Origin of the sequence: Acinetobacter sp. TUM15064, from assembly GCF_008980265.1 — a bacterium.
GTDB lineage: Bacteria > Pseudomonadota > Gammaproteobacteria > Pseudomonadales > Moraxellaceae > Acinetobacter.
Map to the genome: position 1 here is coordinate 55,922 of NZ_BKFU01000006.1, position 45,108 is coordinate 101,029.

General features: G+C 41.6%; 43 protein-coding genes and 4 tRNA genes (1 of these 47 running past the window's edge). 27 read left to right on the forward strand and 20 right to left on the reverse strand.

The window, feature by feature from the left end:
- From GBI16_RS03320 to GBI16_RS03335, 4 genes are all read left to right on the forward strand, one after another.
- Positions 1–679, forward strand: the 3' portion of a protein-coding gene (locus tag GBI16_RS03320; protein ID WP_004691292.1) for a DNA-directed RNA polymerase subunit alpha. 329 nt of this gene lie to the left of the window's left edge; 679 of the gene's 1,008 nt are visible here — the last part of the coding sequence; its start codon lies off the left edge, out of view; its stop codon occupies positions 677–679.
- A gap of 18 nt (positions 680–697) precedes the next feature.
- On the forward strand, positions 698–1,063 hold the full coding sequence (rplQ, locus tag GBI16_RS03325) for a 50S ribosomal protein L17 (protein ID WP_151706518.1): 366 nt from the start codon (positions 698–700) through the stop codon (positions 1,061–1,063).
- Positions 1,064–1,257: 194 nt separating this feature from the next.
- Positions 1,258–2,748, forward strand: a complete 1,491-nt coding sequence (locus GBI16_RS03330; RefSeq protein WP_151706519.1) for an NAD(P)/FAD-dependent oxidoreductase — start codon at positions 1,258–1,260, stop codon at positions 2,746–2,748.
- A 137-nt stretch (positions 2,749–2,885) separates the two neighbouring features.
- On the forward strand, positions 2,886–3,677 hold the full coding sequence (locus tag GBI16_RS03335) for an alpha/beta fold hydrolase (protein ID WP_086208945.1): 792 nt from the start codon (positions 2,886–2,888) through the stop codon (positions 3,675–3,677).
- Positions 3,678–3,711: 34 nt separating this feature from the next.
- Here GBI16_RS03335 and GBI16_RS03340 read toward each other — a convergent pair whose 3' ends face one another.
- Complete coding sequence (locus GBI16_RS03340; RefSeq protein WP_151706520.1) at positions 3,712–4,884, reverse strand: acyl-CoA dehydrogenase family protein; 1,173 nt, start codon at positions 4,882–4,884, stop codon at positions 3,712–3,714.
- Between the two features lie 192 nt (positions 4,885–5,076).
- Here GBI16_RS03340 and GBI16_RS03345 point away from each other — a divergent pair, with 192 nt between their 5' ends.
- The 5 genes from GBI16_RS03345 (at position 5,077) to GBI16_RS03365 (ending at position 10,393) form a co-directional block, all read left to right on the forward strand.
- The gene (locus GBI16_RS03345; RefSeq protein WP_005401275.1) at positions 5,077–5,334 is read left to right on the forward strand and encodes a succinate dehydrogenase assembly factor 2; all 258 of its coding nucleotides are present in this window, start codon (positions 5,077–5,079) and stop codon (positions 5,332–5,334) included.
- Positions 5,335–5,339: 5 nt separating this feature from the next.
- On the forward strand, positions 5,340–5,726 hold the full coding sequence (locus tag GBI16_RS03350; protein ID WP_086208942.1) for a protein YgfX: 387 nt from the start codon (positions 5,340–5,342) through the stop codon (positions 5,724–5,726).
- Between the two features lie 520 nt (positions 5,727–6,246).
- On the forward strand, positions 6,247–7,284 hold the full coding sequence (locus GBI16_RS03355) for a hypothetical protein (RefSeq protein WP_086208941.1): 1,038 nt from the start codon (positions 6,247–6,249) through the stop codon (positions 7,282–7,284).
- Between the two features lie 71 nt (positions 7,285–7,355).
- Positions 7,356–7,928 (forward strand): rhombosortase, encoded by a 573-nt coding sequence (gene rrtA / locus GBI16_RS03360; protein WP_086208940.1) that lies wholly within the window; start codon positions 7,356–7,358, stop codon positions 7,926–7,928.
- 182 nt (positions 7,929–8,110) lie between these two features.
- Positions 8,111–10,393, forward strand: coding sequence for a TRAP transporter large permease subunit (locus GBI16_RS03365; protein ID WP_110974078.1), 2,283 nt, complete (start codon positions 8,111–8,113; stop codon positions 10,391–10,393).
- Positions 10,394–10,468: 75 nt separating this feature from the next.
- Here GBI16_RS03365 and GBI16_RS03370 read toward each other — a convergent pair whose 3' ends face one another.
- The 6 genes from GBI16_RS03370 to rnr form a co-directional block, all read right to left on the reverse strand.
- Positions 10,469–11,344: a DMT family transporter gene (locus GBI16_RS03370; RefSeq protein WP_110974079.1), complete on the reverse strand. Its 876-nt coding sequence runs from the start codon at positions 11,342–11,344 to the stop codon at positions 10,469–10,471.
- Positions 11,345–11,405: 61 nt separating this feature from the next.
- Complete coding sequence (locus GBI16_RS03375; RefSeq protein ID WP_110974080.1) at positions 11,406–11,825, reverse strand: hypothetical protein; 420 nt, start codon at positions 11,823–11,825, stop codon at positions 11,406–11,408.
- 13 nt (positions 11,826–11,838) lie between these two features.
- On the reverse strand, positions 11,839–12,057 hold the full coding sequence (locus GBI16_RS03380; RefSeq protein ID WP_086208936.1) for a YheV family putative zinc ribbon protein: 219 nt from the start codon (positions 12,055–12,057) through the stop codon (positions 11,839–11,841).
- Between the two features lie 46 nt (positions 12,058–12,103).
- Positions 12,104–14,146: a M3 family metallopeptidase gene (locus GBI16_RS03385; protein WP_171494525.1), complete on the reverse strand. Its 2,043-nt coding sequence runs from the start codon at positions 14,144–14,146 to the stop codon at positions 12,104–12,106.
- Positions 14,147–14,198: 52 nt separating this feature from the next.
- The gene (locus GBI16_RS03390; RefSeq protein ID WP_110974082.1) at positions 14,199–15,080 is read right to left on the reverse strand and encodes a VanW family protein; all 882 of its coding nucleotides are present in this window, start codon (positions 15,078–15,080) and stop codon (positions 14,199–14,201) included.
- Between the two features lie 56 nt (positions 15,081–15,136).
- Positions 15,137–17,575: a ribonuclease R gene (gene rnr / locus GBI16_RS03395; protein WP_213033325.1), complete on the reverse strand. Its 2,439-nt coding sequence runs from the start codon at positions 17,573–17,575 to the stop codon at positions 15,137–15,139.
- 264 nt (positions 17,576–17,839) lie between these two features.
- On the opposite strand from rnr, the gene GBI16_RS03400 reads away from it, so the two are divergent.
- From GBI16_RS03400 to GBI16_RS03425, 6 genes are all read left to right on the forward strand, one after another.
- Positions 17,840–17,929, forward strand: a tRNA-Ser gene (locus GBI16_RS03400).
- 14 nt (positions 17,930–17,943) lie between these two features.
- Positions 17,944–18,020 (forward strand) — tRNA-Arg (locus tag GBI16_RS03405).
- A gap of 48 nt (positions 18,021–18,068) precedes the next feature.
- A tRNA-Arg gene (locus GBI16_RS03410) sits at positions 18,069–18,145 on the forward strand.
- Positions 18,146–18,419: 274 nt separating this feature from the next.
- Positions 18,420–18,496, forward strand: a tRNA-Arg gene (locus GBI16_RS03415).
- 280 nt (positions 18,497–18,776) lie between these two features.
- Positions 18,777–19,274, forward strand: a complete 498-nt coding sequence (locus tag GBI16_RS03420; RefSeq protein WP_086208932.1) for a YcxB family protein — start codon at positions 18,777–18,779, stop codon at positions 19,272–19,274.
- Positions 19,275–19,324: 50 nt separating this feature from the next.
- Entirely contained in the window at positions 19,325–19,969 is a 645-nt protein-coding gene (locus tag GBI16_RS03425; protein ID WP_151706522.1) for a fumarylacetoacetate hydrolase family protein, read from the forward strand.
- Between the two features lie 49 nt (positions 19,970–20,018).
- Here the strand turns inward: GBI16_RS03425 and GBI16_RS03430 are convergent, their stop codons facing one another.
- Complete coding sequence (locus GBI16_RS03430) at positions 20,019–20,831, reverse strand: helix-turn-helix domain-containing protein (protein WP_119064810.1); 813 nt, start codon at positions 20,829–20,831, stop codon at positions 20,019–20,021.
- A gap of 104 nt (positions 20,832–20,935) precedes the next feature.
- Here GBI16_RS03430 and GBI16_RS03435 point away from each other — a divergent pair, with 104 nt between their 5' ends.
- Positions 20,936–21,871, forward strand: a complete 936-nt coding sequence (locus tag GBI16_RS03435; protein ID WP_110974097.1) for a DMT family transporter — start codon at positions 20,936–20,938, stop codon at positions 21,869–21,871.
- 94 nt (positions 21,872–21,965) lie between these two features.
- On the opposite strand, the gene GBI16_RS03440 is transcribed toward GBI16_RS03435, so the two are convergent.
- Positions 21,966–23,216, reverse strand: coding sequence for a YihY family inner membrane protein (locus tag GBI16_RS03440; protein ID WP_151706523.1), 1,251 nt, complete (start codon positions 23,214–23,216; stop codon positions 21,966–21,968).
- Positions 23,217–23,330: 114 nt separating this feature from the next.
- On the opposite strand from GBI16_RS03440, the gene wrbA reads away from it, so the two are divergent.
- Positions 23,331–23,924 (forward strand): NAD(P)H:quinone oxidoreductase, encoded by a 594-nt coding sequence (gene wrbA / locus GBI16_RS03445; RefSeq protein WP_119064812.1) that lies wholly within the window; start codon positions 23,331–23,333, stop codon positions 23,922–23,924.
- A gap of 42 nt (positions 23,925–23,966) precedes the next feature.
- Here the strand turns inward: wrbA and GBI16_RS03450 are convergent, their stop codons facing one another.
- The 5 genes from GBI16_RS03450 to GBI16_RS03470 form a co-directional block, all read right to left on the reverse strand.
- Positions 23,967–24,341 carry a hypothetical protein gene (locus GBI16_RS03450; protein WP_086208927.1) on the reverse strand — a complete coding sequence of 125 codons (375 nt, stop codon included), beginning with the start codon at positions 24,339–24,341 and terminating at the stop codon, positions 23,967–23,969.
- A 238-nt stretch (positions 24,342–24,579) separates the two neighbouring features.
- Positions 24,580–25,632 (reverse strand): sensor domain-containing diguanylate cyclase, encoded by a 1,053-nt coding sequence (locus GBI16_RS03455; protein ID WP_086208926.1) that lies wholly within the window; start codon positions 25,630–25,632, stop codon positions 24,580–24,582.
- 278 nt (positions 25,633–25,910) lie between these two features.
- On the reverse strand, positions 25,911–26,486 hold the full coding sequence (locus tag GBI16_RS03460) for a xanthine phosphoribosyltransferase (RefSeq protein WP_086208925.1): 576 nt from the start codon (positions 26,484–26,486) through the stop codon (positions 25,911–25,913).
- A 90-nt stretch (positions 26,487–26,576) separates the two neighbouring features.
- Complete coding sequence (locus tag GBI16_RS03465; RefSeq protein ID WP_086208924.1) at positions 26,577–27,287, reverse strand: DUF3108 domain-containing protein; 711 nt, start codon at positions 27,285–27,287, stop codon at positions 26,577–26,579.
- A 155-nt stretch (positions 27,288–27,442) separates the two neighbouring features.
- Positions 27,443–28,120, reverse strand: a complete 678-nt coding sequence (locus tag GBI16_RS03470) for a hypothetical protein (protein WP_086208923.1) — start codon at positions 28,118–28,120, stop codon at positions 27,443–27,445.
- Positions 28,121–28,380: 260 nt separating this feature from the next.
- On the opposite strand from GBI16_RS03470, the gene GBI16_RS03475 reads away from it, so the two are divergent.
- Together GBI16_RS03475 and GBI16_RS03480 are read left to right on the forward strand one after the other, a co-directional pair.
- Positions 28,381–29,238 (forward strand): energy transducer TonB, encoded by an 858-nt coding sequence (locus GBI16_RS03475; protein ID WP_151706525.1) that lies wholly within the window; start codon positions 28,381–28,383, stop codon positions 29,236–29,238.
- A gap of 289 nt (positions 29,239–29,527) precedes the next feature.
- Positions 29,528–31,675, forward strand: a complete 2,148-nt coding sequence (locus tag GBI16_RS03480; RefSeq protein ID WP_151706524.1) for a TonB-dependent siderophore receptor — start codon at positions 29,528–29,530, stop codon at positions 31,673–31,675.
- A 252-nt stretch (positions 31,676–31,927) separates the two neighbouring features.
- Here GBI16_RS03480 and GBI16_RS03485 read toward each other — a convergent pair whose 3' ends face one another.
- The 4 genes from GBI16_RS03485 to miaB all read right to left on the reverse strand — a co-directional run bounded on the left by GBI16_RS03485 (position 31,928) and on the right by miaB (position 35,549).
- Complete coding sequence (locus GBI16_RS03485) at positions 31,928–32,338, reverse strand: hypothetical protein (protein WP_086209183.1); 411 nt, start codon at positions 32,336–32,338, stop codon at positions 31,928–31,930.
- A gap of 101 nt (positions 32,339–32,439) precedes the next feature.
- Positions 32,440–32,919: an rRNA maturation RNase YbeY gene (ybeY, locus tag GBI16_RS03490; protein ID WP_086208921.1), complete on the reverse strand. Its 480-nt coding sequence runs from the start codon at positions 32,917–32,919 to the stop codon at positions 32,440–32,442.
- Between the two features lie 57 nt (positions 32,920–32,976).
- Positions 32,977–34,053, reverse strand: coding sequence for a PhoH family protein (locus tag GBI16_RS03495; RefSeq protein WP_062032459.1), 1,077 nt, complete (start codon positions 34,051–34,053; stop codon positions 32,977–32,979).
- 38 nt (positions 34,054–34,091) lie between these two features.
- On the reverse strand, positions 34,092–35,549 hold the full coding sequence (gene miaB, locus GBI16_RS03500; protein ID WP_086208920.1) for a tRNA (N6-isopentenyl adenosine(37)-C2)-methylthiotransferase MiaB: 1,458 nt from the start codon (positions 35,547–35,549) through the stop codon (positions 34,092–34,094).
- A gap of 310 nt (positions 35,550–35,859) precedes the next feature.
- Here miaB and GBI16_RS03505 point away from each other — a divergent pair, with 310 nt between their 5' ends.
- From GBI16_RS03505 to GBI16_RS03525, 5 genes are all read left to right on the forward strand, one after another.
- Positions 35,860–37,827 carry a lytic transglycosylase domain-containing protein gene (locus GBI16_RS03505; RefSeq protein ID WP_086208919.1) on the forward strand — a complete coding sequence of 656 codons (1,968 nt, stop codon included), beginning with the start codon at positions 35,860–35,862 and terminating at the stop codon, positions 37,825–37,827.
- A gap of 66 nt (positions 37,828–37,893) precedes the next feature.
- Complete coding sequence (locus tag GBI16_RS03510) at positions 37,894–38,508, forward strand: ribonuclease I (RefSeq protein ID WP_228146990.1); 615 nt, start codon at positions 37,894–37,896, stop codon at positions 38,506–38,508.
- Positions 38,509–38,679: 171 nt separating this feature from the next.
- Positions 38,680–39,666, forward strand: coding sequence for a malate dehydrogenase (locus GBI16_RS03515; protein ID WP_086208917.1), 987 nt, complete (start codon positions 38,680–38,682; stop codon positions 39,664–39,666).
- A gap of 167 nt (positions 39,667–39,833) precedes the next feature.
- Positions 39,834–40,094: a DUF2789 family protein gene (locus tag GBI16_RS03520; RefSeq protein WP_086208916.1), complete on the forward strand. Its 261-nt coding sequence runs from the start codon at positions 39,834–39,836 to the stop codon at positions 40,092–40,094.
- Between the two features lie 105 nt (positions 40,095–40,199).
- Positions 40,200–40,457, forward strand: coding sequence for a DUF2789 family protein (locus GBI16_RS03525; RefSeq protein WP_086208915.1), 258 nt, complete (start codon positions 40,200–40,202; stop codon positions 40,455–40,457).
- Between the two features lie 102 nt (positions 40,458–40,559).
- Here the strand turns inward: GBI16_RS03525 and GBI16_RS03530 are convergent, their stop codons facing one another.
- Entirely contained in the window at positions 40,560–41,087 is a 528-nt protein-coding gene (locus GBI16_RS03530; protein WP_086208914.1) for a hypothetical protein, read from the reverse strand.
- Between the two features lie 72 nt (positions 41,088–41,159).
- Complete coding sequence (locus GBI16_RS03535; protein ID WP_086208913.1) at positions 41,160–41,762, reverse strand: 2OG-Fe(II) oxygenase; 603 nt, start codon at positions 41,760–41,762, stop codon at positions 41,160–41,162.
- A gap of 114 nt (positions 41,763–41,876) precedes the next feature.
- Between GBI16_RS03535 and GBI16_RS03540 the strand changes: the two genes are divergently transcribed.
- From GBI16_RS03540 to GBI16_RS03550, 3 genes are read left to right on the forward strand one after another with little or no spacing between them, the layout of a single operon-like run.
- On the forward strand, positions 41,877–42,734 hold the full coding sequence (locus GBI16_RS03540) for a 23S rRNA (adenine(2030)-N(6))-methyltransferase RlmJ (RefSeq protein ID WP_086208912.1): 858 nt from the start codon (positions 41,877–41,879) through the stop codon (positions 42,732–42,734).
- Positions 42,735–42,778: 44 nt separating this feature from the next.
- Complete coding sequence (pssA, locus tag GBI16_RS03545) at positions 42,779–43,606, forward strand: CDP-diacylglycerol--serine O-phosphatidyltransferase (RefSeq protein ID WP_086208911.1); 828 nt, start codon at positions 42,779–42,781, stop codon at positions 43,604–43,606.
- A gap of 30 nt (positions 43,607–43,636) precedes the next feature.
- Entirely contained in the window at positions 43,637–44,710 is a 1,074-nt protein-coding gene (locus GBI16_RS03550) for a DUF6670 family protein (RefSeq protein WP_110975923.1), read from the forward strand.
- Positions 44,711–45,108: the final 398 nt, after the last annotated feature.

Consider the following 45,108-nt stretch of genomic DNA (forward strand, 5'->3'; position numbering starts at 1 on the left):
AACTGCCGCTGACCTTCGTTTACCTCATAATGTTGAAGTGGTTAACCCTGAACATTTGATCGGTACTTTAAGTGCTTCAGGCTCATTAAAAATGCGCTTGAAAGTTTCTCAAGGTCGTGGTTATGAAACTTCTGACTCGCGTTTCCCGGAAGGCGAAACTCGCCCTGTAGGTCGCTTACAGTTAGATGCTTCTTATAGCCCAATCAAACGTGTGTCTTACACAGTGGAAAACGCTCGTGTAGAACAACGTACAGACCTTGATAAATTGGTCATTGATCTTGAGACCAATGGTACAGTTGATCCAGAAGAAGCGATCCGCAAAGCGGCAACAATCTTGCAACAACAAATTGCAATTTTTGTTGATCTTCAGAAAGATCAAGCTCCTGTTGCTCAAGAACCTCGTGAAGAAGTTGATCCAATTTTGCTTCGTCCAGTAGATGATCTAGAGCTTACTGTTCGTTCTGCTAACTGTTTGAAAGCAGAAAACATTTACTACATTGGTGATCTAGTACAGCGCACTGAGGTTGAGTTACTTAAAACTCCTAACCTTGGTAAAAAATCGCTTACTGAGATCAAAGATGTTCTGGCTTCAAAAGGCTTACAACTCGGCATGCGTTTAGAGAACTGGCCACCAGCTAGTCTCCGTATGGACGATCGTTTCGCCTATCGTAGCCGTTAATTAAGTAGGACTATCACCATGCGTCATCGTAATAGTGGTGTGAAATTAGGCCGTACCAGCAGCCATCGTAAAGCGATGTTTCAAAACATGGCTAACTCTTTGTTTGAGCACGAGTTGATCAAAACAACTGTGCCTAAAGCAAAAGAGTTACGTCGTGTAGCTGAGCCTTTAATCACTTTAGCTAAAAACGATACTGTTGCAAACCGTCGCTTAGCGTTTGCTCGTACTCGTTCAGCATCAACTGTTGGTAAATTATTTACCGTTCTTGGCCCTCGTTACAAAGAACGTAACGGCGGTTATCTACGTGTTCTTAAAGCGGGCTTCCGTGCAGGTGATGCTGCGCCGATGGCTTACGTTGAACTAGTAGATCGCGAAGTTAAATAATTTCGTAGAACTATTCAGTTGTTCTTAAAAAAAGACCGGTGTTTCACCGGTCTTTTTTATGTCTTATTGTTTAACAATTTTTTTATTTTGACCCGTATTGACATATTTTGTGGGAAATATGCTTAAACTTGACATTGTGTATTGTCAGCTTTGTGGTTTAATAAGAACAGAATATAAGACAGGATAAAAACAACATGGATAAGCACGTCGATTTACTGATTGTAGGTGCTGGTATTTCTGGTATTGGTCTTGCCGCACATTTAACCAAGCATTGCCCACAACGTTCTTTTGAGATTATTGAACGTCGCGATAGCTTTGGTGGTACTTGGGATCTATTTAAGTACCCCGGAATTCGTTCTGATTCTGATATGTCGACCTTTGGTTTTAATTTTAAACCATGGCAGCAGGCGAGTGTACTGGCTGATGGTTCGTCGATTAAAGGCTATTTATCCGAAGTGATAGATGAACAAAAGCTCAAAGAAAAAATTCATTTTAAGCATCGTGTTTTAAGCGCCAATTATGATTCTGCACTAAAGAAATGGCAGGTGGTGATTGAGAATGCGAAAGGTAAAAAAGAGAACTGGATTGCAAACTTTGTGTTTGGTTGCACAGGCTATTATAACTATGATCATGGTTTCCAACCTGAGTTTCCAAATCAACAAGCATTCAAAGGGCAGTTTATTCATCCACAGTTATGGCCTGAAAACTTAGATTATCGCGGCAAAAAAGTAGTGATCATCGGTAGTGGCGCAACAGCAATTACGCTAGTACCTGCGATGGCCAAGGGTGGGGCTAGTCATGTGACCATGTTACAGCGTTCGCCAACCTATATTGCTTCAGTGCCATCTATTGATTTTGTATATGACAAAATGCGTAAAGTGTTACCTGAAGATGTAGCGTATAAACTGACTCGTGCGCGTAACATTGGGATGCAACGTGGAATTTATGCACTCGCGCAGAAACAACCGAAACTGCTACGCCGACTGCTGTTACAGTCGATTAAGATGCAGCTCAAAGGTAAAGTGGATATGAAACATTTTACCCCTGACTATAATCCGTGGGATCAGCGCTTATGTGTGGTGCCAGACGGTGATTTATTTAAAATTCTTCGTTCAGGTCAAGCCAGTGTTGAAACAGATCAGATTGAGCGCTTTACTGAAACGGGTATTCAATTAAAGTCTGGTCAGCATTTAGAGGCGGATATTGTTGTCTCAGCGACAGGTTTAGAAATTCAAATCTTGGGCGGCATTCAAGCAACGATTGATGGCGAACCTTTAGACACATCTAAACATATGTTGTATCAAGGCATGATGGTCAGTGATGTGCCGAATATGGCGATGATTATTGGTTATATCAATGCCTCTTGGACTTTAAAGGTGGATATTGCCGCAGAATACATTTGTCGTTTACTCAACTATATGGATCAAAAACAATGGACTGAAGTGATTCCTCAAGGGGATGCGACTGAGCTAATGCAAGATACGGTGATGGGAAGTTTAAGTTCTGGTTATATCGCACGTGCAGCAGGTGTTATGCCAAAACAAGGCAAGCATGCACCTTGGAAAGTGTCGAATAACTATTTAGCTGATCGTAAAGCATTAAAGAATGCTTCTTTTGAGGATGGTATACTGAAATTTGCTAAACGTGAGCTAGCATTGGATCAGAAACCCAAACTAGTGTCCTAACTTGCAAAACGACATAGATATGAAAGGAGCTTAGGCTCCTTTTTTAATGACTTGAGCAGTTCTCTTTTGGGGCTTTCTTTCAGGTTTGAACTATTAGATGATTTTGAACACTGAGAAAACAAAGAATAGGAAATGCGTTGAAAATCTTAGAAGAAGTCCATCAAATTCAATATACAGAATATAGGATTCACGCCAAAAAGTGGCAAACTGATTCGGGCGATCTATCTTTGGCACCCATAATTTTAATGCATGATTCATTAGGCTCAGTGAGCTTATGGCGAGATTTTCCTGCACAGCTGGCTCAGGCAACAGGCCGTGTGATTTATGCTTATGATCGACTGGGTTTTGGTTTATCCGATGCTCATCCGACTTCACTGGCATATAGTTTTGTATCCACGGAAGCCACACAGTGCTTTAAAGCAGTTTTGGATTATTTCTCGATACAGGATTTTATTATCCTTGGGCACAGTGTCGGAGGTGGGATGTCGATTGCGATTGCAGCAATTTATGCAGAATGTTGCCACGCCTTAATTACTATCTCTGCACAGTATACCGTTGAAGAGCTGACTCTAGCAGGCATTCGAGAGGCAAAACTAGGCTTTCAACAAGCAGGGCAAATAGAGCGTTTAGCCAAATACCACCCGAACAAAGCACAGTGGGTGCTTGATGCATGGACTGAAACATGGTTGGCCCCCGCTTTTCAGGATTGGAGTCTGGCTGAGATAATAGGCGGTGTCTGTTGTCCGACGTTGGTTATTCATGGTGAACTAGATGAATATGCAACCACGGCACAACCACAACAAATTTTTTCAGGGGTCACAGGACAAGCCGAATTACAAATTTTAGAGGGACTGCATCATATGCCGCATAAAGAGCAACCCGATTTGGTGGTTGCGTTGATTGCGGACTTTCTTGAAGCAAATATATAAATGCAATAGCCCATCTAGAGATGGGCTATTTGAGTTAAAGAGAACGTGAGATGAGTTCTTTCATGATTTCATTGGTGCCTGCGTAAATACGATTGGCGCGATTATCTAAATAGGCACGTGCAATTGGATATTCCAACATATAGCCATAGCCGCCATGTAGTTGCAGACATTCATCCACAACTTTAGAAAACATCTCTGAAATTTTATATTTAGCTGCTGCTGCTGCGTCAACCCCCAAATTATCTTCGAGTTGTAATTGCATACAACGATCCAGATAAGCCCGGCAAAAGTCAATTTCTGTACGCAACTCTGCCAGTTTAAAGCGGGTATTTTGAAAGCTAGAGATACTTTTTCCAAAGGCTTTACGCTCTTTGGTGTACTGAACAGTATGTGCCAGTGCTGCTTCTGCACCCGCTTGGCAAATAATCGCCACTAGCATACGCTCCCAAGCCAATTCCTTCATTAACATCATAAAGCCCATGCCTTCCAAACCGAGCAGGTTCTCTTTAGGGACTCGGACATGATCAAAAAATAATTCGCAGGTGTCTTGTCCTTTCATTCCAATTTTATTGAGAGGTTTGCCTTTACTGAAACCTACACGATCAGCTTCAACGATGATTAATGAGAGATTAGCTGAACCTTTCTCACTGTCACCCGTCTTACAGACCACAATCGCCATATCGCAGAGATAGCCATTGGTAATGAAGATTTTAGAGCCATTGATAATATAGTCATCTCCCTCTAAAACAGCCGTTGTTCGTACCGCTTGTAAGTCTGAGCCTGTGCCAGGTTCAGTCATCGCGATGGCTGTGACGGTTTCACCCGAAGCCATCCGCGTTAACCAATAGTGTTTTTGTGCTTCACTGCCAAAGTTATTGATATAGTTCGCGACAATGTCAGAGTGTAGTGAAAACCCTGTCGAGGAATCCATGGCATAGGCTTGTTCTTCAATCAAAATCATACTGTATAAACGGTCTACACCCGAACCACCATAAGCTTCAGGCATGGTGGCACACAGTAGTCCCATGGCGCCTGCTTTATTCCATAGCTCACGATCGACATGTTGTTGTTGTTCATATTTTTCAATATTGGGAACAACTTCTTTGGCATAAAACTTTCGCACAGTTTCTCGAAATGCCTCATGTTCAGCATTAAATAAATTACGCGGCAGCATATTGTTTAACGGGCGAATCGCGCCTGATTGCATGGAAGCTCATCCTGATGTTGTTATTTTGCTAGAAGATTAGTGAAAAGCAGGACATGCGACAATGGACTGAATGCTCAAATGCGGTTGATTTTTTGATGGGTTTTGCCAGTTGAAAAAATTGCGACATTTAACTAGTGGCGAGGGAGGTGTGATCGGTTAAACTAAGCCGTTGTAATTCATCTGGGGAATGTAATGACTGAAGAAATGAGCTTGGAAGAGCGTAAAGTAATCTACCGTGCACGTCGTGGTTTAAAAGAAATTGATGTGTACTTTGATCCTTATGTGAAAAATTATTATCTTCAGGCGGATCCTGCGGAAAAGGCCATGTTTGCAGCATTGGTTGAACAAGAAGACCCAGATTTATTGGACTGGTTCATGGAAGTGTCTGAACCACCGCACCCTGAAATGAAAACCTTGATTCAAAAGTTAAAGCATTATGTACATGGATAAGTGTAATGGATAATCGTCATTTTCAACTGAAACCTAGCCGTTTGGCTTATGTATTTCAGTTGTCAATTTATGCCATTTTAATGTTTGTACTCTATCAGCTATTGCCTTTGTGGTTATGGCTGATTGCTTTGGTCGCAGGTTTTATTTTATATCTGTTTTTTCTACGAGGGCCGCAACACTTTCAATTACAGTATTTGGATGGTCGAGATTGGTCCTTGTCGCATAAAACGCAAAGCGATGTGCAGCGTGTGCAGATCAGTCATATTATCGACCATCGTGCGTATATCGTGATCTATTTTCAACATTTCCGTGCCAAACCGATGTTGGTCTGGTGTGATCAGTTATCCTTGAGACAGTGGAAAGCGTTGAAAATACTCACTAAAATGCAGTAATTGTTGGACAATATTAGCTTTTATACTCTAACCAAACTATTGAAAAATAATAAATATAAACTGACTTCATCTCTCTTTGTCTGACAGTTCGGAAGAAATTTAACGCTATTTTCAAATTGTCAGACAACATTCTTATAGTTTGTTGTTCTTAAAATGTACATTCAAATCACCAACAGCAAACAAGGATAATCTTATGATGATTCCAACTTGGATGTTTCTAGTGGTAGCAATTGTGTTAGCGATTGTTATAGGACGATTAGGAACTGTGCTGAAGGAACGATTTGCACCAAACAAAGCCTAACTAGGCTTCTCAGTTCATAAGTAGCATGTGCCGAACCGTCGCTATGCTACTTTTTTTTGCCTGAAAAAAAATATGGGTGTCATTTAAGTCAATTTTCCGCTTTTTATTTCATGGCAGAGTAGTAGTCGGATTTAGAGTAAATACTCTTTTCTTCGGAAATTGCTTCTGCTATGTTTGTCAGCACGGACGCATACAATTATACAAATAGAGGACAGGAAAATGTCGCAAGTCCAAAAAATAGGCCAAGGTATGGCTGTTGTAGCGATTACAAGTTTATTATTTTCGGGTTGTTCACAAGTGGTTAAAACAGGTGCTAATGTTGCACTTGGGTTTAGTGAAAAACATATTGTTCCGCCTATATTGGCTATGGAAGATGCAGAGATGGTCTGCAATTCAGGCAATGCTTTGACGCCTGCGATTATGTCGACCAAAGATATGGGCGCAGACCCAACACGTATTGCGGTTTTACTCTATTCGGCTTCAGGTATTTGTGCGGAGAATCAGGCGCTAGAGTCAGAGCTTCGTTATTTACGTGCCTCTAAAGCAGGTAATGTTTCTGAAGCCCAGGATGCGCGTATTGAACAAAAACGTTGGGCTGCTATTGCTGCACAGCGTCAATATACAGGCTATCAATTGTTCCAAAACCGTTGGGAAAAAAAGTATAAAAAGCCACTGGGCGAAGGTTGCCCAAAAATGAACAGCGATTTAGATCAAACTGTATATATGCTGGGGATGTTGAGCGGTCTACAAGCGATGACTAATGATATTAACTCAGGTGGTGCAGTCAATGTTCCTAAAGACATTGCGGCTATTGTCGAGCGTGGCATGGTGTGTCTAGACAATGAAAAGTTTTGGGGTGCACCGAATGCAACACGTGCGGTGATTTGGACCTTGTTACCAGGTGCGGGTGAAGGTAAGCCTGATCCATATCAGACTTTAAAACAATCTATGCAAATCGGCGAGCAAAAAGGGGTGCGTTTAGCCCATGCGATGTATGCTATTGCAGCGCAAGCCAGTGGTGATGATGCGAAAATTCGTGATGCCTTGAAAAGTTATGCGGCTTCACATAGTGATGAAAAACAGACTAATCCACAGTTTAAGCTGATTGATAGTATGGCTTCGAGTATGGTACAAGGCATTTCTGATCGTTATTGGACTGAACATACAGGGACACGAACAGGTGATGGTGGTATGGCGCATTTCTGGGATGAAAAAGAAGATCGTTCAGAGTTGGATGAACTGTTTAATGAAAGTTAACCAATTTTAAACTGAGCCATGTAGTCAAAAAAATAACAATAAATAAATGAGTCACAGCATAAGGGCATGCGATGCAAGATCAATTTCTATATAGAAAAATCATTTTGATTGCGTTCGTCGTATCAATTTCGGCATGCCTACAGATTTTTAAAGATCAATTTATTTATTGGCGTGTGGATATTTTTCCTGAAGTTTGGCGTTTGTGGACTGCGCACTGGGTGCATGTGGGATGGATTCATTTTGCCCTTAATATGTTGGCATTTATGTGTCTGCCTTTTATTTTCCCACGCGTGCGTGTCTGGCATTTTGTGGCGTTATTGCTGATTTTACCGCCATTAATTAGTCTCAGTTTTTATTATTTTTTGGCCGATATTGAAGCCTATGCTGGGCTGTCAGGTGTATTGCATGGGATGTTCACTGCGATTGCCATCGTCCATTTGCTTTACCGTAAAGAGCGGATGTTTGCGAGTTTGGTGTTGTTTCTCATTTTAGGCAAACTGATTTGGGAAAATACCCTTGGGGCGAGTGCTACGGCTGAACTGATCGGGAGTCCAGTCTTAGTCGAAGCACATTTATTGGGTGTGATCTGGGGGATTGTGATTGCAGCTATGTATTTAATCGGGGTGAATCTATTTGATGAGTAATCTATTGACCTAAATTCTAAAAAGAAAATCCAGATTGTCATATTCAAAAATATAAATTTGATGCAAAGATAAACAAAACAAAAATCTAAAGGCATCGAGAAAGGACAAGCTCAAGCCGACAAAACGACAGGTTCTACAGCGTATTACGCCGAATAGAACTGCAAATAAAAATAGGAAACAACATGCAGAATCATGGACAGAGCAGATCAGGACTCGATCTGCTGAAGTATATATGGACGGAGTGGATTTCCACTTTCTTAATTCTGATTTTACTGTTACTTACGCTATTAATAGGTACAGGTGAAATGATTCATGGTCAGTTACTCCGTATGGGAGAGCGCCTATATGGTGACCCTGCCACAGGCATGCAGTACTCTTTTTTAAGGGCTGAACCGACCAAACCTGAATGTAATCGTCACCCTAATGTGGATGCAATGGTCAAAACTCAAATGCAGGCCAATGCTGCCGATGAGTTTGCAGATTTTTTTGGTACTGCTTCAGAAGCGGATGTGCGTGCGTCTATTTTGGCAGGTGTACAACAGTGTGAGGAAAAGTATCAATTTTACGATAAAGCCATGCTACACATGGAGGCACATCCAAGTATTCGTGCCTATCGTAATTTTGAAACGACCTTTTTCGGTATTTTTAAATTTGGGACAGAAAATCGTGCCATTCTGTTGATTTTTATGGTGGTCTTAGCTGCAATTAGCGCGACATTAAAAATCCATCATATTGGTTTACGTGGACCTGCAACCAAGTTGGATTATCGTGTTTATAGTCTACTGATGACACTGGGTAATGGGTTATTAACCTACTCAAGCATTAGTCAATTTAACTCAGTCAAAGACTCGGGTGTGCCAATGAATGGCGAAACCCAGCTGATTTATTGGCTGTGGATGATTTTGTTTTCAGTACTCACATTGATCAGTGTTTGGCAGTTGTTTAGCCCACCGAAAGAGGCTAAAGCAGGTGGGCGTCTTGGTTTTGCTTTTCTGAGTGTGCCTTTATATGCCTACATGGCGGTGATCACGGGTGTTGCTTTTATCTTCTTTATGGACTACCCAATGGGGCAAGGTATTTATCTTGGTCAGTTGGTTGAGTTCTCGAGTATTTTTCTTAATTTAGCGCTGTTCATTTGGGCGGGTATGTTACTGAAACAGACACGCGTTGTGGATCTGTTTTTAAATATCTTACGCCCATGGAACTTGGCACCTGAAACACTCACATGGTTGATTTTAATCGCTGCAGCTTTACCGACTGCATATACAGGTGCTTCAGGGATCTTTGTGATTGCAGCAGGGGCGATTATTTATAAAGAAGTCTGGAATGCGGGTGGTCGTCGCCAGTTTGCTCTAGCTGCAACGGCAATGTCTGGTTCGCTAGGTGTCGTGCTACGTCCGTGTTTATTGATTGTTGTCGTAGCATCATTAAATAAAGAAGTAACTACAGATCTGCTTTATCAATATGGTGTCTATACGTTCTTACTGACTTCAACTTTATTCTTGGTTGTGTCTTTGTTCTTTGCTGAAAGTAAATTCCGCATCGCATCACCGAGTGTGGCAGCGCCAAAATCAGGGCGTGCTTTCCTTGCTGTGGTTCCGTATATAGCAATTTTTGTTCTGATCTGGATGTTCTATAAGTATCTATTAGACACTGATCTGAATGAATTTACAGCGCCAGTGATGATGCCTGTCATTTTATTGATGATCGTGTTATTTGATAAATTACGTCATCAACCTGCGCCACTGCCTGCGGTTGGGCACTGGGATGAAACGCTGACTGCAAATTATAACTCCAATAATGAGCCTGCTTTAGCGGGTGCGCAAGTTGCTCATGCAGAATATCGTGAAGGTCTACATGGCAATGCAGCAGATGATGGACAAGTGGTGAATCATGGCGTGGTTCAATCGAGCTCTATGGATGTATTACGCCAAGTTGGTTTTTGGAAGTCGATGCATATCTCGACCAGTGAAACGGTTGGGCATATTGGTGCTTTGGTCATTTTAATGGCACTTTCAGTCAGTGTGGGTGGATTGCTTGAACGTACGGAGGTGATGAGTTTCTTCCCAACCGATATTAGCAGTACATTCTTGGTCATTACTCTGATTGTGGGATTGATGGTCTTTGTTGGGATGATTATGGATCCGTTTGGCGCCGTGATTTTGATTTCTGCGACGGTTGCCCCTGTGGCCTATCAATATGGTATTCATCCTGTACATTTCTGGATGATCACCTTGATTGGTTTTGAGTTGGGCTATGTGACACCACCTGTTGCACTTAATCATCTCTTGGCAAGGCAATCTATAGGTGATGCAGAGGTGAATGAGGCCGATGCAGAGGTTCGTCATCTGTCTTTCTATTATCGTTATGAGCGCTGGATTTTGCCTTTAATTGTACTATTCCCAGCAATGTTGATCATTGCCTATGTGCCTTACTTCTTTAAGTTATTCGGTTGGTATCACTAAGATTTAAATAAACTTGGAACATTAAAAAAGCATCTTCGGATGCTTTTTTATGCTTTGGATTTATTGGAGAGCTTGCTAGGGACGTAGCCGTCTTTGCAACAGAGGGCTACAAACCACAATTGCCAATAAAATCAGGGCAAAGCCAATCAAACTATAAAAATCAGGAGTTTCTCGCCAAAATAAATAACCCCAGAGGCCTGCAAAAATAATTGCGACATAATTTACAGGCCCAATTTGACCTGCAGGCGCCAGTCGATAGGCATGAGACATCACCAGTTGGCTGACATTGGCAAGTAGACCCGCTCCAATCAGGAAGCTCAGTTCTGTCCATGTGTAAGGACGGATATGCCAAAACATGGGAATCATGGAAATCAGAGTACCAATAGAGCAGAAATAAAAGACAATGCGCTCAGGCGGTTCGGTTGCAGTAAGTGCACGTACTGTGACAAAAGCCATGGCCGCTAAAAAACTAGCACTGAGGCCAATGAAGGACAACTGATTCCATAAGCCAGCATCAGGTTTCGCCACACATAGGACGCCTAAAAGCCCAATCAACGCGGCAATCAGCATTGAGCGCGTGATTTTTTCTTTTAAAAATAGCCAAGCAATCAAAGGAATAAAAATAGGAGACGAATAAGTAAAGACCATGGCGTTTGACAGTTTTAAGTGAGCAATCGCGTAGAAAAAACCATACATCGCGACAAGCCCAACCATGGAGCGCCAAGTGTGCATCCACAGACGTTCTGTTTTAAAAAAGCCCAGTCCTCGCTGTAAAATCAGCGGTAAAAAAATAAATAAACCCACGAAGTTTCTGAAAAAAACAATGCTGACATTATCCACTGTATGTGAAGCATAGCGAATACACACCCCCATCAAAGAAAACAGCAGCGCTGAAATAATGAGTAGGGCTATGGCTTTAAGCACGCTAGATGAGGTGGTCTGAGTAGACATGATAAAAATACACTAGAGTATCGGTTGATATTCTAGCGTATTTAAAAAGTGCAAAGGGGGATTACTGTGTTGCCAGTTGGGCTTCTAACAGTTTAATTTGTTCTTCTTTGAGTTTCATTAATTCATCAGCATCTTTATGCTGCGCTTGCAAGGTAGTTTCTTGTTCTTTGAGTTGAGTTTGAATGTCGTCCAGTTTGGCTACTTCTTCTTTGGCTAAAGATGAATTTTTAGGCACAGGGGATGTTAGAATATCCTCTTCAACCAATTTTACCGTATTTTCTGCTGCTGCCTTTGATGCCGCATTTTGCACTTCTGGAATGGCTTTCACAGTGGGTTGAAGCAATTCTGCTTGATGAGGGGGTGTTTCAGGTTCTTGTGAGGCAAAAATCCATTGATACAGCGCAAAAATCGCAATGATTGCGACCAGACCTGCTGTAATTCCCCAGAGCAATTTAGGATTGTTGTGTTGTACGGGTGACATTCGACTCGACCTTTTATTCTTTGGATTGACGCGGTTTAAATTGAATGACCCCAACTTCGTCTGGGGTAGCTGGGATCTGAGGCTCGTCTACATGGGTAGGTCGATTCTCAGAATAACCACAGTCGATACATTCAATCCATTCATCGTCATTCGAGGTAAGCATAACGACACGATCCATTGCCTGACATTTAGGACATTTTGCACCTGCAATGAAACGGCGTTTAAGAGTCATTAGACTTACCTTCTGAACAATTTAGGCGCTTAGTTTACTCACATTTTTAGCGGTTCGTCCAACCTTGATGACGAAGTAAAGCATCTATTTTTGGCTCACGTCCACGGAAATTGATAAATGCATCAAGTGCAGTATCTTTTCCGCCAACTGCTAGAATAAATTGGCGAAATTCTTTGCCAGTGGCAGTATTAAAAATTCCTTCATTTTCGAAACGATCGAAGGCATCACTCGCCAAAACTTCCGCCCATTTATAAGAATAATAACCCGCCGCGTAGCCACCTGCGAAAATATGGCTGAAACTATGTTGAAAGCGGTTATAAGGCGTGGTTTCTAAAACAGCATACTGTGCACGGATCTCATTTAAGGTGGCTTGGATTTGATCCGCTTTTAAAGCAGGGGCTGTTTTATGAATGCTGAGGTCGAACAGGGCAAACTCAATTTGACGTAGACTTTGCATGCCAGACTGGAAGAAACGTGCATCCAGCAAGGCTTTGAGTAGATTTTCTGGTAAGGTTTCTTGGGTGTCAATATGAGCACTGAGTAAGTCTAAGCTTTCGGTGTCCCATGCCCAAAACTCCATGAATTGGCTTGGTAGTTCAACTGCATCCCATGCTACGCCGTGTGTGCCTGCAACTGCAATATTGTCGACTTCGGTTAACATATGATGTAAACCATGTCCAAATTCATGGAACAAGGTAATCACTTCATCATGAGTCAATAGTGCGGCTTGATTACCGACAGGTGGCGTAAAGTTACATACCATATAGCAAATCGGTTTTTGTAGGCCTTGCGTTGTTTGGGTGCGAGAGCGGAAACCACTCATCCATGCGCCACCACGTTTGCCCTGACGTGCATAAAGGTCAAAATAGAATCCACCGACCACTGCGCCTTGATCTTCGAGTTCAAAATAGCGTGCATCCGGATGCCATACGGGAGCTTCACGTTCGACCACTTGGATGCCATAAAGACGGTTCACAATACTAAATAGGCCCTGCAAAATCTTGGGTGCAGGGAAGTAAGGCTTGAGCGCTTCTTGAGATAAATTAAACTGTTGGACTTTTAGTTTTTCTGAATAATACGTGCTGTCCCACGGTTTTAAATCATCAATGCCATCTTCAGCGGCAATGGCTTTCAGCTCAGCCACTTCTTTGAGCGCAGGGGCACGTGAATGTTCAGCCAAATCACGTAAGAATTGATCCACCGTGGCAACATTTGGCGCCATTTTGCTGGCCAATGAAAGCTCGGCGTAGTTGTTGAAACCCAACAATGCAGCCATTTCCTGACGCAGGCTTAAGATTTCTTCCATCGCCGCGCTGTTATCAAACTCAGCGTGTTCAGACTGATCTGATGCACGTGTGGTGTAGGCACGATACAGTTCTTCTCGTAAAGGACGGTTTTCCGCGTAGGTCATAATCGCCAAATACGACGGGAAGTCTAAAGTGGCAACGGGTTGATCCAGTTCGCGTTGTTGACCATATTGTTTTAACAGCTCAACACTGCTTTGGGGGAGGCCTGCCAGTTCATCTTTCGTTAATGGTTTGAAGTAGGCTTGGGTTGCATCCAAAACATGGTTGGAAAAGTCCGATGACAGTTGTGATAAGCGAGCTGAGATTTCTGCATAACGTTTTTTGGCTGCACCTTCTAAAGCCACCCCAGACAGTTTGAAGTCGCGCAGCGCAAGTTTAATCGCACTTTGTTGGGCTTCAGGGAGGTGATCAAATTGTGCAGCATCATGAATGTGTTGATAGGTTTGATACAGTACGGTGTGCTGACCCAGTTCGGTATAGTACTCACTTAATGCAGGTAATAAAGACTGATAGAGCTCGCGGGTTTCAGTATTGTTCATCACCGCATTGAGGTGAGACAGTACGCCCCACGCTTCGCTCATATTGTTTTCTAGAGTATCGACTTGTGCTAAGACCGCAAGCTGTGCCTGAATCGATTCAGGAACCAAGGTCAGATCCTTTAAGAAATGTTGACCCTGTTGAATGGCTTGTTCAATCTGTTGTTGGAGTTGTACTAAGGTGATTTGATCAAACTGTGGAACAGGCAAAGTTGCTTTTTCTAATGTCATGCTGTTAAGCCAAATAAAATGTTGAGTTATCACTAGATGTAAGGGTGATACCGTGGGAAATCAAGTTTTAATTGGTTTTGATGTTTTGTGTCGCTTGAAATTCAGTCCATGATGCATAGTGCAGATCAATGTTTGGGGGTTGATAAAGCACTTTGGCAAAGTTACGGGTCATACATTCGGTTGTTAAGATTTCACCACTTTTATATTTTTCTTTACGGTGTCGCCATATTTCGTTTTGACGATAGTAATCCGTCCCGATTTTAAGAAAAGCATGCTGTTGTTCAAACACATGGTAGACATAGCCTAAATCGGCGGAACAGCGCAGTTCACCTTCTAGGCATTTCTCACTAAACCACAGCCGAATTTGAAAGCTATGCGGAGTGGGGTTGTAAAATTGATAATCAATATAGTTATAAAAAATTGCAGCGCCACTCCCAAAAGGGAGCACTCGACCATGATCTGGAAAAGGGTCAAAGGAATGCTGTGAACGTTGTACCACTTGTAACGGGCTATGCAAGACAAGCCAGTGGATGAGGTTGGCAATTTGGCAAATACCACCACCAATACCACCACGAGCCTGCCCAAAGCTGAGTTCCATTCCCTCGACATAGCCTTTTTGAGTTGTTGGTTGTCCCACCAACTGACAAAAAGAAAACGTTTGTTGTGGATGGACTAAAATCCCAGAAATACATGGACTGGCAATTTTGAGATTGATGACTTTATTGTGTTGCCAGTGTTGATCGCTATCGCCTAATTTACGAATCAGAACGGACTGATGCTTTTTGACGCGAAAAGCCAAAGGGATGTTAGAAAATGAATGTGCATAGTCTTTCCCATCTGTTTTCCACTGCAAATAGCGCATCATACGTCGGCTACGTGTGGCCATGAGATAAAGTAGGGGATGATATTGGCTGATGGGTTTGTTTAAAAATAAACGCAAAAAATTCATGTTGATCCTATGAAAAAAGGTGCTAGAACATGAAGCACTAGCACCTTTTACATCATTTACTCAGTTTTCGCTTTTGCGTTGGATTTTTTCTTTTTAGGTTTCGACTTTTTCTTCACTTTATCTTTAACCTTTGTTTCAGACTTTGATGAAGATTTTTTACCAGGCTTTTTGCTGTAGGAGCTAGGTTGGGATTTATCTTTTTTGCGTCGTATGGGCTGGTCTCCGCTGTTACTGGGAGAGGCGTTTGTCGACTCGCTAAAGACTTCTTCTTTACTTTCGCTTCGTGCTGTTTTGGCTTTGCCAACACGGGGTGCTCGACTTCGTATGGGCCGACCACCATGTGAGAGTTGTTGCAATAATTCAAAATCAATTTTTCGATCTTCTAAATTCACTGCTGCAACTTTGATTTTTACTTCATCGCCCAAGCTAAAGCTTTGACCGCGTGCCTGCCCAATCAAGCTCTGACTTGGTTGGTCATAGACAAAGTAGTCATCGCCCAGTTGGCTGACATGGATCATGCCATCAACATATAAGTCTTTGAGCGTTACAAACAGACCAAATTCTGCTACGGCAGAAATGGTGCCGACAAACTCTTCACCCAAATGCTGCTGCATATAATGGCATTTCAACCATGTGGTGACAGAGCGAGATGCTTCATCTGCACGACGTTCAGTTGCGGAGAAATGTTGACCCGCATCATCCAAAGCAGCTCCTGAAAGAGGTGCAGGTTTATGTTTTAACTTGGCTTTAATGGCACGGTGTAACAACAAGTCTGGGTAACGACGAATTGGAGAAGTGAAGTGCGTATACGCTTCATAAGCCAAGCCAAAGTGACCTGCGTTATTCGCACCGTAGTAGGCTTGCATCATCGAACGTAACAGCACGGCATGGATACTAGGCGCATCAATCCGGTCTTTGGTTGCATCAATTACGGCCTGATAGTCTTTCTGAGTCGGCTGTTCTGGGAACGGTAGACCTAGTAGTTTGACAAAGTCACGTACCTTTTGAATGCGTGAGAACTCAGGTGGCTCATGAATACGGTATAGCATTGGCACGTCATGTTCGAGTGCATATTCAGCCGCGGCCACGTTTGCCAATAACATACATTCTTCAATCAGCTTGTGAGCATCATTACGCGTACGCGGTAAAATTTCCTTAATCCCACCTAGCTCATCAAAGGTCATGTAGGTTTCAACGGTTTCAAATTCCATAGCATGACGTTCTGCACGTAAACCTTTGAGGACTTGATAAAGTTGGAACAGGGTGTTTAAGGATTTGCGCACATCACGGTCTTCTGGGATGGCACTGCTGTCACCTTCAAAGTATTGAGCAACGTTGGTATAGGTTAAACGTGCCTTTGAATGCATGACTGATGGATAGAACTCAAACTTGGTGACGCGACCTGCACGGGACAGGTTTAAATCACAGACCATACACAGACGGTCAACATGTGGATTGAGTGAACATAAGCCATTCGACAGGGCTTCAGGTAACATAGGTAAAACAAAGTGCGGGAAATACACCGATGTACCGCGTTCCTGGGCTTCATCATCCAACGGTTTGCCCGAACGGACATAATGGCTGACGTCCGCAATGGCTACCACGACACGATAACCTCCACCTGGACGTTTTTCTGCATAAACAGCATCATCGAAGTCGCGTGCATCTTCACCATCAATAGTGACTAAGGCTAAATCACGTAGGTCAATACGACCTTCACGGTCTTGCGCCGATGGCTCTTTAAAACTTTCTGCTTCTTTAAGTACCTCTTCAGGAAACTCATACGGCAGACCAAACTCTAAAATGGTTTGTGGGATGATGATTTCGGTGTCTGCCTTATCCGCCATAGATTGTACAATATGACCAGTGGCGAGCTCTTCTTTGGTTGGGTAGTCATCAATTGCCACACGAACCGAATCGCCCACTTTGACTTGTGCGTGTTCGATTAACTCTTTTTCTAAGGTAATTGGTTGGTGCGCATTGGGGTTTGCTGGCTGAATAAAGTATTCACCGTCATGTATCGACACTTTACCAATGATTTGCTTCACACGGTGTTGCACTACCTCGGTAATAAAGCCCCAAGCTTTACCTTTACGATCTACTGAGGTTTGGCGCACTTTAACACGATCACCATTAAAGACTTGACGAAGTTCACGCTCAGGGAGAAGAAGGTCTTCATGCCCTGTGATATTCGCCGTACCAAAGCCTTTACTATTAATGTAGACCGTTGCTTCATGTTCAGGTTGTTCTTCCGCAAGAAGGAACTTGAAACCATCTTTCATGAGTTGGCCATCACGAACCATTGCAATCAGGCGGTGGCTGAGCGCATCAATACTTTTTTGATCTGCAATTTCAAAAATCTCAACCAGATCCGCATGTGAAAGCGCCGTCTTTTTTTCTTCGATGGTTTCTAAAATGAGCGTGCGACTCGGAATAGGATTGTCATAACGTTCAGCTTCAGCTTTTGCTTCAGGATCGACCCAATTTTTCATAATGTCTTTGGCTGTATCTCAGTAGATAGGATTAGCATAAGTCATGCGAAGACAGACTGCACGCAAATGATTGCAATATTGTGTTTTATGTCGGCAATTTAGGATATTTGCTGTTTTATTCAGCACAGCGATGCGTTGAAAAGAAGAAATTGTGATGAATCAGCACTAAATTGTTTAAAAAGTATTTAATTGAACGAAAATATGCAAAAAAGGCAGCGTCTGTGCTTGCAGTGCTAGCATGAAGTTTGTATTATGGCGGCACGTTACGGTGAGATGGGTGAGTGGCTGAAACCACATCCCTGCTAAGGATGCGTACGGGTAACTGTACCGAGGGTTCGAATCCCTCTCTCACCGCCAACTTTACTTATGTCGCGCTCATAGCTCAGCTGGATAGAGCACTTGGCTACGAACTAAGGGGTCGGGAGTTCGAATCTCTCTGAGCGCACCAATAAGTAAACTGTATGTAACGTAACGCCTGAATTGGCACACAAGTAATGCGCTCATAGCTCAGCTGGATAGAGCACTTGGCTACGAACTAAGGGGTCGGGAGTTCGAATCTCTCTGAGCGCACCAACTTGAACAATCAACCGCACATGTTGCGGTTTTTTGTGTCTGTAAAAAGTGAAATGCTTTGCTTGAGAAAGTGATTCATCAAGAAAGATTTGATATCAATAAAGCTTTAGTCTTGCATGAATTGCCTATCTATTCTGCTATGGAATCTCAATTTGTTGATTTATACAGCATCTCGCACCTTTTGTGCTTAATAAGTGGGCGGTTGATCGACTTTTATGGAAATAAGACTTAACAAAAAATAGGATTCACGTATAATGCACCCCATCAAGACGTCGCGCTCATAGCTCAGCTGGATAGAGCACTTGGCTACGAACTAAGGGGTCGGGAGTTCGAATCTCTCTGAGCGCACCAACTTGATCAATATTGAAAAAACCGCTTAATTGCGGTTTTTTTGTGCCTATTGTTTTTGTTCACTTTAATATGCAAAACATAGGTTTCATTTCGCTACATTTTCTCTATTGTACGTGTGCGTATTGGCGCTTTTTATATTCAGCCAGATTCTTTTTTAGAGTTAACCGCGTACTGCATGTGTACAACCAGCTCATTCAGCTGCGTGTATGAAAGTCCTAAGAAAATGCCAAATAGTGTTGTAGTATTGAGATCAATATTTTTAGTAATTTGATCTAGCCTTATGTCAGAGAACAAACCTGCATTATCGACACGTTATTTTCTCACTTTAGAAGAGTCGCAAGATGGTTTTGCTTTAGCGACCTTTGGTAAAAAGCAAATTACGCGCTTTATTACACCTCTGATTAGTATCGGGATTATTGTGTGGGGCTTTATGCTCGGCTTTACAGGTGTCGGGCGTTATTATGTGGCATTGGGTGTATTTTTCTTGGTTTTACAAATTCTCATGCGTTATTGGTTTCTTCCAATGATGTTTAAGCGTCAGTTTGTGAAATATCAGTTTGGTAAAAGTGAGCAGGGCATAGATTTATATCAAGATTATGCGGAAATTTATGCCAATGGCCGCAAGCAGGTGGTCCATTATAATGAAGTACAGAAATTTGCCATCGGCAAGTTAACTTATATGTTAGAGCTGAAAAACCGTACTGTGGTGATTGTGCCTAAGCGCGCACTCATAGAGAGTGCAGATCAAACGAAGTTTGAGAATACCTTTAAAAAATAAGCGTATTGACCGTAACACGATAAAATTATTCGCCAAGCAAGAGGAAGATCATGAGTACACGTCCATCTAAAATTGTCTGTGTCGGTCGTAGTTATGCAGACCATGCCAAAGAATTAGGCAATGCGATTCCTGATCGTCCCGTTTTATTTATCAAACCACCAAGTAGTCTGCTCAGTTTAGATGCGGGTATTTCTTGGAATCCTGTGTGGGGCAGTTGTCACTATGAATGTGAACTGGTTTTACGTATAGATCAACGTTTAACTCAAGAAGCTGACCCTCTCAAGGCCATTCAAGTGGTAGGTGCAGTGACCTTAGGCTTAGACTTAACCTTACGTGATTTACAAGATGATTTGAAAGGCAAAGGTCAGCCGTGGGAGCGTGCTAAAGCCTTTGATGGTTCGTGTGTACTGGCAGATTGGGTTGCTGTTTCCGATGTGGTACAAGATTGGAATGATGTGCACTATACCTTTCATGTTAATAATGAGCTGCGTCAAGCAGGTAATACGGCACATCTAATTTTTGATATTGGTACCTTGTTGGCTGATATTAGCCAAGTCTTCACTTTGGAAGCAGGCGATGTGGTTATGACGGGCACACCAGCAGGGGTTGCAGCATTGCAGCCGGGTGAACAGTTACAAATGACTTTGAACGGTAAATCTCAAGATTATACATGGACGACTTTTGTCAAAGCCTAATTGGTTTTAACTGCAATATCTTAAAAAAGATCACCACGGTGGTCTTTTTTTAGCGTTGTTGGTGGCTATGATACAGTTTTCGAAATTGATCGGGTGTATACACCATCCAGCGCTTAAACATGTTGATAAAGGCCGATGCATTGGCATAGCCCAAATCTAATGCAATACTTTCCACTTTTTTCCCTTCGGTTAGCATGCTCATGGCTTTCATGACTTTTAAGCGCTGCCGCCATTCATTCAAAGACATGCCGAGTTCTTTTTGGCTATAACGCGCAAGTGTGCGTTCAGTCATATTGTGCTGAACTGCCAGTTGTTGCAAAGCGCTGTTGTCGGCAGGGTGTAAATGTAAAAAATCTAAAATACTCTTGAGCACAGGATGTTCGGAGTGTGGTAAATAACTACTCACCAATTCTGCATGGTGTAGTTGGTCAAGCAAGACATAAAGTAAGCGTAAATGCTCAGCTGAATCATCTGCCAAGTGGTGCTGTTTTAAATGTTTAAAGAGCGCGGTGACTAAAGGTGAGCTCAGCATAATACCGGCTTGCTGTGGTAAGTGGCTGCATAAGCTTTCATGGATATAGAGCGTACCGTGAGAAACATCGGTACGGTTTAAACCGCTATGTGCGACATGGGGTGGTAGCCAAATTCCGTAGGGCGGTGGAGTGAGATAGTCAACTTGATTAATATGGACTTCCATGACTCCATTAAATGCATAGACAAATTCACCCCATGCATGTCCATGTACGGGATAAACCGACTGAGCGGGATCATCGCGAAAATGAATCCACAATAATTTATCAATATGATCATTGGTCGGTAGTTGTTTGAGTGGTGCACTGTTTTTTTGTTGTTTGTAGGGCATGGCTGAAATTGCCTGAATAAGAAGATCTCTTGTCTGTTTTAGATTATATGTTTTATTTCAGACAAATTTATAGTATGGGTTCATCTTTTTTAGTGGAGCAGATCGTGAGCAGTCGTCAGGCGCTAGACGGAAAAGCCTCAGGTATTATGCTGGGGCTTTGCGTGTTATGGGGCTTACAACAAGTGGTGTTAAAACTTGCAGCCCCTGATATTTCTACAGTGATGCAAATTGCGCTTCGATCAGGTCTATCTGCATTGATGGTTTATCCCATGATTAAGCTAGCAAAGGGGGCTTCATTATGGGGGAGTGATTATTTGCCTGCAGGCATTTTGGTGGGGGTATTATTTGCAGCCGAATTTTTTTTAGTGGCACAGGCTTTACGTTTTACCTCTGCTTCGCATACCGTGGTTTTATTGTATACCGCCCCTATTTTTGTGGCACTGGGTTTACACTGGAAACTGCCGTCTGAGCGTTTGTCGGTCATACAGTGGTTAGGAATTGGATTGGCATTCTTTGGAATTGTAATCGCCTTTTTATTTCATCCTTCTGATTCTCAAGCTTTAGTGACATCGGCTTTATGGGGGGATGTCTTGGCACTTTTAGCAGGGATTTTATGGGCAGCCACCACGATCGCTGTTCGGCTGACCAAATTGGCTGAAGCACCTGCGACACAAACCTTGTTTTATCAGTTGTTTATCGCATTTTTATTGCTCTTGCCGCTTTCTTTCTTTATGGGGCAGGCCACCATTCACTGGTCCGCACTGTCGATCAGTAGTTTACTGTTTCATACCGTGGTGGTGTCATTTGGTAGTTATCTGATTTGGTTTTGGCTATTAAGAAAGTATTTGGCTTCACAGTTGGGCGTATTTTCTTTTCTAACCCCGATTTTTGGGATGTGCTTTGGGGTGATGTTCTTAAAAGAACAGTTGGAGCTGAATTTCTTATTGGGTACGGGTTTTGTCTTGATGGGGGTAATGGTGGTGAGTCTACATCACAAGATTAAACAATACTTACAGGCCTTTAAAGCGGCTTTGCAGTAAAAAAATCATGTATGTTTTGGACTAAGGTTAGGCTTTACCTGTGATGTATAAAAACCGTGTCTTATCTATATAGAAGAGATAAGACACGGTTTTATTAGGATTTATCATCAAAAATTTTGGAAAGTGGAATGGCGAGTTTGGCCGCCAAGTAATCATCTGACTCCACCAAGGCAGGACCAATTTTTTGCATCCAGACATCGTCAGGATGTACATTGCCTAAGTCCTGACGCTGTGGCAGTGGATAGGGAAGCCTGCTATAAAAACTCCAAAAATCAACGTGAGACAGATTGCGTACAAGAACATATTGATTGTCATCAGTACGTTTAACTAAATTCTGTGTTTCAAGCATGAGGACGTAACTTGGCCAGCGACCCAATTCATCTCGCCCCAAGATATCAAGCGCTTCATCGTCTGAAACACTTAAGCCTTGTTGCTGCTTTTTATAAAATAGTTCCAGTAAATCCATCAACATAATAACAGGATGGCGCTTTTGTTCTTTATGAGAGGTAAATGCAGTAAGTGCATAACTAATTTCAACCCCAATCAGGACGATATTCCATGATAGAAAAATCCACAGCAGGAAAATGGGAATTGCGGCAAACGCACCATAAATAATTTCATAACTGGTAAAGTTCGACATAATAAAACCGAACAAATGTTTCAGTAATTCAAAGACAATAGCACTAAATAAACCAGCAATGAGAGCCGATTTAATCGGCACACTTCGGTTTGGAATGGTCCAATTTAAAATAAAAAAACCAAGTACCGTTAAGGCGAATGAAATTAACCAAAATATAAAAGCACCATCTAACTCATAGCCTGCAAAATTATTGCTTAAGACATTTAAAGAGGCGACAGTAGAAGAAATAACAAAGGCACTACCGAGGAGAATTGGTCCTAAAGAAATAATGGTCCAGTAGCGCATAAAGCCAATAATGCCGCCGCGGGTTTCGCGCACTCGCCAAATTCGGTTAAAGACATTTTCAATACTGGTCAGCATCATGACCGTTGTAACGAAGAGAAATAAGATTCCGATAATGGTCAAATTACTCGATTTATCGGTAAAAGCATTGAGAGCCTTATCAAAAGCAATGGTGGTTTTAGGTAAAAAATTACTATAAATCAATTGCTGTAATTGCTGACGTGCAGGTTCCAGTGCTTTGATGGACGAGATGATGACCAAGAAAACTGTCAGCATTGGTACGACCGCAAACAAGGTAGTGTAGGTCAGTGAACCTGCTTGTTCACGACAACGGTCGGCCTCAAAGCGCCGTACTACAAATAAGACGAACTGAAACCAAGTTTTCTTATAGAAAGGAAGTTTTTTTAAGTACTGTTCTAACATAGGCAAAGTATCTCTTTGTTTTCTTCATCTTTTCTACATTTTTCACTCTAAGCTTAACCAAAAAATAGAAAAAATACCGTATAGTTTTATTTTTTCTGTCACCGAACTCTATTCATGCAAACCTATGTTTTAGTTTTATATTACAGCAAATATGGCAGTACTCGTGAAATGGCGCATTTGATTGCAAATGGAATTGAGGCGAGTGGTATAGCTGTAAAAATTCGAACTGTTCCTAATATTTCAACTGTGGTGAAAGAAGCAGAAGCCAGTATTCCTGCCGACGGTGATATTTATTGTAGCGTAGAGGATTTGGAAAACTGTGCAGGTTTGGCACTAGGCTCACCTACGCGTTTTGGCAATATGGCGTCTGAAATGAAATATTTTCTCGATCAAACCACCAGTCTTTGGCTCAATGGTGCTTTGCATGGCAAGCCTGCTTGTGTATTTACCTCATCAGGTTCGATGCATGGTGGGCAAGAAAGCACCTTGTTGACCATGCTTCCCCCGTTATTTCATCATGGCATGATGATTCTTGGTTTAAACAATGCTATTCCAGCACTGTCGAATACAAAAACAGGCGGGACGCCTTATGGGGCGAGTCATGTCAGTGGTCCTCGGCATGACCAGAGTTTAAGCCAAGATGAAAAAGTGTTGTGCGAAGCACAAGGAAAACGTCTTGGCGAAGTTGTAAAGAAATTGCAAGCCTAGTTATTGCGACATGAAAAAGTCCATGAATGATGGGCTTTTTTATTATTCAATTGGTGTTAGGTGTTGTTCTTTAAATTTGGCACCACAGTTTAGGCATTTATAGTCGAGAAACACATTTTTATCGACAATCACACCTGCTTTTTTACCAAAGCGATGTCCTAAAAAACCACCTGTGACCCCAATACTGACTGCACCGACGAAGGTGCCAATGGTACCGCCCATAATGACTCCTAAAGGCCCAGCCGCTGCACCGATCGCTGCGCCTATAGAGGCTCCAGATGCTGCTCCCCCAACAGTACCTGCGGTTGCACCTGCTGAACTGAGCAATACGCCTCCAATTTTTGTCAGTTGTTGCTCATGATTTCTTTTTTCGATATCACTTGAGCCACACTTTGGGCAGAGAATTGTTTTTTCCATAGCTTATTTGACCTATAAGGGCTAGCTGTACTTAAAAATATAGCCTGATTATGGTGTTCATGACGCATGACAACCGTGTTACCTCAGATCTAAGATTTCTAAACATCTGAATCTAGAGTAAATACTAGCTGAATTTGAGTTGAGAATATTTATTAGACTTGTAATTTTCTGGGAATATCTACGCTGTTTCTGTAGAGTCTTACTCCATTGTTCTCGGCATTCAAGTTCATGGCTTAACTTAGTTGGCAAAGTGAATCCGATTTCGTCCCGCTTCTTTTGCACAGTAGAGGGCTTTATCTGCTCGTTTAAATACATCTTCGGCATCGGTATCTTGTTTGCCGACCTCTGCAACGCCTATGCTAACTGTAAAACATAGTATTTCCTGTTCATAACTGACTTCCATCGCTTCGATGGTTGAACAAATCCGTCGAAAGATCCGCATAGCCTCGTCACCTAAGCAAGCGGGTAGAATAATGGCAAACTCTTCGCCACCAATACGGGCTAAAAAGTCTTCATCACGCAGTATGCTTCGTATTTTTTTCACCATTTTTTTGAGTACATAGTCACCTGCAGTATGCCCATAGCAATCATTTAGCTGTTTAAAGTGATCAATATCTAAAATGCCAATGCTAAACGGTACGCGGGATTTGCTAAAATGCAGCATGGTTTGATGGCTTTCTTGTACAAATACTCTTCGGTTAAAAGTGCCTGTCAGTTCATCGGTAGAGGCTAAAATAGCCATCTCTTGAACTTGTAAATGTAGTTTGATGTTTAACGCTAACCATTTTGCAAGGGTTTGTAACAGGATGGCTTGCTGTAGGGTGTAATGATGTTTACGCACATCGGCCACATTGAGTGTACCAATACAAATATCATTATGAATCATTGGGGCATCCATACAGCTACCCATACCGTGTTCAGAAAGCATTTGACAGTCGAGTTCATCCGACAGGCTTAAGTCATCGCAAATGATCAGTTGTGACTCAGCAAAAACTCGGCCTACAAAAGTTTGTCCAATTGGAATTTTAAAATCCATCGGAATTGCATGATTGCCCGAAATTGAGTATAGCTTGAGATAATCTTCAGTATCTTGCAGGGTGATGCTGGCCCGATCTGCATCGAAAACGTATGAAATCCAGTAGGCAATTGTATCTAATACTACCTGTAAAGAGCTGGCTTTACTTAGGTCGTGAATAAAGTCGACGGGAAGTTGAATGGAGTGAGCTCCATCAAATCCTGATAATTGATTTGGATCAAACGATCGTTCACTCGTTTCTTTCTTCTTTATCATTTGTGTGGCTTTCTCAATAAAAAAGTATTTCGTTTAATCGCTGTTTATTTTTAGTCTTAGAAAGTGGTTATGACCATTTAAATTTGATCATGCTATATAAATCATGTTTCTCCAACTTAAAAATGTAATTAAATTGATAAAAGACGATATATTTTTTACTTTAAATTAAAAGTAATCTACCGCGCAAATATGGCGCTTGTGTGTGGATGACCTGCGGGTCATGAATGCCATAAAAAAAGAGCATTTTAAAATGCTCTTTTTTAAGTAGGGTGCTGTGATTAGTCTCGTACAAATTCTACAGTGCCTTTTGCTAGTGACTTAACTCGAGCTAGAGATTCGATGCGATATCCCTTTTCAAGCAAAATATCGCGACCAGGTTGAAATGATTTTTCAATCACAATACCTACACCCACGACTTCTGCTTTGGCTTGATGAATTAGATCTATTAGACCAAGTGCAGCCTGACCATTGGCCAGAAAGTCATCAATCACAAGTACTTTGTCTAATGAACTGATGTGTTTATTTGAAATGGCAATGGTGCTTTCTGTTTGCTTGGTAAATGAAAATACCTTTGAACGATAAAGCTCATCTTTTAAGGTTAAAGATTGGTATTTCCGCGCAAAAATAACAGATACGCCTAGTTCTAAACCTGTCATGATTGCAGGTGCAATCCCTGATGCTTCAATCGTGATGATTTTTGTGATGCCAGCATCTTTGAAACGGCGAGCAAATTCTTTGCCGATCAATTGCATCATCACTGGATCAATTTGGTGGTTTAAGAAAGCATCAACTTTCAGAACTTCATCAGATAGAACGATACCTTCGCTTAAGATTTTCTGTTCTAGTGCGTACACGGGAGAATCCTCTAAGGGCAGGTGCTTTTTCAAGCAAATGCGTATTTTAGGAAGCACCTGAAAAAATGCAAGTAAAATTCGTCAAAATGACTAATTGCTTGCACCTTTATAGCTCGTTAAGAGCAATCCATAAGATGTTTTCTTATCAACATGGCTGACTTTAACAGGAAGATAGTCTAATTTCGGAGCTAGCCAGAAAATGGTTTCACGGCCGGGCTTATCATGTTTCATGACTACTTTAATGGTCTCGAAAGTTCCATAATCTGTTTTGATAGATTCAGTACCTTGCTTCACAAATTTACGCGCTTCAACCTCTTTAGCATCGGCCAAATAGTAAGTTGATTTTAAACCACCATTTTTAATGTCTTCACGAATTTGCAATTCTGCATTGAGCTCATCTAAGACACCCGCTTTCCATGCAAATGAACGCGTTTCGTTGTCTTTCTTGGTATTGATGGTTTTTGCTGCTGGATTGAAGTTAATACTCATGGTGTTGTTATGCACCAAAATTTTACTGCTACGGCTAAAGCTATTGGACTGAATTTGTTTGCCATTTAAACTAAAGCGGCTACTTTCGGTTGCTGAGGCAATACCGCCTGCTTTGGCTGCAAAAACATAGTTCCAGTTATTACCTGACTTTGATAAAGTCCGAGTTGCAGAGCCTAAATTTTTGCCATTGTAGTTAAATTGATAACTGGCCTGAAATGGACTCATGGCAAAGGTTTGGCTTGAGAACCCGACAAATAGCAAAGCGCTCATACTTGTCGCGATTGTGGCTGTTTTCAATTTTGATTTAGCCATAAGAAAAAGCTTCCTATTTAGTTGTAGGCACAAAATTTTTGCATATAACTATTATGCACATTGATTATGAAGAAAAAATTCGAAACATAAGGGGAACTGTAGTTTTATGTTTCATTTACATATTTGAAATTACGGTTTTGTCACCAAATGATCAGCTATTTTTGTCGAATGGGAGAGACTGTACTTTCATCCAAATTGGGTTCAATCAAATCATCAATCGAGGTTTGAGAGAATTTATTAAATAGTGCAGTTAAATTGACGTTACCAATCACGACCAATTCGGCTTCACGTAGCACAGCATGATTAACATGGACTTTACCCAGCGTGTCGATGATTGAACGGTTTTTGCCTAACCAACGGTTCAAATTTAAATGTAGTAACTCATCTTTAACCTTAATCACATTTAGCTTTTCTAAAATCATGCCTAAAGGATCTTGGTTTAGGATTTTTTGATAAAAAAACAGGGCACAGCGCACGCCCATTTTATGAAATACCGTTGGGTATTCAGCATCTAGCACACTGGTATCGCTGATTTGTTCGAACACAATCAATTGCGTTTTTTTATTCAACTCCATTTGCACCAATTTCAAGTCAACAGAGAGAGTCAGTTTGAGACCGTTATAATCGAGTGTGGCATATAAGCGTAACCAGTCATCATGTAAGTCTGCATGTAAGTCTTTTAACATTCTCACATTGTCGGTGACAAATCGTTGAAAGGTGGCATTTAAAAAGACTTGAGACATTGGAAACTCGCGCTCATCCTCAATAAATCCTTCCGCCTTTTGATAAACTTGGCGTAAACGATTAGAAATACTGGAAATAAGCGTTTGCATAAGAGGCGTCCTAGCTAATCAGTGTTTTTGAGCGATCAGATCTCTGGTTGAAATGTTTGAAAAATACTGCTCATGAAGCTTGCAGTTTAGCAAAATTAATTGCACCATTTTCATGATTTTATGAAACAGTGAATCTACAGGGTACAGTGCCTCATTCTAAGCAATAAAATGAAAACTGTGTCTATTTTATACTGCGTACATACGCTTAGGGGAACAAGACAAATTGTCGGTTTGAAGTGATGTTCAAAAAAATAAATGTAATGCCTTTGGCGCATAATTGGTGGAAAGATCCAATTTTTACAGCAACCGTTGTGCTTGCAGCTTTTTTGCATCTAGTGATTTTGACTGTACAGTTTGCCATGCCTCAAGAAAATGATGCCGCAGTGAAAGAAATTGCAGTGACTTTACGCCCTTCAGATCAAAAAATTGAAGATGCGGATTTCTTGGCGCAAGCGGATCAACAGGGTTCTGGCACCTTTCGCGAGTCCCACCGGATGTCGAGTGATATGCCCGTGCCGATGCTTGAGCAAAGTGCTGGGGAACAACAGCGAGAAGCTTTAGAACAGGTTCAGCAAAAGCGTGAATTAACTTTTGAAGAAAAGTTGTTAATGACGACACTTAGCTGGCAAAAACAAGCGGAAGATAATCAGCGCAAAAAAGCCATGGAAGAAATGAACAGCCAGTTTCAGGCCAAAGCAGCCATGGTGGCAAGCCTTGAAGCGCAATATTTGCAACGTCAACAAAACTTTAGCCGTCAGCAAAAAATCAAAACAGTTGATGGTATTCAAGCCAAGCAAGATATTTCGGCAGCCTATCTTGAAAAGTTTCGTCAGAAAGTAGAATTTTATGGCAACCGTTACTACCCAGAAGCAGCTAAACAACAACGACTGGCGGGTGAAGTACGTTTAATGGTGATTTTAAATGCTTCAGGTGGTATCCGCGCCATTCGCCTGATTGATAGCTCAGGGCATGAGATGTTGGATGAAGCAGCAAAGGCATCAGTACGTAAAGCAGCCCCGTTCGGCGCTTTCGATACCAAAATGAAGGATATTTCTGAGTTACGCATTGTACGCACATGGCGTTTTGACCCAGCAGAGGCAGAGTTTGAAGTTCATTGATATTCTTGCTTCTTTATGGGAAATTATAATGATTAAATTAATTTATAAAAAAACATGTAAAACAATATCTTAAATTTTTATTCCGAGGTTTATTTATTTTTTCTCAATAAAAACATAATCTTATATTTAAAGGTGAAAACTTGAATTGATAATAAAAATAATTATCATTTGCAGTATGTTTTTTGTTAAATATTTTAAAGCATTCGTGAATCTTTCTTAAAGCAAGTTAATGGGGGGGATGCATGCATGTTTTTTTAATATTTGATCCCTGTTATAAGGATATAGTTTCATGTATTACTCCCCAACTTTAAAGCGCTTCAAAGTCAGTCCACTGATATTGGCTATGGCAGCAGCCACAGTACTTCTCCCAACTTTGGGGTCTGCAGCACCCACTACGAGCGATGAAAGTGCACAACTTGAAACGATTACGAGTCAAGCCGAGGAAGAGAATCCATCTGTAACGGAAGGGACAAAGAGTTATACGGCGAAGAGTGCCAGTACCTCTACCAAATTAAATTTGTCACTTCGCGAAACACCGCAGTCGGTTAAAGTTTTAACCCGTGAATATTTAGATGATACCAATACAAATTCTTTGCAAGAAATGCTCAATAACGTGACTGGTATTACCACCAACCGTTGGGATGAACGTCAATATCCGACAGCACGCGGGTTTGATGTGGATTATTATTTATTTGATGGTGTACCAAGTACAGCCGAAGCAGATATTGCTAGCGATCCAGACCTGAGCATGTATGATCGCGTGGAAGTGGTCAAAGGCGCTAATGGGCTAATGACGGGGGCGGGCAATCCTGCAGTGGCTATCAATATGGTACGTAAACATGCAAATTCTAAAGAATTAACAGGGACATTAAGCAGTTCTTATGGTTCGTGGAATGCATGGAACAGCATGGCAGATATTTCTGCACCCTTAAATGCTGATGGAAGTGTACGTGGACGAATTGTTGTCAAACATGAAAGTACAGACTCTTTTGCCGATTTGTATGAAAAAGAAAATAACTTATTTTATGGTGTGCTTGATGCAGATTTAACAGACAGCACTTATCTGTCAGTGGGTGCCAGTTATCAGGATTTAGAACGTTCTGGTATCAAATGGGGAGGCTTGCCAGCATTTTATACTGATGGTTCGTTAACGCATTTTGATCGTGATTTAACAGTGACCAGTGATTGGACATATTGGAATACTAATACAACTACTGCCTTTGCTCAGCTTAAGCAGAAGTTATTTAATGATATCACGCTGAATGTTAATTATGATTACCGCCAAATAGATGCAGAGACAGCATTGTTGTACTTATGGTCAGGATCAGTAGATAAAGCGACCAATAGTAGTGCTGGTTTATACCCATATACCGATACGTCAAAGACCACTCAAAATAATGCGGATATTTATTTTTCTGCGCCTTTTACTTTGGCTGGCTTACAACAAGAAGTTGTCGCTGGGTTTATGTATAATCAGAGTGAAAAAACTGATCGCTATTATGGAACGCCTACTCTAGATAACTATACGATTGATTTTGACAATTTCACACCATCAAAACTTCTCGGCTCTATTAATAATAATGTTGCAAGCCCATCTAATAAAACTACACAAACAGGTGCGTATCTAGCAGGTAAGTTCACTTTATTAGATCCTCTAAAACTTGTAGCAGGTGTACGAGTATCTAACTGGGAGTATGAAAGTGCTGATGGAGATGGTAATCGTAAGTTTAATAATAAAGTGACACCTTATGCTGGATTAATCTATGATTTCTTAGAAGATTATTCATGGTATGCCAGCTATACTGGCATTTTTAAACCAGAAGATAAGCAGAATGCGGATGGTCAATATCTTGATCCACGTGAGGGTAAAAGTTATGAAACTGGCCTGAAAGGAGAGTTTTTTGACAAACAACTTAATGCGTCGATGTCGGTATTTTTAACCAAGCAAGATAATGTAGCCGAGATCATAGGCACAGTTATGGATGGTGATGAAGTCAAAAATATTTATGGCAGCGCAGATGGTGTTGAGAGTAAAGGCTTCGAAATAGAATTAGATGGTAAATTGACTGACAAGTGGGATATGAGCTTCGGACTTGCTCATTTTAATGCAAAAGATGCTGACGGTAACAAAGTACAGACAACTGCAGCGAGAACGTCGGCCAATCTATTTACAAAATATACAATAAATAAGTGGAGCGTGGGTGGTGGCTTAAACTATAAGAGCAAAGCATATAAAGACGAGACTGCAGGGCGTATTACTCAAGATGCTTATGTGTTGGCGAATTTAATGGCTGCTTATCAAGTTGATCAAAATATTAAACTTCAACTGAATGTGAACAATTTATTTGATGAAAAATATTACGAAGGTTTAGGTGTGAATAGTATGGTGTATGGCGCACCACGCAATGCAACATTAACTTTCCGCTATCAATTCTAAAAAATCTTGAAAAATAAAAAACGGCTTATTAAAAGCCGTTTTTTTGTTGGAAATGTGGATAAGTCTAGGCTTATTCACATGCAATCTTGACTTGAGTAAGCGCGTTCAAAGTTTCAGACTTTAACTTTAAATGGCTGTATCATTGTTTTTCAGTTGTTATGCCATGTGGTCTGTGACCCAGCAGAGGCAGAGTTTGAAGTGCGTTGAGCTGTGCATTTCTAATCAGGTTTTGATTATGTGGGTGAACTCAGTTTATTGAGTTGCACGGACATAGGCGCCGTCTTGATGTCCACCCATCCAAGTCACGCTTAAATGAGACTCCTCTTCATCTAAGCGGATAGGAAAAATTTCTAAATGCTTGCTATATTTAGGCAAAGCTTTTAAACCAATACAGTTGCCATTTTTCCACCATGACCCTTCGGCATATTGGTCTAAAGAGCCAACAGCTAAATACCATTTAAATTTGCCGTCAGGTTCTAGTAGAAGCTCAGAACCAACCTCCATAACGCCCTGCAAATAATAATGTCCAGCCCAAGCCTGAGCTGAATCTAGAAACTTTACTTCCTGACAGGATGTTTGATTTTCATCATTGCTCTTGGCATAAAGTGGCGTGGTGCAGGATAGGGCGATCATGCAGAGTAGTTTTGAAATTGGTGTATGCATTTTTATAATCTCTTCATCTATTTTTTCATCTTGCTTTATTTTTAGCATAAATAAACCCGATACATCGAAATGAATCGGGTAAGTTGTTTCAAATCTAATAGTTACTGTGCTAAATAAGGGTTTTCAAAACCGAGTTTAGCCAAAATTTCAATTTCGATGCCTTCCATTTCTTCAGCATCTGCTTCTGATGTTTCATGGTCATAGCCCATAAGGTGCAAAGTGCCATGGACCAGCATATGAGTGAAATGCGTCAATGGCGCTTTGTTTTGTTCTTTTGCTTCCGACAACACCACAGGAATACAAATGACCAAATCGCCAATGGGAAATGAGTCAAGAATCTGCGCCATTTCATCGGGCAAATCACTAGGGAAAGACAACACATTGGTTGATTTATCTTTGCCACGATATTCCAAATTCAATTTATGACTTTCATCATGGTCAACACAAGCAATACCAATTTCACAGTTACTCTGTGTGCCAATATGACGTAAAACAGTTTCTACAACTTTTTTGAGATAGCCACGTTTCAAGACCAATTCAGGGGCTTGAAAGTCCTGTTGTAGAGAAAGACTCAGTTTCAAAATAGATCCTTAAATAATGACACCTGCGGGCATTTTAAAATGCCCGCAGGCTTTAACTTAATGCTGAGCATCAGCAGCGGCATCATTTTCAGCCACTAAGGCTTCTTGACGCGCTTTGCGTTCAGCACGCGCTTCAGCGGTTAAGCGATGTTGTTCTGCATCCCATCCCTCATAAGCTTCAACAATTTTTTGCACCAGTTGGTGACGTACCACGTCACGTGAGTGGAAACGGGTGATGTGAATTTCTTTGATCTTGTCGATGATGCGCAAAGCATGTGCTAGACCAGATTGCTGGCCACGTGGTAAGTCGACCTGTGTGATATCTCCAGTAATCACTGCACGTGAACCAAAGCCTAAACGTGTGAGGAACATTTTCATTTGTTCAGGTGTGGTATTTTGCGCTTCGTCTAAAATCACAAAAGAGTGGTTTAAGGTTCGACCACGCATATAAGCCAGTGGTGCGACTTCAATCACCTGACGTTCAATCAGTTTGGCCACTTTTTCAAAACCAAGCATTTCATACAAGGCATCGTAGAGTGGACGTAAATACGGATCTATTTTCTGGCTTAAATCACCTGGTAGGAAACCCAGTTTTTCACCTGCTTCAACGGCAGGACGAACCAATAAAATCCTTTGAATTTCGTTACGTTCTAGCATATCGACTGCGGCTGCAACGGCGAGATAGGTTTTACCTGTACCCGCAGGTCCAATACCAAAAGAAATATCACTTTGTAGAATACGCTGCACATAACGCTTTTGGTTAGCACCGCGTGGATTGATACGACCTTTACGGGTTTGAAGCCACACTTCATCTAAACCAGTGTGCTCTTGCCCATCAAGGTCTTCTTGCAATTCACGGTCAGTCTGACTGCCTTGAATCATGAGGTGTAAGGTGTCGGCACTGATTTGTACCGTATTTTCTGCTTCTTCATGCAGGCGATGGAGCAGACCTTCTGCTCTCTCAACTGCATCCATTTCACCATCGACATAAAATGCATCACCTCGATGGGAAATAGTGACATCTAAACGCTGTTCGATTTGTTTCAAATGACCGTTATAAGCACCGAGCATGCTCTTTAAACGTTCAATTGAAACCCCAGGAAAAGTTACTGTACGTCGAATCGCTGCAGTCAAGAGAATTCCTTTAAGTAGTCAGAATCTATTCCCTTACATTACGCCACGTCAGGCTCAAGATTCAAGAGTTCGCCATAAACAAAATTCAAAGTTTTAATCTCTGTCACTTCGATTTCTGCGAAACGTCCGACCCATGCTGCATCACCAATAAAACTCACATAACGAGTGTTATCCGCCGTACCAATCAGTAGGTTTGGATCTTTATCCGAAACTTTCTCGACCAAAACGCGTTGAATCGTGCCGAGCATGGCATCGGTCTTTTCAATACTCGATTGTTTAATCCACTTTTGGACTTTGGATAAACGTTCTTTTTTCACGTCTTCAGAAGTGGTGTCTTCAAGCTCAGATGCAGGTGTACCCGGACGTTTTGAGTAAACAAAACTATAGGAATGGTCGAAGTCCATGTCTTTGATAAATTGATAGGTTTCTTCAAAGTGTGCATCGGTTTCACCTGGGAAACCAATGATAAAGTCACTCGATAAATGCATGTCTGGGCGAACTTTGCGTAACTTGGCAATTTTGTCGATATAGACGTCAATGGTGTGGTTACGTTTCATGGCTTGCAACACATCATTTGAACCGCTTTGTACAGGCAAATGTAGATGCGATACCATTTGTGGTAAATCACGGTAGCACTGAATCAAGTCATCATTAAACTCAAGCGGGTGTGATGTGGTATAACGCAAACGACCAATCCCTGGGATTTCTGCAACAAGACGTAACAAGTCTGCAAAAGTACAGATATTGCCTTCGAATGTTTCACCGCGGTAACCATTCACGTTTTGACCTAATAGCGAAATCTCACGGACGCCTTTTTCGGCTAAGGTGGCAATTTCAGCTAAAACGTCATCCAGCGGACGAGAAACTTCTTCACCACGGGTGTAGGGCACCACACAGAATGAACAATATTTTGAACAACCTTCCATAATTGAAACAAAAGCCTTGTAACCTTCCACACGCGGTTCAGGTAAAAAGTCGAATTTTTCGATGTCAGGGAAAGAAATATCTACCAATTTGATTTTTTCTTTCTTGGGTTTTTCGATTTGATCAAAGTGCTGATCGAGCATTTGTGGTAAACGGTGCAAGGTTTGTGGACCGAAAATCATGTCGACATAGTTGGCACGTTTTTGAATGTTGTCGCCCTCTTGAGAGGCCACACAACCACCGACACCAATGATCAGGTCAGGGTTTTTGTCTTTCAGCTTGCGCCAACGACCCAGCTCAGAGAACACTTTTTCTTGGGCTTTTTCGCGAATCGAACAGGTATTCATCAGTAGAATATCGGCTTCTTTCGGGTCTTGGGTCAGTACATAGCCGTGTGAGTCGCCCAGTAAGTCTGCCATACGGTGACTGTCATACTCATTCATCTGACACCCTTGCGTTTCGATATACAGTTTTTTAACTGATCCATCGGTGGCTGGGGTGTGCTGTGGCTGGGTGACAGTGTTTTCTGAGGCAGCTTGGGCACCATTTGGAATGAAGGTTTGAACCGTCATGTAGGCTCCTAAGGGGGATAAATCTAGGTTTTTTGTGTCTGATCGGTATCTGTGGCGGCGAAAGCAGGGCTTGGCTAGCGACAAAAATGCTCGATCAAGCACCATTTGAAATCTACGAAAGGCGCATATTTTAGCAGGAAATCTGAATAAACTTATAGCTTTAAATCTGAAGCTAAAAAGATTGATTTGTGAAGTGAAAATACAGGAAAATTAATATTGTCTAATCATAAGGTTACATAAGAGAACAATAGAGTCTGTTATGAGTTATTAAACTAATCAAAATGATGAGACGAGACTAGGCTATACAAAGATGACAGAAGGCACACCCATGTTAAAACGATTACAGAATAAATATTATCAAGTGTTTGCGTTGGGTGTAGCTGCCTTGGGTTTATCTGCAGCGACACATGCCGCAGATGAACAATTCAATGATGCTTTACGCGCAGCCAATACGGGCAATGTCAGCTTGTTGCAAGAATATCAAAGCAGCATGCAGGGTGATGTCTTGGGCTATTACCCTGAATATTGGCTATTAAACAGTAATTTAGCGTTGCAACCAGCGGCCAATATCGTGGGCTTTGCACAGCGCTATCCTCAGTCCGCGATGGCTGAAAAATTGGCAGCAGACTATATTGAAGAAAAAGTCAAAATGGCTGACTTTACTTCCGCACAGCCAGTATTGGCGTATGTGTCTAATGCAGACCAAGCAGAAAGCTGTGCTATGGCGCAAGTCCGCGCCAAGTCGGGCGACCCTTTGGTTTTCGCCGAATATAAAGATGTTTGGCTCGCGACCAATTCACAACCTGAATCATGTACTGGGCTGGGACGCATGATGCTATCGAGCCCTCTCATGACGGAACAAGACAAGCAACAACGTCTATGGGCGCAGCTACGTGCAGGGCAGTCAGGTCAAGCGATTGCAACTGCACAAACCATCGGTATGAATTTGTCTTTGGCGCAGCTGAATAGCATTCAAGCTGATCCACTGAACTATCTATGGTCAGCACCGAAAGCATCGGCTGTAGATCAAGCATATTTAATTTATGCCATTGGCCGCTTAGCCGATAGTGATCTAAATACTGCATTGGCTTCGGTAAAGCGTGCTGCTGAGGGTACCCCTGAGTCGGTGCAAAAAGCGTTGTACCGTGCTGTGGGGTATATCGGTGGCACAACTGTCATGAAAAATAATTTTAATGTGGAGGTATTACAAGCCTTCGATCGGAGTTATGGTTTAGCACTGAGTGAAGAAGAAGCCGAAATTTATGCACGCCAAGCCATTCGCTTTGGTGCATGGGAGAGCGTGATTCGTGCTGTTGATGGTATGAGTGTGACGCAAAAACAAGAAGATCGCTGGCAATATTGGTTAGCCCGAGCTTCAGAACAACGAGGTGATGCAAAGTCAAAAGCCTTGGCGCGTGAGATCTTCAAAAAATTGTCAGTAGGTGACGATTATCATAACTTATTGGCAAAAGATCGTATTGGACAACGTTATCAGACCATTCCTGCGAATACCCAACCGAGCAATGCTGACATACAACGTTTGAATCAGGATATTCATTTTAGCCGTGCTTTTACACTGCGCAATGTCAACGCACCAGACAATTATGTCAACCGTGAGTGGAATTGGGCGGTCAGACAAGCTTATTTAAAACAAGATGATGGTTTAATTTTAGCTGCAGCAAAACGGGCAACGGAGATGGGGTGGTATGACCGAGCAATCTATGCGGCCGATCGAACAGTCAAGCAACATAACTATAGTTATCGCTATGCCATGCCACACCAAAGTTATGTGGTGAGTCACAGTCGTAATGCAGGCATAGATCCTGCATGGGCGTATGGGCTAATGCGCCAAGAAAGCCGCTTTGTCACCCATGCTCGCTCGCATGTCGGGGCAGGTGGCTTGATGCAAATCATGCCAGATACGGCAAAATTAGTCGCAAGACAAATGGGTGAAACCTATAATCCAGCCGCACTGAGTGATATGAATACCAATGTACGTTATGGCACTTTCTATCTGTCCATGATCCAAAGTCAGTTAAGCAATAATCCAGTGTTGGCGACAGCAGGTTATAATGCGGGTCCGAACCGTGCACGTCGTTGGCAGCCTGAAAATCAGGCCATTGCAGCGGATCAATACACGGAAAGTATTCCACTGACTGAAACCCGAGATTACGTCAAGCATGTGATGAGTAATGCCACGCATTATGGTGTTTTGCTTGGCCAAGGACCGCAGTCCATTACTCAGCGCATGCAAAATATTCCTTTTAAAAGTCAATAATAAAGGTCTAGACATTTTATGGTTTTGATGTCACTCCCATCAGTCTTAACGCAAAAACTACTGCAGATGATTGGTAGTAGTCTTGTTTTGGGATTTTTTACGACATCTGCTCATGCAGCACCGACGGTATTTGGTTATGTGATGGAAATTCAAATGACACCCGCCGTGTGTATGTTCGATAACCAAGGCTCGAAAAAACGGAAGTGTCTAGAGGGTTATTCACTCAATATTACGGGTTTATATCCTGAAACCACCACACGGGAGTGTCAGACCAATTCTTCTGCGGTCCTTTCTCCGCTTCAAACCAAAGTCGTGGCGAGAGTCATGCCTGATGAACATGCGCGCCGCCAGTTATGGGCAGAAATTGGCGGTTGTGTGCCGATGAATGCCAGTCAGTATTTCCGTAATGTGATTAATTATGCAGAGCGTTTAAAAATTCCTGCAGATTTGACTTCTTCTGAAAATAAAACCGCACAGCTCAATACACTGCGAGGGCAATTTCAACGTTTAAACCCAGGGCTACCTGCAAGTGGGCTACGTTTTAGCTGTCGGACACAACGACAAACCAACATTTTGACCGAAGTCAAGGTCTGTTATAAACCCAACGGTCAGTACAAAGCTTGTGCAGAGAATATTCAAGAAAACTGCCCAAGTTCCTTTGCGATCAAAGGTTCTTACTAATCTCTTTTTCTAAATTAATTTATATTTCCTATCATACTTTTGTTGGAATTCATTCTCTTTTACATGCATCTGCCAAAGTATTGGAGTACAATCTTTGCCGTTTATGATTATTAAGATTAGATAGAACAGCTATTTAATCATATCTAACGTTCCTCAAATGGAGATAAGTACATGAAGCAACCTGTTCGCGTTGCCGTTACTGGCGCAGCTGGTCAAATTGGTTACAGCCTATTATTCCGTATCGCTAGTGGCGAAATGTTAGGTAAAGACCAACCAGTTATTCTGCAATTGTTAGAAGTTCCTTTTGAGAAAGCTCAAGCTGCGCTTAAAGGCGTAATGATGGAATTAGACGACTGTGCTTTCCCATTATTGGCTGGCATGATCGGTACTGATGATCCTAAAGTTGCATTTAAAGATGCTGACTACGCGTTATTGGTTGGTTCACGTCCACGTGGTCCAGGTATGGAACGTGCTGACTTATTGAAAGTGAACGGTGAAATCTTCATTGGTCAAGGTCAAGCACTAAACGAAGTTGCTAGCCGTGACGTTAAAGTACTTGTTGTGGGTAACCCAGCAAACACCAATGCTTACATCGCAATGAAATCTGCTCCAGATCTTCCAGCGAAAAACTTCACAGCAATGTTACGTCTTGACCACAACCGTGCCTTGACTCAACTTGCTCAAAAAGCAGGTGTTGCAGTTTCTGACATCGAAGACATGACTGTTTGGGGCAACCACTCTCCAACAATGTATGCTGACTACCGTTTTGCAACTGTGAATGGCGAAAGCTTAAAAGACAAAATCAACGATGCAGCTTGGAACAAAGATGTGTTCCTTCCAACTGTTGGTAAACGTGGTGCTGCGATCATCGAAGCACGTGGTTTGTCTTCTGCTGCGTCTGCTGCAAATGCTGCAATCGACCATATGCGCGATTGGGCTCTTGGTACAAACGGCAAATGGGTAACAATGGGTATTCCTTCTGACGGTTCTTATGGTATTCCAGAAGGCGTAATGTTCGGTTTCCCTGTAACAACTGAAAATGGCGAATACAAAATCGTTGAAGGTCTTGAGATCGACGAATTCAGCCGTGAGCGTATCAACTTCACTCTGAACGAGTTAGAAGAAGAACGTGCAGCAGTTGCTGACATGGTTAAATAATTTAATCGAACTGATTAAGTTGAAAAAGCACTCCATTTCGGGGTGCTTTTTTTATACAAATGCTTTATTGAACAAAAAATAACATGCTGAGATATAGACACAACTGACTAAAAAATAAGCATACCTTAATCTGTAAAGGTATGATCAAGGGCTTGAGGAGAACAATGATGTTTGATCAACAACCGACTTTAGAACTTTTATTTGAGCAATTGGGGCTTGATGCAAGTGCGGATGCGATAAATCAGTTTATTGACACACATCAACTCACTTCAGATGTTCCATTGCATAAAGCACCTTTTTGGTCTAAAGCACAGCATGATTTTATTATCAGCAATTGGAAAAAAGATGATGAATGGTCATTGGTCGTTGACCAGTTAAACGAGCAATTACACACAGAAAATAAACTTTCGGGTTCGTGTCATTTATAATCACAAATTGAAACAACAAACCTAGTTTTAAGACTAGGTTTTTTTTAAAAATACATATAAGTTAATTCAATAATAATTGACAATAGTATTGATAAGGAGGGCGAGATGCTCAATCAACACAAACCATCCTTAGAGCTTTTATTTTCTCAACTGGGACTTGCTAATAGTGCAGCTGCCATTGAGTTATATATTCGTACGCATCAACTACCCGCTCATCAATCTTTACATGATGCAGCGTTTTGGAATCCAGCACAGCGTGCATTACTCATCAGCCATTTGGTGCAAGATGATGACTGGGCGATTATGGTCGATGAACTCAATCAACAACTGCACTTAGATGCTTATAAGCTTCAAACAGCTTAAATGAATGATCACAACTGAAAGCAACACGGTCTTTGAACTATAAAAAACGCCTGATCACAGGCGTTTTTTATTCTTTAGATGTATAACTTGGATGCCCACATTTTAGTGCAATTTACTTTGTATGAGTTTGATAAACCAATCTTCTTGATGGAAGCTGATAAAAGCGGCATGTTCACGCAGTAAAATGAAATCAAACTCTGTACTTTTTGCATATTTTCCAAGCCAGTGTCGTGCCAATGCAGATTCTTTTCTACTCACAGAGGCGTAGGCCAAAAACAGGTAAATATCACCCTGACCATAGCTGGTCAGTGGTTTTAAAATTTGCTGTGTAATCAACGCAAAGCGATCTTCTTTGGTGATTTCAAAGTACAGCATATATGCCTTAGCAAGATGCAAAGACAAATTGAGGTACAAAGACAGAGGCATTTCCTCAAACTCAATTCGACCTTGCTCAAGTAATACCACCGCTTCTTGTAAGAAGTGGACTTGCTCTTGGCGCAGTTGGCTCAGTGTGACTAACTGTAAGCGCAAATCAGCACGCTCAAGTGCTAATTCAGGGCTATTGCCTTGTAAGTAGAGTTGGTCTGTTTCACCAATACGCTGAATAATGTGTTGACTGTTGGCACGCATCGGTTACATCCTCCTCAATGAATGTTCAGTATATGAGGATGCTTTTTACAATTTAAAGTCTTATTGCCTGAATCACAGAATTGTACTGTCACTACGTAACCATGCGGTAATTGATAAACGCTGATGTTTGGCTTTTAAAACCTCATGTAGCAAGTCACTTTGAAACAGTGCGATACGATTTGGTTTGGGTTGCAGTACATGCCAAATGTTATTTTTATCTTGTAGATGAAGCTCACCTCCCCAGCTGTCTTGCCAGTCTTCATGTAAGTAGTAAACTGCAGAAATCATACGACCATTTTTACCTTGAGGATTATCACGGTGTAGTGCATAAAACTCGCCGGCGTTATAGCAAGCAAAATGCGCTTCGACGTCCCGAATACCAAGATAAAAAGCACGGTTGAGCTCATGACCTAAGCTAAAAAGGGACTGTACATGTCGATTGGAAATGTGGAGTTCGGGATGTAACCATAAAATGTGATCACTACGGATCTTACTGATGACACCGTTTTGAATAGCGGCTTCACGAAAGCGGTTTAAGTTCGAAGTGCATTCTTCAATGAGTTGATGTACATAGTCATCAGAGTAGGCGTCATCAATGATGGCAAAACCATGTTGATCTAAATCATCTAGGATTTGATCAACATTCCAAGACTTTGGGAGAAGAACTGCTTCCATAACATAAAACCTAAAAGACAAAGAAAAGCCGCTGTTATTCTAGTGTAAGAAAGCTGTCTGAACGAAACTATTTTTCATGCTAAAATACTCATTGATTTTAGGAATAATACAAACATGAATTACCGTCACCATTTCCATGCAGGCAACTTTGCCGATGTCATGAAGCATGTTCTTTTGCTTCAGATTTTGACTCGCCTCAATCAAAAAGATAAACCGTATCGTTATATTGATACGCATGGCGGTGCTGGTAAATATGATTTATCGACTTCAGAAGCACAAAAGTCAGGTGAGTTTTTAAATGGCATCCATCGTTTAGTGAAACTAGATGATTCAATCAAGCGTAATGCGCCTGAAGGCGTTCAGCAGTATTTAAAAATTGTTGAAAAAATGCGTGAAGGTTCAGGTAAAGGTGCCTATCCTGGTTCGCCGTGGTTTGCATTAGAAGGCATGCGTGAAATCGACAAAGCCACTATTTTTGAAATGCAGCGTGATGTATTCCAACAGTTGTATTACAACGTTCGTGATAAACGCGCGGGTTTGCATGAGCGCGATGCGTATGAAGGCTTACTCGGTGTCATTCCGCCTAAAGAAAAACGCGGTTTGGTGATGATTGACCCACCTTATGAAGTTGAACGTAAAGACTTTCCACAGTTAGTGGACCTGATTGCAGCAGCACATAAAAAATGGTCAACAGGGGTCTTTGCGATTTGGTATCCGATTAAAGACCGCGCGATGATTGAACGTTTTGAAAAGAAAATGATTAAAACGGGTATTCGTCGTCAGTTGATTTGTGAAGTATGTGTTTGGCCAGATGACACTCCAGTGGGCTTAAACGGCTGTGGTCTATTGGTGATTAACCCGCCTTGGAAGTTTTCCGAAGATGCCGATGAGGCGTTACAGTGGTTATTCCCGCATTTACGTATGAGTGAAAATGGTGGTCATGCTGCTGTTCGTTGGTTAGTTGGCGAATAAAGACAGACTTAAAGAGAAAAAGGCTACATTAGGATCGACAGAAAATGACAAATATAAATAAACCTGAAAGCGAATCTACTCCACGCAGTGTTCCCAGCTTTGATGGGATCACTTTCGAGGTGGAAGAAGAAGAGCATACACAGGAAGGTCAAAAAGTAAAACGTCGAGGTATTTATTTGTGGCCGAACCTGATTACAACGGCAGCGTTGTTGTCAGGCTTTTATTCCATTATCGCTAGTATGAATGGTAATTTCCAACAAGCGATTTATGCTATTTTCTTAGCAGCATTGTTGGATGGCCTAGACGGCCGTGTGGCACGTGCAATCGGTGCGCAGAGTGCTTTTGGTGAGCAGTATGACTCTTTGTCTGATTTACTTGCCTTTGGTGTTGCGCCAGCGATTTTAATGTATAGCTGGAGTTTGGATTCGCTGGGTCGTATCGGTCTAGCGTGCTGTTTTGTCTATACCGCATGTGCTGCGTTCCGTTTAGCGCGTTTTAATGTGCAAATTGGTGTAGTCGATAAGCGTTACTTTATTGGTGTGGCTAGTCCGCTTGCAGCCATTATCATTATTTCATTGGTTTGGGTCGGGCTCGATTTTCCTGAAATTTTTGATATTCGTGAGCGCGGTATCCAAGCAATCAGCGCTGTAGTGATTGTTTCTGTTGGTCTATTGATGATTTCGAATATTAAGTATTATTCATTTAAAACAGTAGATCGCAAGCGCGTTCCATTTTTTGTTCTGCCGATTGCAGTCTTTATTTTTGCAGCAATGACCTACAATATTCCTGTGGGTATTTTGGTGATTTCCTTGATTTATGCGTTATCTGGATTTGTTACGACATTTTTAGCACGAAGCCAACAAAACCCATGATGAGTTAATAATATGTAGAAGGAGTGCGATATGTGGTTGTTCCAAGATTTTCTCGATCAGTCTAAACAACTTAATCAAACTCCTTCACGGTCTTTGCCTGCCTACCATCCGCCCAATAAGAAATACAAAATCATTCATCAGGCTGTAACCATTCCTAACCTTCCTGCACCATTACATTACTTAAATTTTTTGAGTATGATCGGGCAGCCCAACACGCCTATGCTTCGGAATAACAGTGCGATTCGAACCACAGCACTAGACACAGCAACGGTTCTAGCCAGTAGCAGTCCGCATATGGCAGGTCAACTGAGTCGCTATTCTATTTCTGCTGAATGTGCTTTTGAAAAACAACAATTTAAATTTGCAAACAAAGAACACGTTATAGGTGCATTTCCTAAATTTCAGATTCAACGAAAAGATAGTGAACTAAGCTTTGAGATAGAAGTTATCACCACACCCTTGATTTCTCATTTTACCAAGTTACGTTTTGGCTTAGCTGAACATTGGTCGGTGATGTGTCAGTGTCATGGCGAGGTAAAATACAAAGGACAACACTATGACATAGATCAACTCGGCGCATTTGAATATGGGCGCAGTGTTGACTTTAGTTATGTCCCTTTAGCTTTTTTTACATATCAAATCATTAATCTAGCAGATCAACGTCAGCTCTTATTAGAGCAAATTCGGGATTCATTTAATCGAGTCGTTCAGTCACGGATTTATTTACGTGATTTAAAAAAGCAGCAGACTTCCATGTTTGACCAAATGGTACGCTTTCAAGTTCATCGTGTTTATCCTGCTGTGAAAACGCCAAATGGGCAAAAAATGTATTTACCACGAGAGTTTGAATGGTGTTATCAAGGTGAGCAGGGATATCGGATACATATTTGCGCACAGAGCCGTGGAGACTTTAAGTTTGGCTTAGCAGCAGGTTATGTAGGAAGCTTTAAATATCAAGTCAAAATTGATAACTATGAGGAAAATGGTGAAAGTGGCTACTGTGAATATGTCGACTGTCGTGCTTTAAAGTGGCAAGAACATAACTCACAAGAAAAAATACGCAATGAAATTGGAGAAATTGTTCCCTTTTCACTCAAGAAATAAGAAAAAAGTAATATTTTGCCGAATAAATAAACAAGTAGAAGTTTTTTTATAAATAATTGAGAGAAGGGGGTTGCAAGGGGATAGAAATGCTGTAGAATGCACATCCATCGGCGGTGATGAAGATTAAAACTTCTGATAAAACAGCAACTTAGTTAAAATTGATTGAGTTGGGTTTTAGAAAGAGAGTTTAAATTAATTTAAATTACCAGTTGACTTTTAAGAGATTGAGAGTAATATAGCCGACCTAGCTTGATGGTGACGAACCATTGAGAAGATCATTAAGAGATTATGAAGAACAACTTGTGTGGATTTTTACTGATTGATCGATCGAAAATATTTCATTGATTGATGGTAGAAATTACTCGAAGTTTATTTGAGCGAATTTTTAGTCAGAAAAT

Excerpts from the sequence above, each read along its gene's own strand:
- GBI16_RS03515 (WP_086208917.1), top strand. The coding sequence starts at position 38,680 with ATGAAGCAACCTGTTCGCGTTGCCGTTACTGGCGCAGCTGGTCAAATT.
- GBI16_RS03550 (WP_110975923.1), top strand. The coding sequence starts at position 43,637 with ATGTGGTTGTTCCAAGATTTTCTCGATCAGTCTAAACAACTTAATCAA.
- rplQ (WP_151706518.1), top strand. The coding sequence starts at position 698 with ATGCGTCATCGTAATAGTGGTGTGAAATTAGGCCGTACCAGCAGCCAT.
- GBI16_RS03465 (WP_086208924.1), bottom strand. The coding sequence starts at position 27,287 with ATGGCTAAATCAAAATTGAAAACAGCCACAATCGCGACAAGTATGAGC.
- GBI16_RS03480 (WP_151706524.1), top strand. The coding sequence starts at position 29,528 with ATGTATTACTCCCCAACTTTAAAGCGCTTCAAAGTCAGTCCACTGATA.
- GBI16_RS03485 (WP_086209183.1), bottom strand. The coding sequence starts at position 32,338 with ATGCATACACCAATTTCAAAACTACTCTGCATGATCGCCCTATCCTGC.
- GBI16_RS03525 (WP_086208915.1), top strand. The coding sequence starts at position 40,200 with ATGCTCAATCAACACAAACCATCCTTAGAGCTTTTATTTTCTCAACTG.
- GBI16_RS03505 (WP_086208919.1), top strand. The coding sequence starts at position 35,860 with ATGACAGAAGGCACACCCATGTTAAAACGATTACAGAATAAATATTAT.
- GBI16_RS03470 (WP_086208923.1), bottom strand. The coding sequence starts at position 28,120 with ATGCAAACGCTTATTTCCAGTATTTCTAATCGTTTACGCCAAGTTTAT.
- GBI16_RS03440 (WP_151706523.1), bottom strand. The coding sequence starts at position 23,216 with ATGTTAGAACAGTACTTAAAAAAACTTCCTTTCTATAAGAAAACTTGG.
- GBI16_RS03365 (WP_110974078.1), top strand. The coding sequence starts at position 8,111 with ATGCAGAATCATGGACAGAGCAGATCAGGACTCGATCTGCTGAAGTAT.
- GBI16_RS03455 (WP_086208926.1), bottom strand. The coding sequence starts at position 25,632 with ATGATAAAGAAGAAAGAAACGAGTGAACGATCGTTTGATCCAAATCAA.
- GBI16_RS03430 (WP_119064810.1), bottom strand. The coding sequence starts at position 20,831 with ATGCCCTACAAACAACAAAAAAACAGTGCACCACTCAAACAACTACCG.
- GBI16_RS03535 (WP_086208913.1), bottom strand. The coding sequence starts at position 41,762 with ATGGAAGCAGTTCTTCTCCCAAAGTCTTGGAATGTTGATCAAATCCTA.
- GBI16_RS03390 (WP_110974082.1), bottom strand. The coding sequence starts at position 15,080 with ATGAATTTTTTGCGTTTATTTTTAAACAAACCCATCAGCCAATATCAT.
- wrbA (WP_119064812.1), top strand. The coding sequence starts at position 23,331 with ATGCAAACCTATGTTTTAGTTTTATATTACAGCAAATATGGCAGTACT.
- GBI16_RS03540 (WP_086208912.1), top strand. The coding sequence starts at position 41,877 with ATGAATTACCGTCACCATTTCCATGCAGGCAACTTTGCCGATGTCATG.
- GBI16_RS03340 (WP_151706520.1), bottom strand. The coding sequence starts at position 4,884 with ATGCAATCAGGCGCGATTCGCCCGTTAAACAATATGCTGCCGCGTAAT.
- GBI16_RS03375 (WP_110974080.1), bottom strand. The coding sequence starts at position 11,825 with ATGTCACCCGTACAACACAACAATCCTAAATTGCTCTGGGGAATTACA.
- GBI16_RS03420 (WP_086208932.1), top strand. The coding sequence starts at position 18,777 with ATGTCAGAGAACAAACCTGCATTATCGACACGTTATTTTCTCACTTTA.
- GBI16_RS03425 (WP_151706522.1), top strand. The coding sequence starts at position 19,325 with ATGAGTACACGTCCATCTAAAATTGTCTGTGTCGGTCGTAGTTATGCA.
- GBI16_RS03350 (WP_086208942.1), top strand. The coding sequence starts at position 5,340 with ATGGATAATCGTCATTTTCAACTGAAACCTAGCCGTTTGGCTTATGTA.
- GBI16_RS03380 (WP_086208936.1), bottom strand. The coding sequence starts at position 12,057 with ATGACTCTTAAACGCCGTTTCATTGCAGGTGCAAAATGTCCTAAATGT.
- pssA (WP_086208911.1), top strand. The coding sequence starts at position 42,779 with ATGACAAATATAAATAAACCTGAAAGCGAATCTACTCCACGCAGTGTT.
- GBI16_RS03450 (WP_086208927.1), bottom strand. The coding sequence starts at position 24,341 with ATGGAAAAAACAATTCTCTGCCCAAAGTGTGGCTCAAGTGATATCGAA.
- GBI16_RS03345 (WP_005401275.1), top strand. The coding sequence starts at position 5,077 with ATGACTGAAGAAATGAGCTTGGAAGAGCGTAAAGTAATCTACCGTGCA.
- rrtA (WP_086208940.1), top strand. The coding sequence starts at position 7,356 with ATGCAAGATCAATTTCTATATAGAAAAATCATTTTGATTGCGTTCGTC.
- miaB (WP_086208920.1), bottom strand. The coding sequence starts at position 35,549 with ATGACGGTTCAAACCTTCATTCCAAATGGTGCCCAAGCTGCCTCAGAA.
- GBI16_RS03355 (WP_086208941.1), top strand. The coding sequence starts at position 6,247 with ATGTCGCAAGTCCAAAAAATAGGCCAAGGTATGGCTGTTGTAGCGATT.
- GBI16_RS03520 (WP_086208916.1), top strand. The coding sequence starts at position 39,834 with ATGTTTGATCAACAACCGACTTTAGAACTTTTATTTGAGCAATTGGGG.
- GBI16_RS03475 (WP_151706525.1), top strand. The coding sequence starts at position 28,381 with ATGCCTTTGGCGCATAATTGGTGGAAAGATCCAATTTTTACAGCAACC.
- GBI16_RS03530 (WP_086208914.1), bottom strand. The coding sequence starts at position 41,087 with ATGCGTGCCAACAGTCAACACATTATTCAGCGTATTGGTGAAACAGAC.
- GBI16_RS03510 (WP_228146990.1), top strand. The coding sequence starts at position 37,894 with ATGATTGGTAGTAGTCTTGTTTTGGGATTTTTTACGACATCTGCTCAT.
- GBI16_RS03370 (WP_110974079.1), bottom strand. The coding sequence starts at position 11,344 with ATGTCTACTCAGACCACCTCATCTAGCGTGCTTAAAGCCATAGCCCTA.
- GBI16_RS03330 (WP_151706519.1), top strand. The coding sequence starts at position 1,258 with ATGGATAAGCACGTCGATTTACTGATTGTAGGTGCTGGTATTTCTGGT.